Here is a 57,671-nt window from a genome sequence, read left to right as displayed (position 1 = left end):
GAAAACTCCCGAACTTCTTCGGTGAACAGGAAATTGCTATCGTCGAAAGTGGGGAACAGACAGGAATGCTTCAGCAGTCATTTCTCGCGATTGCGAAGGATCTTCGTTCTCAGGAAGAACTCCGCAATAAGATTATTTCCGCGATGACCTATCCACTCATTATTATAATATTTCTCATAATCGCACTTACTGTAGTGATGATCTATGTGATTCCACAGCTTATGCCGATTATTGCTGGTGCGACAGGTGAACTGCCTTGGACAACAAAAAGTCTCATTGCGACGAGTGATTTTTTTCGAAATAATTTTCTTTTCTTGTTTTTTGGTTTTGTGGCAATTGTGCTTTTTTTCCAATGATATACTCGCAGTGAGGTAGGGAAGAAGTGGTGGGATCGAGAGAAAATCTATTTTCCACTCACCGGTGCAGTCTACAAGAACTACCTCATCGTTCGTTCGATGTCAACTTTCTCACTTCTGAATAATGCTGGAGTTAGTATCGTGAAGACTCTCCGTCTCACTGGCGCAAGTGCAGGAAATAGAATTATCGAACAACTGTTTGTGAGCATTGCTGATGATGTCGCTCGTGGAACAAAAATCTCGACTTCTATGCGGGAACGCGATGCTGCAGGGTTTTTCTTCTCGCCTGATATTCTCCAGATGATGGAAAGTGCTGAAAGAACGTCAACTATAGGAAACGTTGTTGATAAGATTTCTCTCCAATATCGTCGTGAAGTAGATATGGCACTCTCAACTATGGTAAAATTCATCGAGCCAGTGGCATTGCTTCTTGCTGGTATATTTGTACTTTGGTTTGCGGTAGCAATATTTTCTGCTATTATGCAGATAGTTTCACTTGCTGGAGAATAGAAATTACGCTACAAACCCATGAAATGGAACTTTTCACATTCTGGATTTACGTTCGTCGAGTTGATGATCGTAACAACGATGATCGCGATTCTTATGGGAATCGCACTTTTTCCATACGGGTACTATATGGATCGTTCTCGCGTCGAGAAAAATATTGATAGTATTTCCCAGGAATGGATCCTCGCACATAATGATGTGAAAAATGGAATCCTCTATAATCCTGATTCACATGCACATCTCTATCTTCATTTTACGATAGGTGCAGAATCAGTGAATATTTATATGTCGACTGGTGGAACAAGTCCAGAAAAATTCTATAAGACCCTACCTCTCGAACAAAAAATACAGATTCAATCATTTTCTGGGATAGAGCTCGGAGGTACATCAGAAATCATCTATCATATCGAACCACCCTATGGATATGGGAAATTCTCGACGGGTGGAACAGAAGTCTCGCTCACGGGAATCACTATGACTATCGGATATCCTGGTGCTTCTCTCGCGAGTGGTCGTGCTCGTCAGATTCTCCTTCGCCCCTATTACTAATTCGCATTTATGCTTCGTGTTCTCACTCGAACATCCGGATTCACACTCGTAGAGCTTATCGTTGGTATGCTGATTTTTTCGATCGGGATGACGGGGATTCTCGCACTTCTTCATTCGACGATCAATAATTCTCTCTATTCTCGTTATGAGATTGTTGCAGGGAATCTTCTCAGAGAAGAAATAGAGCTCGTGAAAAATATTCGTAATTCGAACGTTCGGAATTTCATTCCCTATGATAGTGTGATTATCGATGGGAGTACGGCAACAGGACTCGCATCTGGTACCTATATCGTAGAGAATAATTTCGCGTATTCTGGAGTCTCGATTCAGTCAACCGATGGAAAAGTACTCAAAATGCCAGTCAAACTGAAACCTATCACACTCACGGGAGATATAGCAAATCGTTTTTCACTTTCTCGTCTCTATCTCGATGCCCAGGGTCGCTACACACATACACCAACCGCAACAGGAACCATTTATGCTTCATATATTATCATTTCTCCTCTTACTTTCTCAGATGGAGATGACAATACTATTGCCGTCGAAAAAGATGGAAAAACACAATGATATACGATTGATGCTCGTGTACTCGTGCAATCCCGTGGATATCAAGAATATGATCTAAAGTCACTCATTACCGACTGGAAAAAATAATAAAAAATTTCTCATGTTTCACTTTCGAAAGACATCTGGATTCACGCTCGTAGAGCTCGTTATCTCAATCACTATTTTTGGGATGATGAGTCTTGCGATAACTTCGATCTATATCCAGACGACGTATCTCGGACAGAAAATGCGCCAAACTCGTCACCTCTCTGAGACAGCGCGTGAGATCACCGAGCGGATTGCAGATGATGTGCGACAGAAATGAATCCATGGAAATACGCTTTCTGATGGAACTTCCTATGTGTACTGGAATACTCCTGATACGTATTCTCTGAGCGGAAGTGAAGTACTCTCAGTGGGAGATGGAACAACGAAATACGTATATGGAAAAAAGGAAATTCTCGGATGAACGACTGTTATCAATCACTGTGAAGCAGTCGACAAGATAGATCCGAAAACACATTGTGGGCTGTATCTGGTCAATGGATCAGATTATACGAACGCATTCAATCTGGTAGATAGCTTCATCCCTGAGGAATCCCAGAAACGTGTGAAAATCGAAAACCTGAAGTTCTATATATCAGGCGATGGAAAAAACACAGAAAAAAAAGTCACTCTCATATTCACACTCGCACTCATGCCACGTATCGGAATCCCATCGAATCTCATCGGTGATACTAGGCTCCATATCCAGACAACTATCAGTGAACGATTCTTCAAAGAAAATACATAATCCCCGTATCATGATTTCTCCTGTACTCTCATCTCGAAAAGGTTTCTCGATTCTGGTAGCGCTCTGAACTATCGGTGTACTTTTGATTATCATGACGAGTCTGGCGAGTATTTATATCAATGAACTCAAACTTTCACGCTTCCAATACAATGATATTATCTCATATGCACAAGCGGATGGTGCCTTCGAATACGCGATGCTGAAGGTGAAAAATCATCGTGAAGGCTTCCAAGATACCATGACAAATACTGATCCAGATGCAAAAATGTTCGTCGGAAATACTCCGAGAACACTCGGAACACAAGTACAATATCAGATAGCTTCTCAGTCAAAAGATAAAACTTTTACTCTTTCTGGTTCGAGCCATCTGATTCTTCCGCTTTTTGCTGGAACTGGGAATATCATTACTGGTGCTTCCCGTTCTCTTGATCCGAGAAATAACTCTATGACAGAGGGGATTTCTACACTTTCTCTCACTTCTACGGGAGATATTTCTGCACTTTCTTGGAGTATCGTTGCGATGAGTGGATCAGAAAATATTAGTCTCGCAGGAACATGAACTATAGTTACTGATACCATTGGGACAGTTCGACTTCGGTGAATGGATTGTTATGATAGCGAATGAGTGAAATGAATGTGTGGTGATGGAGTTCATGGTATAGAATATGGTGGTGATAGTATCGAATATTTCTATGACTCTTCTGTGAAGGTCTCAGATTTTCTCGGAAATCCAGTTTATAAAGACCCTTATTTACTGATTTTCAATAATAGCTCCACACCTTCTTCATTCACGATTCAATCTAATAACCCATTTACATTGCCCGTTCTGAAGGTGCTCACAGAAGCAAAAAAGGGAAATAGTATGCAATCAGTAGAATTCTCAGAAGATAAGAGCAAATACTATGATGCGATTCGGTACGGAATCTACAATAGATAATCTGCAACGGAATCATCTCAAGTAAAATCCCCTCAGTTTTGAGGGGATTTTTTAGAATTCTTCATCACCGAAAGCATCATGAGCTTTTTCGATTTCATAGAATTTCTGATGTTGCTTCTCGAACTTGAGATCCACTTGTCCGGTTGGTCAGTTACGATTCTTACGGATAAAAACACTTGATACACCAGGATTCTCGGAAAACTCATTGTAATAATCATCACGATAGATCATGAGAATGATATCTGCATCTTGCTCGATACTTCCTGATTCACGGAGATCAGACATCACAGGACGCTTGTCGGGACGAGCTTCGAGCGCACGCGAGAGCTGTGAGAGAGCAATGACTGGAACATCGAGTTCACGAGCGAGCGACTTCAGTCCACGAGAAATCTCAGATACTTCCTGCACACGGTTCATGCTATTTCCACTCGACATGAGCTGGAGGTAGTCGATGATGATGAGATCAAGTCCAGACTCCATCTTGAGACGACGAGCCTTACTCTTGAGCTCTACGAGACCTGCACCAGCAGGGGAATCATCCATATAGATTTTTGAACGAGAGAGCTTCTCGAGTGCATCGCCCATACGAGAGAACTCATCTTCTGAGAGTTTTCCTTTCTGGAGCTTCCAACTATCGACTGCCATCGCAGCAGCGATGAGACGATCGGTGAGTTGTTCCTTGGACATTTCGAGAGAAAATATAGCAACATGTTTCGCTTTTTCTGCGACATTCTGAGCGAAATTCAGCGCCATTGCCGTCTTACCCATCGATGGACGTGCTGCAAGGATGATGAGGTCTCCACGTTTGAATCCACCGAGCTTGTGATCGAACGTCGGGTAACCAATAGGAATACTCGAATGTTGCGCCATGTTTGGATCCGCGTGTATTGCAGCGAATTCTTCATAGCGGGCATTGAGAATGTCCTTGATCGGTGTGAGTTTGTTCTGGATAAATGTCTGAGTCACAGAGAAAAGTGACTTTTCTGCTTTTTCGAGAAGTTCTGTTGTCTCGGATACTTCATCGAATCCTGCCTGAGTAATTTCTGTACCAGCACGGATAAGCTTGCGGAGGACACTTTTGTTCTTCACGATCTGCGCATACTGGAAGATATTCGCACTTGTGAAGACACTCGTCATGAGATCATTGAGGAACATATCTCCACCGATAGATTCGAGTTTTTTCTGATCATCGATCACTTCGCGAACCGTGATAGCATCGATAGGCCGATTGCGCGTGAAGAGGTCGATCATCGCTGCAAAAACTATCCCATGAGAAGGATCATAGAAATCTTCAGGAATAAGAAGTCCAGCAACTTGGATAATACCGTCTTTGTCGAGAAGGATAGAACCGAGAACACCGCGTTCTGCTTCGATACTATGTGGAGGAGTTGTGAGAGCCAAGGAAATGATTGGTTATATAGTAACTTAGTATAATAAAGTACAACCTTCTGTCATTCCTGCGAATGCAGGAATCTAGATTCTGGGATAAACCCAGAATGACATCAAAGGTATTATCTAAATTTTTTATTCAAAATTCTAATTATTATTGATGCGTCTCCTCACCAAAATTCCCAGCCATCTCTTCTTCGGTCACGAGTTTCCCGATGAGATCGACGATTTCTTGATTGTATGGAGTGAGGTTTTTGAGCTTGATAAGCGTTTCTATGGCATCTTTTCTTTTTCCGAGTGCGACCTGAGATTGGGAGAGAAGCCAGAGAACTTCTGGATTTTTCGGATACTGCTTGATATAGCTTCGCGCGTATTCATAGGTTTCTTCTGTTTCTCCGAGTTCAGAAGCAAGATGAGCGATAGTATAGAGTACTTCCTCGCTCTCACCCTGAAGCGAGAGAATCTTTTTGTAGAGCTCATAACTGATTCGGTACTTGCGCTGCATAGCGAGCGTTCCCGCAAGATGCATGAGGATTTCTGCATCATCAGGATATGTATGCGCGAGATCCTTGTAGATGAATTCTGCTTTCTCGAATCCATGATCGCGCTCATAGAGTTCACCGAGCATGATATTGAGCTCGCGATGATTCTTCGAGAGTGAGAGTCATTCGATGATGAGCGCACGTGCTTCGGGGATGTGCCCGCGAGCAATGAGAGTTTTCGTGTTATTGGTAATCTCGATGAGTTTGTCTCGTTTTTCTGGAGAAATCTGGGGTGTTTCTTTTTTTGGAACTTCTTCGATTTCCTCATGAACATGAGTTGGTCGGACATATGGCACAGTTTCAGGAGATTCTTCGATTGGTTCTTCATCAGATGGAAGAGAACTATTTGGAATTTCGATTGTTTCTTCCACTGGAACATCAAATGTTTCAGTAACTATTGTTTTTGACGGAGTCTCTTCTGATGTTTCTGTCTCTGAAGATAAGATCTCCTCTTGGATATCGAGAGGAAGGGAATCGAGCTCTTCTTTATAGATGTCTTCTATTGTTTCTGCGCTTTCTTCTTGGAAATATTTCTCGATATGTTCATCATTTTCTGATGATGCTGCCTCCATTTCATAGATAATCTCTTCTTGCGTCATTTTTTCAGATACTTGCTCTATTTCCCCACTATCACCACTGAGATTCTCTTCAGGAATGAATTCCTCTTCAGATATTTGTACAACTTCTTCTTCTACACGAGCGAGACTATCTTCTTCCTTCTTCTCTTCTTCCGCCAGTTTTTCTTTCACATACTCTTTGCGAGGCGTGAGAATGCCAAGAACACGTGCTACGAAGCGATATCCATCGTAGAGAAATATGACACATATGAGAGCGACACAGAGGAGAACAATGATTGCTTCCAGCGAAGCCATCTGATTTCAAAAAAGGAATTCCATGTTTCTGTATACAATTTATGATGCGTATGATATGGACAAAGTCGAAATTTGCAAACGAGAAAAAGTATTTTTTGATATTTCCCGACTCTCTCGAAAAAATCTCGAAAATTTATTTGCTTTTTATCTCTATAGTTATATAATCCGCCCGTTTTCAAATCTAATATTCTCATCATGGACGCAACTCTCATCGCTCAAATCCAAGCCGGAGCACAAAAATCAGACACTCCAGTTCTCGCAACAGGAATGGAAGTAGAAGTACACCAGATTATCAAAGAAGGTGAAAAAGAACGTATTCAACTCTTCAAGGGTCTTATCATCTCTATGCGAGGAAAGACTGCTCTCGATAAGGTTATCACTGTTCGTGCTGATATCGAAGGTGTCGGAATCGAAAAGATTTTCCCGATCAACTCTCCATTTATCGCAAAGATTGTGGTTCTTCGCCAATTCAAGGTTCGTCGCAAGAATATCCGCTATATTCGTGAACTCACTGGTAAGGCTGCACGTCTCAAGGAGATTAAGTAATTCGACTCTATATACAGAACTTCCTGAATATTATCAGGGAGTTTTTTTATTCGAAATATTTGCAGGAAATAGGAAATTCTATATATTGTCAACATGTCAGAAACATGAAAAATACTCATTGTCCATGGTGATGGAAAACCAGAAATCAACGCTCTTCGTGGAAGAGCTATTGCGCATCTTATTGCTCATAATAATAAAGATGCTTTTTTTGCAATTATTTTTTTCAGGAGGACAGACATCTGGACCAGAAAAACCATCAGAAGCGCAACATTTACGAGACGTATACCAAAAAGCTATAAAAGAATTAATCCCTGAAGAAATATGAACACCTATTGTTCTTCTCGAGGAAGGTGCGTGTGATACGTGGGATAATGCAGAGAAATCGTTGGCTCTGATAAAAGAAGATAGAGATTTACAGAATAGAAAGCTCGTACTGTTTTCTCATCTTGGTCGTCTTCCAAGAATACAATCAATATATACCAAACTCGGAATACACGACGCAGATACTTCGTCTGTGGAAGAAGTATTTTGGAAATATGTACCAAATGGACGTCCGTTCGTACTTCGACATATGTTTTCGAGAGAAATATTCTCAAAAATGTTAATGGAAATTCCATTGTACATCCTCACACAGTTCGAATGGTGAAGGGAATGGATTCGTTCCAAAACACAAAAACGAATTCTGGAAACAGAATGAGGAAGGTAATTTGATATTCATTCTCATAATCCCAATGCGAAAATAGAGGAAAAAGATTTTATATTTTTCTCTTGATTTTTGTGTGAAGTAATGGTGAAGAAGTCTACTTGGAAATCCGAGCAAAAATGGTATTCGATGTCTCCTGTCAACCTTTTTTTTTCTTTTGACTTCACTGGAAAAAAGAATAAAACTGAGTTCACAAAGCGGAAGTAATCGTGTACAGTAAACAAAAAATACAAAGAGTCAATTTTCCTTCACCCTTGATTCCAACATGTCCCAAACTTTCGATTTTTCGCATCTCCAACTCGTCGTCCGAGAACTCTCGACACAAGTCCGAAAACAGGATTTTCTCACCTATTTCAAGAAGTTTTCTCTGATTCAGGTCACAGATACTTCCGTTACCCTTGGTGTTATCTCTTCTTTTCATCGAGATAACCTCGCGAGCAAGTTCTATACAGAAATCAAAACTGCTATCCAGAAAATAGTTCCGACTATTGATTCTATAGATATCGTCGTCGATGATGCGATCGATTCCAAGACAGAAGAATATGTCGTTGATTGTCGAAATACGCTCAAAGAAAGCGAAAAAACTACAAAAAAACAACAAGCGGAAGGAGTAGAAATTGTAGATGGTATCAATTCTCGTCTCATCAATGATCGTTATCGTCTCGATAACTTCATCGTCGGGCCAAGTACTCAGCTCGCTCATGCGGCTGCAGAAGCCGTTGCTCGTCGCCCAGGATCTTCATACAATCCACTCTATCTCTATGGAAATGTTGGTCTCGGAAAGACACACCTCCTCCAGGGAACTGCCAATCAGATTCGTTCGAAACACAAAAACCTCAAGGTCGTCTATACGACGGCGGATCGATTCCTCACGGACTATGTCGCGAGTATCAAGGGTCGTTCCGTGGACAAACTCCGTGAGAAATACCGCCAGATTGATGTTCTCGTTATCGATGATGTGCAATTTCTCGCAGGTAAAAAACAAACTCAAGAAGAGCTCTACAATATCTTCAATATCCTCTACGAAGCAGGGAAGCAGATTATCCTCTCTGGAGATCGTCCACCAAAAGAACTCACAGAACTCGAACCACGCCTTCAGAGCCGATTCGAGTGGGGAATCACGGTAGATCTCGGAGAACCTGATTATGAGACTCGTCTCGCTATCATCCAGGAGAAAGCTCGTGCTCGTGAATTTATCCTTTCTCAGGAAGTCGGAGAATTCATCGCCGAAAATGTGACAACAAACGTTCGTGAGATCGAATGAGTACTCAACCAGATTATCGCCGAATATGACCTCAAGGGAACCCCTCCAACGATCGAGAATGTCGCATACCGTCTCTCGAAACTTGCCGTGAAATCTATCACATCGAGCCTAACAGAAACTCGTACACAACGCATCGGAAATTGTAGCTACGAAGATCTCATCCAAGCAGTATCCAATCATTTCGGCATCGAGATTCGCACACTTCTCTCAGAAGATCGCAAAAAAGAAAACATGATTCCACGTCAGGTGGCAATGTATCTTCTCAAGAATAAGCTTCACTATACATACGAGCGCATCGGGAATATCTTTTCTGGACGCAATCACACAGCGGTGATGTACTCTTGCAAGAAGCTCGAAACCATCATGAAAAAAGACCAACAAGTCGTCTACGAACTCAATGTGATTCGTGATAAACTCGGGATATAACTTTCCTTTTTGTCATCCCGAGGAACGAGGGATCTCTTTCAGGCTCATCTAAAGAGATTTTGAGAGTTTTCTTCTCATAATTGCAAGGAAAAGAGAAAAATATTATGAACACTCTCGTAAAAGTAGGAATCTCTCTAAAAAAATGGAGAGGTTTTTACTTTCTGGGGATCTGTTCGAGGAGAAAATGAAGTGCTCCAGCGAGTTCATCACTCGCAATCTTCATGGCAAAAGGAATCTCGCGGAAAATCAGGATATAGACAACACCTCCAGCGATGAATATCTGGATGGATTCGTTGGTGGCTGGGAGATTGCGGAGTTCATCGATATTCTGTGCTTGACCGATCGATTCCATGAGCCAGATACCATTTCCGAGGAGTGCATCGATAGTGAGTCATTCTTTTTCCATTTTCGTGAGAAAATCACTCGCATATTGATTGATAGTATCAGATTTTCCTGAACGTGATAAGATGGTATTGGATGCGAAAAGCTTACATGAACGATATCCATGTTCGAGAAGTTCATTCGCGATATCTTCATAACAATTCTTCACACCTTCCCCACCTTCATAGAGTGATATTTTTGGCGTATTTCGTGTCTCTCATTGTTTGTGACTCTGGAGTTCGACTTCGATACTCGCGAATTCATCATGCATTTTCTCATATTTTGTCCGTTCATTCTCGATATATCGCTTCAGGATCGAGATATCAGGGATGAAGAAATTCTTCACCCCATTCTTGTCGGTGATGGAGACGAGATTCTTCTGAGCGAGAGCTGTGAGAACCTTGTAGACGTACGTGCGCTCGATATCGACGTACTTGGCAATCACGGACGCGGGTTGAATCCCAAGCTTGTAGAGCGCGAGATAGATTTCTGCTTCTTTGTGGGTGAATCCGAGAGATTCGAAATAATCGTAGAATTGCATGTGTTGTGAAAAAATCATCACAGATAATTTCCTCTATTCTATCATAAAAAACGAGATATGCAAATTCTCAACCTTGCATTCTGTGAAGAATCAATATAAATAGAGTATTCCTTATTTCTCCTATGTACCCCATCCCACCAAACGAAACTCTCGTAGAAACAAAAACTTGTCGTCATTGTCAGGCTTCTTTCCCAATCACAGACAAAGATTTGGAATTCTATGAGAAAGTGTCGCCAGTATTTGCTGGAAAGAAATATTCTATCCCCACTCCGACACTGTGTCCAGATTGCAGACAACAACGACGACTCTCATTCCGCAACGAGCGGAAACTCTACAAGAGAAAGTGTGATGCCACTGGACGAGATATTATTTCCTATATTTCCCCAGACAAACCAACTAAGGTCTACCATCAGGATTTTTGGTGGAGCGATTGATGGGATGCGATAGAATGCGGGCGAGATTTCGATTTCAGTCGACCATTCTTCGATCAACTTCAGGAACTCTTACAGAATGTACCACAGATGTGACTCCTCGTTGCAAACTCGGAAAATAGTCCATATGTGAATTATTCAGCGAATGTAAAAAACTGTCATCTCATCTTCGCATCGAGCCAAAACGAAGATGCCTTGTACTGTCGATGGGTAATGCATGACAAGAATATCGTGGACTGTAATAACTGCAGTCATTGTGAAAATGGCTACGAGCTTATTGATTGTGTGAATACTAATGCTTCCACTTATTGTATTGGATGTGTCGATTGTTATGCTTGCTTTGGAAGCTATGATCTCGCTGGATGTCAGCACTGCATCGGATGTTCACTTTTGCGGAATAAGAGCTACTGTATAGATAATATACAGTATACGAAAGAAGAATACATGGAGAAAAAGAAATCGATAGAGATCAATGAAAAACTTCTTAATTTCACTTTCGAGAAGTGAATACATAGGCATAACTATGAGCTTCGATCTGAAAATGTAACAGGCGAGTATATTATAGACTCGAAAAACATCTTTCTCGGGTTTGAGGTAGAAAGGAGTGAAGATTGTCGACGGGTTACAAATACACTCGATCTCAAAGATACCATGGATATTGATTTTCAAGCCTTCGATTGTGCGAGGTGTTATGAGAGTATCGGATTCGAAAATGCGAACAATCTACTGTTCTCTTATGGATTTCTAAAGGGGCATTCATCACTCTATAATCTGCTGGTTTGTATTGATTCCAACTATCTTTTCTGATGTATCGGTCTCCGTAACAAACAATATTGCATCCTCAACAAACAATACACGAAAGAACAGTATGAAATACTTGTTCCCAAGATTATAGAACATATGATAAAAACTGAAGAATGGGGAGAGTTCTTTCCATCATCACTCTCTCTGTTTGGATACAACGAAACGGTGGCACAGGAATATTTCCCACTCTCCAAAGCAGACGCTCTGAATAAATGATTCGCATGGAGCGACTACGAAGCTCCATTTCCGAAGGTCGAGAAAATTATCCCAGCCTCCAAACTCCCAGACGATATTTCGAAGATTCCCGACGACATCTTGAATTGGGCAATCGAATGTGAAGTTACAAAGAAACCATTTAGAATAATAAAACAAGAACTCGAATTCTACCGCAAACATAATCTTCCAATTCCAAAACGTCATCCAGATCAACGCCATCTCGATCGTATGGCTCTCAGAAATCCACGGAAACTCTTCGAGAGGAAATGTGACAAGTGTGGGAAAGATATGATTACAACATACGCCCCTTGCGAGGTGAAACCGAGCTTGGAAGCACCCTTGGGGTGCACTCCAGACAGACCAGAAATTGTATATTGTGAAGAATGCTACAATAAGGAGATACTATAAATCCTTATAGACATCTCCTCTATAATCGATATTGACTATCATTCATTTTTGTCCAACTTTCCGAAAAATAATACGAATTTTTCCTTTTCGTACACGAAAAAGATCTGTCTCTCAGGCCAATTTCTTCACATCCAAGTTATCAAGATGAAGATTCGATATTTGTTCGAGTATTTCTAGAAGAATAATTCTCTCAGAAAGAGAAAGTTTCAGGAGAAATTTTGTGATTTTATCCATTTTGGAGTGACTTAATTCGTGCGATAATATCCTCTGGATTCATGCCAGAATCGGAATAAATACCGAATCATTCTGGATTCTCATAGTAGGTGACATCACTCGTTTTCTCATAAATTGGCTCGATAAAAAGTCCACCATCACGTTCTGTTGCCATAAAATTCTTTGTTTTTGCTTGAGTTCTCCATTTTTTCGGAAGAGTTATTTGTCAGGTATTGAAGAGTTTGAGTATGTAGGTCATAATACATGGAATTAATGGAATTAATGGAATTAATGAAATTAACTAATTTTAGTATAGTTCTGTTCGTATAAAATGCAAATATTTTGTCAATTCCACTGTTTTTATATATACTACAAGAAAGCTTTTCTCATGTCACGACATCATCTCACTTCCGTACATATCATTCCATTCCACTCGACCAAGACAACTCGTGAGGATTTTGTGCAGTTTCTGGATATCATCGCGAATTCTCTACATCATACGGTACATATCGGAATCGTGCTCGAAAAACGTCATATTTCCTATATCTTGACGGGCGATGAGGATTCACTCGAATACCTCTCGAATGAGATATATACGCGGTTCTATGGGTATGAGATTGTTCCGATGTGGAGTCAGGTTTTCGCGACTGGAAAGACCGTTCATGTGAGTCATATCGGACTCGAGAACAATGGATTCTATCCGTTCCATATCACAGAAGAAGAGGATAATATGACAGCGATGTTCCGTCTTTTTGACCAGGTTCCTCCAGAAGATAGCGTGTATCTCGATTTTGGGCTTCGACCTCGACATACGACCGAACGTGGGTTTTTTCTTGGAGCGCATATTCGGTTTTTCTGGCTTCGCGTGAAGAAAGCATTCCAGTTCTATCGCTATCTCTGGAATCCGAAAATCGAGAAAGATTGGAAACATAAATGAGCCGAATATTTCGAACACAAGATGCATCATGAAGTTTTCGAAGTGGGAATTACGCTTTTCGAACAAAGCCAGAGTCGAAAATATATTTTCTCGAAATTGCTTGTGAAGTCATTCGACCGATATAAGAATTTCCCATACAACCAGTTCGTATTCCGTTCATCAGATACACAGAAAATCACCAAGTTCCATGATGTGATCAAGCTGGCACATCCACATATTATCATGACCCCTCCAGAAGTAGGTTCGCTCTTCCAGTTTCCAGTAAATCCGAAAGAAGAACCGAAGCTTCTCCGTGTGAACTCCAAGCGACTTCCAGCTCCGAATGATGTACCGATTCCGAATGCTCACCAAAAAGAAATTACTCCAATTGGAATCTCAGATTATCGTGGCGTTCGCAATGGTGTGGGGATTCTCCCGCTTGACCGAGTCCGTCATCTCTATGTGATCGGAAAAACAGGAGTAGGGAAGTCGAAATTCCTCTCTTCACTCATGCATGAAGATATCGACCGTGGCAATGGTTTTGCGGTGATTGACCCTCATGGAGATCTCATCGATGAGATTCTTGCTGTGATTCCTCCTGAACGGTACAAGGATGTTGTGCTGTTTGATCCGACCGATACGGAGTTTCCTTTTGCCTTCAATCCGCTTTCTCTTCGTCCTAGTGAATCCAAACAAATCGGTGCTAAGGGATTTATCGATATCTTCAAGAAATTCTTCGGAGCGAATTGGAATCCGAAACTCGAACACGTGCTCCGTATGATTGTGCTGGCGCTCTATGATCTTCCCGGTGCAACCGTTTTTGATATTGTTCGAGCCCTGACAGATAAGGATTTTCGTTACAAAATGATTGAGGTGGTTCAGGATGATGTGGTGCGGAACTTCTGGTCGAATGAATTCGCTGGATGGAGCCAGCAGTTCAATAGTGAAGCTATCATGCCGATTCTCAACAAGGTCGGACAGATTCTTTCGATTGATGCGATTCGCAATATTTTCTCTGGTGCTGAGAACAAGATCGATTTCCGTGATATTATGGACAAGAAGAAGATATTTCTCGTGAACCTTCCGAAGGGAAAACTCCAAGAAGAAATCATGGGATTCCTTGGTGCTATGATCGTGACAAAGCTCTATCAGGCTGCTATGACTCGTGCAGATACTCCGCCAAAAGATCGCACGCCGTTCTATCTCTATATCGATGAATTCCAGAATTTTGCGACCGACACGTTCTCTGAGATTCTCTCTGAAGCGCGTAAATATGGACTTTCTCTCCATCTGGCACATCAATTCCTGAACCAGATTCCATCTTCACTCCAGAATGCAGTATTCGGAAATGTGGGAACATTTGTCAGTTTCCGCGTGTCGATGGATGATACACCGAAGATTGCAGGCTATCTCGCGCCACAAGTGACGGACTATGACCTCGGGAATCTCCCAGCTCGAGAGGCGTATATCAAGCTCCTGATCAACGGTATTCCTGCAGATACTTTCTCTATTCGTACCTTCGATGTTCGTGATGAGGATGCGAAAAATAATGGTATAGCAAAAATTCGCGAAATATCGAGAAAAGCATATAATCGTACAAAACTCGAAACGGTGAAAGAAATCAAAGAATCACAGTCAGAAATCGTCAAAAAACTGGAAGATTTTGGCGAGCCGATACTCTAAAATAATTTTGCATTTTCGAAAAATCTGCTATACTGCCCATGACCTCGAAAGAGGAATACGATAAATCGGGAAATAAACCTCCTTAAGAAAAATCCCCATGTCAGTGGGGATTTTTCTGTTAGCGATACTGACGAAGAAATTTTCTCCGAGTTCGCCCTGTCACCTTTTTGGTGACCACCTCGAATCCAAGTAGGACACAGAGGTATACGAGGAGGTTCCTCATACGATAAATCGGTTAAAGGATAAACCTCCCGCCCCTGACCAAGAGGCAGGAGCACAAATATTCTATGGAAATCTTATGGAAATCAATCAGAAGACTTTCTTTTGCAAAAATGCGAAAATCCTTCATAATACGGAGGATTTTTTCTTGCACTATGTACCCCATCCCTCCGAACGAAACTCTCGTAGAAACCAAAACCTGCAAACACTGTGGAACTTCTTTTCCTATCACCGACAAGGATATAGAGTTCTACGAGAAAGTTTCTCCGACTTTTGGTGGGAAGAAATACTCAATTCCAACACCGACACTTTGTCCGGATTGTCGCCAACAACGTCGCCTCTCATTTCGCAACGAACGGAAGCTCTACAAGAGGAAATGTGATGCAACACAAAAGGACATTATTTCAATTTATTCGCCAGATAAACCTTATACAGTCTATCATCAAGACTACTGGTGGAGTGATTCTTGGGATCCTATGGATTATGGGAGAGAGTTTGATTTTGGAAGGAGTGCAATGGAGCAGATAGGGGCACTTTGGAGGGTGGTACCAACACCAAGTCTTATTACAGATGCTAATCTAAATGAAAATTCAGAATACGTAAATTTTTCTTGAGCCTCAAAAAATTGTTATCTTGTATTTGAAAACGGGGACTGTGAAGATGATTATTATTGTTACCATATATATTCTTCCAAGAACTGCATTGACTCACTGGGAATTTTTAATTCAAATCATTGTTATGAATGTATAGATATAACTTGATGTAGTAATCTTGTATTTTGAATTAACTGCATAAACTGTTCTAACTCAAGTTATTTATACGATTGTGTAAATTGTGATAATTGCTTCTCTTGTTTTAATTTAAGGAATAAGGAATTTTGTATTGACAATATTCAATATTCCCAATGAGAATACACAAAGAGAGTAGAAGAACTAAAAAAACAATGAATGAAGAAAAATATAGAAGAATTCTTACATAAAAAAGAAAGTCATGTGCACGTGGCTTGTAATACTACTTGAAGTCAAAATAGTTCTTGAGATTTTCTTTTTGATTCAAAAAACACAAAGTTATCTTTCTATTCAAGAGAAATAGAGGATTCGGCATATGTACATTACTTTCAAAACTCTCAAGATAATTATGATTGCTACTCTTGGTGATATGATATAGGCTATGGTTGAGCAGTGAATTGCTATGAAGCTATTAGTATATGAAATGGGGTAAATAAAATTCATTTTTCTTTTCTCTGTTGGGAAAATAGTCGTACCATCAATTATAGTTATCTTTGTCGTTGGTCATCAAACCTCTTCTGATGCATCGGTCTTCGCAACAAATCTTACTGCATCCTCAACAAACAATACACTCGTGAAGAATATGAAATCCTTGTTCCAAAGATCATTGAACATATGATGAAGACAGGAGAATGGGGAGAATTCTTTCCGAGTTCACTTTCTCCATTTGGGTATAATGAAACGGTAGCACAGGAATATTTTCCTCTCACAAAATCTGAAGCCACAAAAGATGGAATCTTCAACTGGTCAGACTATGAACCCCCATTCCCCAAAGTAGAGAAGATCATCCCAGCAGACAAACTTCCCGAAGATATTTCGAAGATTCCTGATGACATTCTCAATTGGGCAATCGAGTGCGAAGTCACCAAGAAACCATTCCGTATCATCAAACAAGAACTTGAGTTCTATCGAAAGCACAATCTCCCAATCCCAAGGAGACATCCCGACCAACGCCACCTTGACCGTATGGCTCTCAGAAATCCGAGAAAACTCTTCGAGAGGAAATGTGACAAATGTGGAAAGGATATAATTACAACGTATAGTCCAGATAGGAAGGAAATCGTGTATTGTGAGGAGTGTTATAATAGGGAAGTTATTGGTTAATTTTTAAAAGTCTAAGTATGCTCTCCATCATCTCCACTCCCATCGGCAATCTCGAGGATATCACACTTCGTGCACTCCGAATTCTCAAAGAAACTGACTACATCGCCTGTGAAGATACCCGTGTTACAGGACAACTCCTTGGATATTACGATATTCCGAACAATGGGCGACTCATGTCGTTCCATTCACATTCTGGATTCTCGAAGATGGACAAGATCATCGAACTCCTGAAGGAAGGAAAAGAAGTAGCACTCGTCTCCGATGCGGGAACTCCTGGGATTTCTGATCCTGGTTTTGTACTTATCCGTGAAGCTATCAAGGAAGGAATTACGGTCACGCCAGTTCCATGAGCTTCCGCAGTTCTCTCAGCTCTTGTTGCAAGCGGAATAGACTGTCATCAATACCTCTATCTCGGATTCCTCCCTGTGAAGAAGTGACGCCAGACGATGCTAAAATCTCTGGTGAATAAAGAATATACCGTCGTCGTGTATGAATCAGTGCATCGTATCGAGAAAACTCTCGCAGAACTCGAGGAATATCTCGGATGAGATCATTATATCGTCGTCGGTCGAGAGATTACGAAGAAATTCGAAGAATTCAAACGAGGAACTATTGCAGAAGTGAGAGAATATTATAAGTGAGAGGGGAAGGTGAAAGGAGAATTTGTGCTTGTATTCTAGAAATTATCGTCCAATTCGTACTTCAAAAATCACTCAAGTAGGGTGGTTTTTTTGTATCGTGAGATTTCCATGATGAAGGCTCGCAATTCTCTCCACAATCGCAAGACCAATCCCCATACTTTTATCACTCTGACTCCGTCATTTATCGATACGATAGAATTTCTCCTTCACGAAATCCATCTCATCCTCAGGAATTCCGACACCATTATCTGAGAAAGTAAAAAGATATTCCTTATCACGTTTCTCATATCTACAGAGAAGCGTTGTATCTTTTCCAGCGTATTTGATAAAATTCGAGAAGATATTGTGGAGAATCTGCACATACATATCACTATCCATACTCGTCATTGTGTCACGCGGGAAATCCACTACAATTTTTTGATTATTCTTCTCGAGTTGTGGTGTATATTCAGCGACAATAGGAAGAGTACGACTACGTACAGAAAACCTTTCGACATGGATATGATCGAACGTATCACGTGTGAGATGTTCATAATCCATAATTCGACTGGTAATATCTGTGAGTCGAGTGAGTTCAGATTGGAGAAGAGAAATTGTTTTTTTGTCGAGAGTCATCATACCATCTTCGATGCCATCGAGATAACACTTCACCGCCGTGATAGGAGTTCGAATCTCATGTGAGAGATCAGAGAGGAAATCAGAACGGATTTTTTCCTGAATAGAAATAGCCTTATGGAGGTTGTTGATTGTGACAATGAGTGGGAAGAATTCATTCTTTTTTGTATACCGAATGCTCGAGAAGTTCTTTCCACCAATAATTCGTTCCAGATTCTCGATAATCGATTGCACGGGAAGAAATATAGAACGAATCCAGAAAAAATAGAAAACCAATATCAAAAGGAACCAAATAAGATTCACATATAAGAGCCCTGACAGAACTCCAGTCACGAACTGTCATTCTGCACTATCTTCACCGAATGCCCGGAGATTAAAGAGGGGAAATTTTCGTATATCGAGAATTCCTGTTGTGTATTTCGGAAAGGGAATACTCAGCATTTCATCACTATTACCAGTTCCAGTCGTCATATAGAGTTCCGGATTTTTGCTAATATTCTCTATCGAAGTTGAGAGATTCGAGAGTTCTGCGATGACTTGAGCATATTCTTCTTGTGTTTTTTTATCGAGCTTCGAGAGCGCAACAAAAGCCTTCAATTGTTCAGGATTTGGTGTGAGTGCTCCAGTATCATATGAAGCGATATATTCAGCAAAATGTTTCTCAGAAAGAACCTGAAACGCAACAATATTCACCATTGCGGTGAGTATGAGAATAATTCCCGTGATGAGTGGTATACGATAAGAGAGAAGCACGAGAAGGGGATAATCGCGAAATAATACGGAGATTATAGGAACTTTCATAGTTCATACAACATATTTTCTGTGAATTGTTTGTGAGCGCTTTCTGTTGCTTTTTCGAGCTTTTTCTCTATATTCGACTCTATTCTTATCATATTTTGAATCTTGAATTTTTAATCTTGAATTTTTCTATGACCGTCCGTACTCGACTCGCACCATCACCAACAGGATATGTCCATATCGGGAATCTCCGTACTGCGCTCTATTGTTTTCTCTGGGCTCGCCACAATGATGGACAATTCATCCTCCGTATCGAAGATACAGATCGTACACGTCTCGTAGAAGATGCTGTGGATCGTATTATTGAGACATTGACATTGGTGGGAATGCGACCTGATGAAGGCCCACACCATGATGGTGGTTATGGCCCATATACACAGAGCGAACGACTTGATATCTATACACCTCGACTTCATCAGCTCTGTGAAGAGGGAAGCGCGTATTATTGTTTCTGTACTTCTGAGCGTCTCGAAGCGCTCAAGAAAGAACAAGAAGAACTCAAACTTCCTCCAAAATATGATGGACATTGTCGTCATATTCCTCTCGAAGAAGCTCGAGAAAAAATCGCAAATGGAGAAAAGTATACCATTCGTCTCAAAGTTCCAAAAGGAGAAAAAATTATTTTCAATGATCTCATCCGTGGACGCATAGAATTCAACACTTCTGAAGTGGATGACCAAGTTCTCCTCAAGTCAGATGGATTTCCAACCTACCACGGTGCTATCGTTATCGATGATTATCTCATGGGGATTACTCACGTGATGCGTGGGGAAGAATGGATTAGCTCTATGCCAAAGCAGATTCTCACAGCTCGTGCACTGAATCTTCCACTTCCAGAATATGCACATCTTCCGAGCGTTCTCGGAAACGATGGGAAAAAACTTTCGAAACGAACGGGTGATGCCTTCGTCTCGGAGTATCTCGCGAAATGATATTTTCCTGAAGCACTTCTGAACTTCATCGCACTTCTCGGATGGCATCCGAAGCAAAATGAAGAAATCATGACCATGGAGGAGATGATTGCAAAATTCGAAATCTCCGATATCCACAAGTCTGGTGCAGTTCTTGATCGAATCAAGCTCGACTGGATGAATGGAGAATACGTGAAAAAAATGGAAATCGGAGAACTTCACGAACGCCTCGCAGAATATCTGAAGACGTATGAGAATGAATTTTATACGAGCACTTTTGCTCCAGCAGATTACGAGTTCAATACGAAAATTCTTCGTGAACTCCAGCTTCGCATGAAACGATTCGATGAATATATTGAGTTGACAAAATTTCTGTATCAGGATGCAGAAATCCGGACAGATCTCCTCACGAATCCGAAGATGAAAATAGAAACTCTTGATTTTGCATGAGAATCATTAAAATTAGCAAAAGAAGTACTCGAAACAACAGATTTTTCTATACTGGAAAACCTCAAAACTCCGCTCCTCGAAGCAATTTCCCGAGCAGGTCTTAAAAATGGACAAGTACTCTGGCCACTTCGTGTCGCACTTTCTGGAGAAGAATTTTCTCCTGGCGCATTCGAACTTGCATTTATTCTCGGAAAAGATAAATCACTCAAAAGAATACAGAAAGTACTTGAATTGTTATAGTGTTTAGTTATTAATATAATTCTATTATGTCTAGAAAGTGACTCGAAGCTGGTTCCTGACTTTTTATAAGAAAAGACCCTCGATTGAGTATTACGGGAAATGCTGCGAGAAGAGCAGCATGACTCTCTCCAATTACTCCATCTAGCTTAACACAAGAAGCTTTGCACAGGATGGAACAAAGAAGGTTAAGGGTTCTTGCTAAATGAGGACTTCTTCCGGAGTAATTTTTCATTTTTAATTGTTATTTTTTCATTGATACCATGCTCTATATTTTCCTGAAAAACATCATAGAAACCACCATTTCACAGTACGTGTGTCAGAGCTGTCAGGGAAAAGTTGATGAGTCTTCCGTCAGTGTCGTAGGAATCGGCGAGCATATGATTGATCTCGAAGTTCATTGTCCTCACTGTCAGACACATACACATATCCATGCAGAAGTCGCGAATATTGCGAATGAGATGCTCCGAACTGATGAAGGGAAAGCCCTTCTGAAGAAAGTGATGAAAAATGGAAATCTCAATGAAAACGCCATCAAAGACGAAGATATTATGACTCTGCGAAATGAACTTTCTTCTATCCAATCTGTCAAAGATCTTCTCAAATAATTTTCTATGTTTGCTCGGCTTTTCGCTTTTATCATTCTCATTATCACACTCTATCTTGCTAGTGTTTTTCTTTTTCCTGAATTTGCTGACCAGTATGGGAATGTCTCATGGAACGAGAAAATACGGGAGATGAAGTCCGATATGGAGAGTTACACTGGATCGAGTTCTTCCATTTTTGCTGATTTGACTGGAAAGGCTTCAGAGTTCGCGAGTGGCACACAACAATTCATCAATGAATCGAAACAAACTGTGAATCAGATTCAGACAACTGTAACAGAAAAAACGGAACAAGTAAAGAAGGCGGCAGATTCTGTCCAGAATGCATATACCGCCGTCGAAAAAGCAAAAACTGATATTCAAAAACTCGGAAGTCTTTCTGGAAGTGTTTCTGCAAGTGGGAATATCACAACGGGATCGGGTAAATAATTTTTCATTTCATGGCTTTCAGAGAACGACGTATTGAGAATCGACAAAAAAACAGTTCAAAATGAATCTTCTATAGTATCATTGGAGTTATTTTTCTTTTCTTCTTTTTTTTATACCAATCTATCAGCTCTATCGGTTCTACTCTTGTTTCTTCGGGTACATATACACTCGACAAAGGTACGACAGTGAATACTCTTGATTCCAGTCTGAAGCTCGATATTCCAGAATGGAAGTACAAACTTTGGGTGAAATATTTTGCTCCAGAAATCAAGAATCTCCAAGCAGGTGGTTATACGGTCGAGAAAACTATGGAACTTCGGGAAGTTTTCACAAAAGTTCTCGTGAAACCCGTCTACACTGATCTGACAATCATGATTCTTCCTGGTTGGAATAGTTATGATATCGATGATTATCTGTATCGAAAAGATATTATTCAGGATCCTGGAGATTTTCTTCTCGCACTGCGTGATAATTTCTCGAAATATCAGAAAGATTATCCATTTCTCGAATGAGTTCCGAGTATTGAAGGATTTCTCTATCCCGATACGTACCGCATTCCGAAAGATGCAACTGCTGATACAGTGATTCGCAAGCTTCTCTCAACTTTCGATTCACGAATCGGAGAATCATATACAAAACTCGGAAAAAATGGATACAACAATCTCATCCTTGCTTCTATAGTTGAGCGCGAAGAACGGAACTCTACTGAGAAACCAATCGTTGCTGGTATTCTCGCGAAACGCGTTGCAGAAGGAATTCCTATGGGCGCTGATGCAACAGTATGTTTCGGATATGCCAAAACTCAGAAACAATGTACACCGAGCTTCATTGCTTCCGTCATTGCGGATAAGCATCCATACAATACACGCAATAAGCAAGGATATCCGCCAACACCGATTGCTAGTATTTCTCTCGATACATGGAACGCGGTGCTGAACAAAAAAGATTCACCGTATTACTACTATCTGCATGACACAGAAGGGCAGATTCACTATGCGAAAACACTCGAAGAACACAATCAGAATAAAACAAAATACCTACAATAAGTTTCTGCATTCAACAGATTTAAAGAACATTTAAACTTGGAATATATACTCCGAGATATATTAATAGTAAATACTTTCTTCACATGATTCAGAATATCAATACCTTTCTTTTTCCGCTCGAAAAACTCGTCAGAAAACACCAAAAATATATTGGATATTTCTTTCTTCTTCTTGCATTTCTCTCTCTCGGACTCATTTTCTCACCACAAATGGTGAAATATACAGGTGAAAACTCTCTGAATATACTCTGGTTTCTTCTCTTCTTGCCATTTTTCGCAAGAGTACTGAATCTCAATCTCGGAAAGGCTCTCATGCCACTGAGAAAAGAAATAGGGATTCTCATGGGAACGCTCGCGTTTGTTCATGGTGCTGCATATATTATTCCTGATTACACCTATCTTCTGGAACTGGACTTCTGGTGGCAAGACGGATTTGTGAGCTATCTGGCATTTGGTTTTTTCGCACTGATTCTGACGATTCCACTCACGCTGACATCGAATAAATGGGCGATGCGAAAACTCGGAAAACACTGGAAAACGATTCATCGACTAGTCTATATTGTTATTATCCTCACCATCACTCATGTTGTTCTTCTGAAGTGGTATAGAGAATTTGAATTTGGACAAGTTATGTTGCTTGGACTCTATTTTGTCGGGAAAATCATAGAATGGAAATGAATCGTTCTTGGAAAAGAAAAAACAAAAACATATCCGAAAGGACAAAAATGGCTCTGTGTTCCGTGTGGTTATATCTACGACCCGCTTATAGGAGACGAGGATAGCGGGATTTCTGCCGGAACAGAATTCACAGATATTCCAGATTCATGGAGTTGTCCAGCATGTGGTGTGAAGAAATGAGATTTTGTGCCCTATGATGCAGCTCAGAAAATCGAAACGGGATATGACGCAAAAATCATCGAAAAAACTTTCCTCAATCCAACAACTCTGGAACTCATTATCGAGACTTTTGATCCAATCGGAAGTAATCCAGGACAATTTGTTACATTTGTTTGGCAGGATGCAGAGTGAGAATTCACGAGATCATACTCAATAGTAAAACAAGATGGAAGAAGATTTACTTTTCTCATCAAACTCTCAGAAAACGGTCGTGGAGCTCGTATTCTTCAGGACATCGAAGTTAATGCAAGTATTCGCATTCGTGGGATTTTCGGGAATTTTCTCCTGCAGAAAACAGAAAAACCAAAAATATTCATCGCAACTGGAACGGGATTGGCACCGATTTATAACATGATTCATGCTCTTGATTCATGAATAGAAAAGATACTCTATTTCACCATAGCAACCCAAGATGAACTTTTCTATATCGAAAATCTCAAAAATATCCAAAATCTCGAACTCCATATTCATACAACACGAGAAGAGGTGGAATGATGTGAGTTCGGACGTGTAGATACTGATACTATCGAAGCATCTCCAGATACAGAATGGTATCTCTGTGGGAATCCGAATATGGTTACTGAAGCTCGAGAAAAACTCTCAAAAAGAGGATTCGAGAAAGTATATAGTGAAGAGTTTTAAGAAAACGCAAGAGCATTTCATATTTTCCTTTGCTATAGCGGAAGTGACGAATATTATACGAAAAACCCTCTTCTATTCTTAGCTCTGATATTATAAATGAAACTCTTCAATATTACCGATATATTCAACAACATCGTGACCATGAGTGCGAGCACTATGGAGGCATTCTACGATGAACTGACAAATATCTATAAACAACTCAAAAAAGACAACGATATCGATAATCTCCGTGTTCTTCGTAATAGGATCGCAATGATTCTCGAGAATAATGAGAAGAAATTTTCTCGAAAAGAAGTAGCAAAACTCCATAAAATCAAAACACTTCTCGAAGATATTGACGATACGATCGGTGAGATTGAGGCATCACAGAAGGAAACTATTGAACTCATCGATATACAGAAGAAACTGAAGAAAAAATATGCACCTCAGCTATATGTTCCTGAGAAAAAGAAAAAAACTCATGTGCTCGTTGCGATGAGAAAAACAGAGATTTCTTATGAAGAGGAGATGCTCATGCTCCAGATCGAACTCGTGAAACTCCAGAAATATATCCAATCCACAGGGAAAAAGTTGCTCATCATTTTCGAGGGTCGTGATGCAGCAGGAAAATGAGGAAATATCAAGCGTTTCACAGAGAATCTCAATCCTCGAAATGCAAAAGTAGTGGCCCTCCAGAAGCCAACTGAAGTAGAAAAATGACAATGGTATTTCGAACGATATATCAGACATCTTCCTGATGCTGGAGAAATCGTATTTTTTGATCGCAGTTGGTACAATCGTGCTGGAGTAGAGCCAGTTATGGGTTTTGTCGGAAAGCGTGATTACGAGCGTTTCATGAATGATGTTCCTGTACTTGAGAAAATGTTGATTGATTCAGGGATAAAAATCATAAAATTCTATTTTTCTGTATCAAAAGAAGAACAGGCTCGCAGGTTCAATGAACGTCGTACTAATCCACTCAAGCAATACAAACTCTCTCCAGTAGACCAATTTTCTCAGAAACTTTGGGATCGCTATACTGTAGCGGAGTATGAGAATTTTTCTCGTACACATACCGCTCATGCTCCATGGATTGTCATAGATAGCAATGACAAGGAACGAGCTCGTGTCAATGCAGTGAAATATCTCCTCAATCAATTCGATTATCCAGAGAAAATCGAGACCAAGAAGCTGAAAGTAGATTCTGATATCGTTATTTCTGGGAAACAAAAGGTAAAACTTCTTGAGAATGAGATCGATAAAACAATTAATTTGTTTGATTAATCTTCTCAGAAATATCCTTTCCAGCACTATATCCACCAGCCCAGCATGCCTGGAGATTGAATCCTCCAGTTACCGCATCCACATTCAGAACCTCTCCTGCAAAGTAGAGGTTTTTTTGTATTCTGGATTCCATCGTTTCAGGATTCACTTCATCCGTATTCACGCCTCCAGCGGTGACGAATTCATCTCCAGGACGACGTTCTGAGAGTGTGATTGGGATTCATTCGCCGAGAAGTTTCGAGAGTTTTTCTCGCTCTGACCTCGAAATTGATGCTGCAAAAGTCGTCTCAATATGAGAAAAATAATATGCAACAAATACTTCTACAAAGCGACGAGGAAGTTTTTCTGTGAGGATATTTGTGATGAGTTTTTTCGGATGATTCTGGAATTGGTCTTTCAGGAATTTCTCCCAAGAAGCGAAATCCATATCCGAAAGGGGAGTGAAGTATACTTCTTTCGGATGATTTTTATCGATAGTTTCCCAGGCAAGTTCTGATGAGAGAATAAATGCAAGCGGTCAAGATATTCCGAAATGGGTGAGGAGAAGTGGTCAGGAAAGTTCTATTTTCTTGTCATTCTCGACACATGCCCCTTTCTCTCTGAAAGAGAGATTGGAAGTACTCTTGGGGTGAGAATCCCTTTTCACTTCTTCACTTTTTCCAGAGAGATCCTCGCTTCGCAAAGATGACAAAGAAAAAAAGATTCCAGAATTCTGGAAGGCGAGTCCAGAGAGCTCATGCATCCAAGATTCTCTCGTGAGAAAACTCGAAAGAGAAGGTCAGAGGGTTGTGATTGTATGTCCGAGACTTTTTGCGAAAGCATATCCATCACCCGCGGAACCTGTATGAGCATATGCATTTCACCCTGTCGTAATCACGAGAATATCTGATTCATAGGCTCACTTTGGAGTGGTGATGCGGAATTGTTTTAGAATTCCTTCTTGTGCCCGTCATTCTGAGTAAAACGAAGAATCCATGCTCTGTTTTTCATTTTCCTGGATCCTTCACTTCGTTCAGGATGACGAAAACATGGAAACAGTAGAAACCCCCTCCCCATAATGCAAACTGATTCTATCGCGATGTTTCGCGAATATTTTCTCAAAAACTTCTACCACCTCACTTCCATCATCAGAAACAGGAAAAACACGATTATCTGATTCGCATTTGAGTGGAATTCCATGGGATTCGAACCATTCTCGACACTTTTTCGGAGAGAACTTCCCAAGAGCCTTCTTGATAAATTCATTTCCGCGCGTGTACTTTGAGAGAAGAATTTTCTTATCTTCGATACCTGTTGTGAGGTTACACCTGCCACCACCAGAAATAATCACCTTTTTTCCAGGAGAATTGTTTTTCTCGAAAAGATGGATATGAAAATCGCGAGAATCCGAAGATTCGAGAATCGTCGCCGCGGTCATGATTCCTGCAGCTCAGGCTCAGATGATAGAAATGGATTTCATATGAATAAAACTTCCCAGCATACTAAGAGGGAAGTTTTATTTGTCAAAAATAAGCATGTTTTCTATTCTCATCTCACCTTCATCGCCTCAAGAATTCGTTCCATAGCGACGACATATGCACCCGTTCGGAGCATGACACTATGCTCTTCAGCACTTTTCATGACCCCATGAAGCGCTGTCTCCATCTTGAGCTTGAGCTTCTCCTGGATTTCTTCGCGTGACCAGAAATAATTCGTATTGTTCTGCACTTGTTCGAAGTAGGAGACGGTAACACCTCCAGCATTCGCGAGAATATCTGGAATCACAGGAATTCCTCTCGAAAATAGGATCACATCCGCATCTGGAGTGATTGGCCCATTGGCGAGCTCCATGATGAGGGATGCTTTGATATTTTGCGCATTATCTGCCGTGATCTGATTCTCGAGCGCGGCAGGGATGAGGATATCACACTCGAGTTCGAGGAGTTCTGCATTGGTGATATGCTTTGCACTTGTATATTCTTCGAGGGATTTTTTCGCATTCTTGAGTGAGACAATCTGTGTAATATCGAGTCCTTTTGCATCGTAGATTCCACCATGTGAATCACTCGTTCCGATGAGGATGGATCCTGTTTTTGCAATCAGTTCGATCATATTGAGTCCTGCATTTCCAGCACCTTGGATGATAATTCTCTTTCATTTCAGTGGATTTTCTGAAACATCAGAAACCTGGATTGCTTCATTCTTCGCAATGACGGAACGAAGATACGCCTCGAGCACATAGAGTCCACCCTGAGCGGTCGCTGTATCACGACCAAGTGAACCACCGATAGAGAGTGGCTTCCCAGTGAAAACTCCAGGAGTCCAGTGTCCTACGAGCTTCGAATATTCGTCCACCATCCATGACATGATTTTCCCGTTGGTATTCACGTCGGGAGCAGGGACATCATCGAGTGTGCCGATATATTTATAGAGCTTCTGTACCCAACCACGAGAGAGACGTTCGAGTTCACCTTCAGAGAGCTCTTTCGGATTCACGATGATTCCACCTTTTCCACCACCGAGTGGGAGATCGAGAACAGCTGTCTTGATACTCATCCACGTCGAGAGAGCCATAACCTCCTCTTTTGTCACATCCTGATGGTAGCGGATTCCACCCTTGTATGGGCCACGAGCAGCATTGTGTTGGCTGCGATATCCGACGAAATTCCGGATTTCACCATTATCCATCTTCACAGGAATATTCACTTCGATAATACGTTCTGGATGGAGAATCTTCGGAAACTGGCCATCATATTTTCCCTTGAGGAATTCATATGCAGTCTTCATCTGAGACTGAGCGGAGAGGAATGGATTATTCGTAGACATAATAAAATTATTGGTAGTTATTAAAATTAATTGACATAGTGTATAGGATATTTATAATGATTGTTATATAAATTAATTTATCTTTTATGCGTAAAGGATTCCCATGATCACCAACTCCTGAAGAAGCTCAGGAGATTAACGTTCGAACAGCATTCGCAACTCAACATATCTACTGAGAACGTGCACTTGCAATGATTGAATATGTTGATATGTGGCAGAGACAAGCGATTGCAAGACTCGTTGAACGAAAAGGGGGTAATTTATTTATTTCAGATGAGAATAGAGCTAAAGTTGCTGGAATTCTCTGAGTATAAATATTTAGATATTATGAGAATAATTCTCATAATATAGTTTCTTTGGGAAAAGCAAGTATTTTTCTATTGCCAAATGGTGAGAGAAATTTTTTAGAGATTCTTCGCAACAGTTTTGAGAGATTTTTCGAGTGCCTTGAGTCATTCATCGATTTCGTCATAGCTGATCACGATCGGTGGTTCGATACGGGAAGTGATAGAGCTATTGAGTGTGCCAGCGACGAGGACTCCATTCTTGAAGAGTTCTGCCGTCACCTGATATCCGATCTCTGCCGAGCGGAAGTGTTGAGCAATGAGGAGTCATTTTCCCGTAACGCTTTCATAGATTTCTGGATATTTCTGGACGAATTTCTGCATCTTCTTCATGATGTAGTCTCATTTTTCTCGGGCAAGCTTCGGGAAGTTCTCACGAAGTGCGACATGGATAGCCGCGATAGCAGCCGAACAAGCGAGTGCCCCACCTCCAGTAGTTGTCGTGTGGATGAACGGATTCGGATGCATCATCGATTGCCAGATCTCCTCCGTCGAGACGAATGCTGAGATAGGCATCACACCACCACCGAGTGCTTTTCCCATCGTCATGATATCAGGAACTACTCCCCAATGATCCACTCACCAGAGTGTCCCCGTACGTCCGAGTCCTGTCTGCACTTCATCAGCAATCAGGAGAACTCCATGTTTTTTGGTTGCTTTGCGTATACGAGGCCAGAAGTCATCTGGAGGTACAATCGCTCCTCATTCACCCTGAATCGGCTCCATCATCACAGCGGCGATACCAATTCCGACCTGTTCACAGATTTCGAGCTGGCGTTCGACCGCATCAGCATCACCATATGGGACATGATACACTGGTCAACCGTAGAGTTGTCCGACGGGTGCACGATAGTCTTTTTTTCCGATGAGTGAGAGTGAACCCATAGTTTTCCCGTGAAATGCCTTCGTAGCGACGATGAATCCGTCTTTCTTGGTGTACATTTTCGCGAGCTTGATAGCTCATTCATTGGCTTCGGTTCCACTTCCAGCAAAGAACGCATACTTCAAATCTCATGGGGTAATCTCGGCGAGAATACGAGCGAGAACACCACGAAGCGGATCGATGAGTTCCTGTGATGGCATCGGATTATGGAGGAGTTGAGATTGTACCGCTTCGACTACTTCTGGATGCGACCAGCCATGCGAGAGAAGTCCATATCCACCGAGAAAGTCGATATACTCACGACCGAGAACGTCTCGAAATCTCGCGCCACGCCCAGTCCATTCTACACCGACACAATCACCAGGAATAATTCCACACTGATCCGCAAGGGTGACGGATTTTCGATATTCCATCCATCATCGATTGAAGTGTTCATTGAAGTTGTGTACCGATTCTTTCACGATCCAATTCGCTTCTTCTGGGGTTGGTGTTTGTTTTTCTTTGATGACTTCGAGCCATTTGTGCGTATAGTCGAGAATGTTTTTCTTTTTTTCTTTCATATTGGTGTTGTTTATCATGATGCAGAATAACAAAAATACTCTACCAGAATTTCTTCCTGAGAGCAAAAAATTCGAGTCATTTTCAGAAGAAATATTTCCAACTCGATACATAGAGCTTCCTCTTGTAGATAAATATTGCAACCGCTACATTGAGCAGTATTTGGTAGAGAAAATATCCCGCATTCGAGAACGAAATATCGCGCAGAGAAAGCAGAAAAAATCCGATAGAAAGCGGCGCAAAAATCCATGCAATAATATCTTCCGATGCTGGATTGATCCAGATTTTTTTCAGAGAAGGGAAGAGAACGAGAAAATCGATAATAATCATAAAAACAATGGTTCCATCTACTCCAAGAATCTTCGTTCATGTGATGATGGCAATCGCGAGAAAAAGAGTGAGATAGTCAGCAAATCCGATGCGAATCTTGCGAATATAAAACCATCCGAGAAGTGACCCGATGAGTAGCGCTGTTGTACGAATGATTACGGGAATAAGTGAATATGAGAAACCTTCCGTGAGAAAGACAAAATATCAGCTCGTAGCTGCGAACATGAACCATATCGTCCAACTGAACGGATGTGGCACGACTCGACCATGAAAAACATGGTAAAAATACGGAACAATCCCGATGAGATAGAAGAGGGAAGAGAGGATGACGAAAAAAGTGGAAAGGGTCATATGTTCATCCTATCATGTTTCATGGAATAAAACAAATAATGATGCAATATATGTTATGTAAGTCAAGTGAAAACGTTCAAAAACAGAAAAATCTTTCAAAATTTAATATTTCTGTAATATTTGGTTCATATAATTCTCGCAATCCAGACGACCTCTTTCGAAATAGGAAAAGTGAATTTGTGACGTTAGAGGTCTTGTTTGGAGGATTATTATTTCATTTTTATACATTATGGCACTCCATCTCTGAGAAAATGAAAAATTAATGTACACTCTCAAAAAAACGCCTTTTATCTGGATGACTCCTGTTATTTTTTGAATATTTCTTTTCGTTGCCTTTAGTGTTTCTTCGGAACATCTGACATGAGGAACGGGACTGTTCATATTCATTCTATCGATATGGCTGATCGTAGAATTCGTCCGGAGAATTCGCTATGCAGGATATATCACCGACAAGCGGATTGTGCTTCATTATGGATTTTTTCGCCATGAACAAGAGATACAATTCGCACAGATCAGATGAGTGAACGTCAAGCGCTACAAGTCCATCTTCTGGCATCAGATTGTCGTGAACGAGATACGAGGAGTGGGGACTCTCTTCGATTATGTGGATAATTATGATGAATTCATCTGTGCTATGTATGAGATCAATGAAGGAAATGCGATTCCTATGAGTTTTGTAGAGTGTGATTTTTGAGGATTGTAGTCGTGTTTTTTTATTTGATTGGGAAGGGAGTTTCTATAGAATAGTAAAAATTTATAATTATATGATCAACTTACATAAAATATTTTCCAATCCAGCAGAATCTCTCTCTATTTTCACGAGAGATGAAATCGATGAGATTGATACTCGTATTTATGAGCGGGATGGGAAGCTTTGGCTCAAAAGTTACTCACGCGGAGAAGAGGAAAAACAAGTCTGGAGTGAGAAAAAATCTGCACCAGAAGAGATAGTGAGACAACTCTATCTCCGAGAACTTCTCAAAAAATATAAGTACCCGAAAGAACGAGTGGATATCGAAAGATCTGTCCGTTTTGGTCGTGAGACCAAGCGAGTGGATATTGTGATCTATTCCGAGGATAATGAAACGCCTCATCTCATGGTCGAAGTGAAAGCTCCACATGAGAAAAACGATGTCGAACAACTCAAGAGCTATCTCAATGCTGATGGTGCGCCTTTTGGTGTTGCAACCAATGGTAAATCCGTCCTCATTCTCTATCGTCCATATCCAAAGGATTTTGACACTCTTGCTGATATCCCAAAATTCTGAGAAACGGTCGATGATGTCCTTGCTCGGCGTATAATGCTCGCAGATCTCGAAGAGCCAAAACAACTCAAAGAAGTTATCGAAAATATCGAGGAACTCGTACTTGCAAACTCTGGATTTGATAGTTTTGATGAAATATTCAAGCTCATCTATGCGAAACTTCATGACGAAAAAGAATCCATCGAGAATCCTGATAGACCACTCGAATTTCGAAAATCTCCAACGAAAGATGCGAATAAAACGAAAGCTGACATAACTCGTCTCTTCGAAGAAGCAAAAGGACGATGGAAATGAGTATTTGAAAAATCAGATACCATAAAACTCCTTCCTGAACATCTCTCTATCTGCGTGGGTGAACTTGAGACATTTAAGCTCCTCGGTACTAATCTGCAGGTCATCGATGAGGCTTTCGAATACCTCATACCTGATGTCGCGAAGAGTAAAAAATGACAATATTTCACACCTCGTATCGTGATCGATATGTGTGTTCGTATGATGCAGCCAGGAGAAAAGGAAAAAGTTATCGATACTGCTTGTGGCTCTGGAGGATTCCTGATCCATACTATGGAGTACCTGAAGAAAAAACATAACTGGACAAACACAAAGATGTCCTCGTATGCGAAACAATCACTTTTTGGTATTGATTTCGATGAAAAGTCATCCAAGATTGCCCGTGCAATGATGCTGATTGCTGGAGATGGGAAATCTCATATCTACAAAGAAAATTCTCTTGATAGTGCTTCTTGGCAAGATACGACAAAAGTCGATTTCAAGAGTGAAGACTTGCTCACAGAATTCGATGAATATGAGAAAAACGAGCAAAATAAGAAAGAATATCTCTACTTCAATTTTGATGTCCTCCTTGCGAATCCTCCATTTGCTGGAGAGGTCAAGGAATCTGCCACTCTTGCCAAATTCCAACTCGGAAAACATCCAAAAACAGGAAAAAATATCGACAATATCTCTCGTCATCTTCTCTTTATCGAACGCAATCTGAACTTCGTGCGACCAGGAGGACGACTGGCTCTCGTACTTCCACAATGAGTATTCAACAATACAAGTGAAGAATACATCCGCAAATTCATCATGGATCATGCACGCATCCTCGCCGTCGTGGGTATCGAGTGAAATAGTTTCAAACCTCATACAGGAACAAAGACAAGCGTTATATTCCTCCAAAAGTGGGATGATAATGCTAATAAACGAGTAGAAAATTACCCGATATTTTTCGCGACTTCCAAAGTCCCATTCAAAAATAACTCCTGAGAATACGTCTATCGCGATGCGAGCTCTCGAAGTATAGATAATCTCCAATCTGATCTCCTCCAGATTGCAGAGGCTTTTGAAGTGTGGGGAAGGGAGCAGGGATTTAGCTTTTTAAAATAGAGAAATTATATGAGAAGCACTAAAAAATCCTTTTCTATAGCACTACTGAAAATTGGGAATGAACCATTTACAATTAATGATTTTTCAACAATACCAGAAGTTATACAAGATAATCAAGAAATCGCTTGAGAAATTTTATCACATTGTAAAATCTATAAGAATGAGTATCAAAGTCGATATATTTCATTATACTTTGAGGAATGAAATATATTCCCAAGACCACCTGTTGTTTACAATAGGACAAGTATGCAGGATGAGGATAATCCGAGAAGCGTAGATCAGATAGAAAGAGATTCGCAAACTTTTATTCTTATTGATGTCAAAGAACAAAAGATATTTCTTTCCGACTTCAGAAAGAAACATACAATAGAAATATTTTTACAAGAGAAATTATGAAAACAAGTAGCAATAAAGAATATCATAAACAGGGAGGAATTTCTTGATAACATTACCTGAATACAATCAATATATTTATCAGCAACCCCAAATTTGTTTTCAAGTGTGTGAATTTTATGAGATGAATTAACTAATGACTTTAATAATTATGGTGCTTTAATTAGAAATATGGAAGTAAAGATATCTTTTCAGGATGCTAAAATGTCTGATAGATTAAAATCAAAAATATGATCTTTCTTTTCTCAAAAGGATAACAGTGCTATTGATAAGTTACAAATAACATGAAGATACGATGATAAATTTGATAGAATATTTAACTCAGAAGGTATTATAGATAAAATTCAGATTAATATTGATTCTGATGAAAATGGACTGTACGACAAAGATTCTGTTTTTAATATTCTAATTAATGAGATATCATGAAATTAATTACTCAAATTACTCTCATATTAATAATATCAACTGCTCTTCAATATCTTTTCCCTATTAAAATTGAGAAAGAATTAATTGCAAATTTACTCACATTTCTTTCTGTAATAGTGGGATTTTATATGACAAGTTTCGCTGTATTTGCAACATCAAAGTATCTAAATAAATTATATGAAATCGAAAATATTCATGACAATAGAAAAACCCTTCTCGATGACTTATTAGAACCATTCATCTTTGCAATTAAATTCTGACTCTTTTCAATCATATATTTTATATTTTCATATATGATTCTTGTAAATTGCATTATTCTTTGGGCTTTATGCCCATTTCTTGGAATAATTCTCTGTAATTTAGTTCTAATTTTTTCAACGGTTTCGTCCTTCATTCTTGTTACAAGACAATCTGCAAAACTAAAATAATCCCCATGTCCTCCACTCTCTCTCCATCCCTCACTTCTCTCATCCAAAAATATAATTTGGATATTTCGATTGTAGAAGTGAGTAATATTTATGAATCTCGTTTAGATCCAGAATTTTATAGTCTTGAGTATATAAAAATTGAAAATAAAGATTCCAAGAGTTTGAATGATTTATGAATCAAGGTTTTTAGTGGACCATTTGGATCATTTTTAAAGAGTGAAAGTTATGTGCAAATCGGCAACCCTTTTGTTAGAATATCTGATGTAAAGGATATTTTCTTATCGAAAACATGAATGATGTTTCTTGATGATAGTGAGTTTGCGAGAATGAAGAAATATCATCTTGAAGTAGATGATATAGTTTTATCTAAAGTTTGAACAGTATGAAGATTAAGCATAATTACTCCCGAAATATGAACGATTGCTGTGAGTGAAAATAATATTGGCATCAAGTTCTCAGATCATCCACAAGTTTTGAAATTATATATTTTTATATTTTTAATATCAAAATATGGGCAAAGCGAATTCCAGAAATTTAGTAGTGGAAATGTTCAGCCAAAATTAAATGTATCAGATGTTGGAAACTTTAAAATCCCTCTCCCATCTCCTACTTTCCAATCTTCCATAGCTGAGCTTGTCGGGGAAGCTCACAAGCAAAGAGAGCTTTCAAAATCCCTCTATGCGGAAGCAGAAAATATCCTCCTCTCTGAACTCTGACTCGTGAACTGGAAACCCAGCGAGGAAAATATTACAGAGAAAATGAGTTCAGAAGTCGAGTTTTTTGGTCGATGTGATGCGGAGTTTTTCCAGCCGAAATATGATGAACTACTTGGAAAGCTAAAAAAGTTTGAAATAAAAAAACTCTCTGAAATGTGTAAAATTCAAAGATGATCATTGATTTCACCTGAATTTTATAATGAAAATGAGTGAATCCCATATTTACGATGAGCGGATTTTTCATCGTGAAATCTGTGAGAAGATAAGCTTATGTATATCGACAAATCGTTCATTCGTACTAATGAACAAAGAGTGTCAAAAGATGATATTATTTTTGCAACTATTTGATCTGTTTGAACTTCAGCTTTGGTAAATGATAAATTTGACAATTGTTATCTTTCAAATAATACTTGAAAATTGAGTATTAGAAACAAAAAAGAAGTTCTTCCAATCGTTCTTCAGTTAATTTTACAATCTATCATTGGAAAACTTCAATTTGAAAGATTTGAAACAAGAACAGCTCAACCGAAGATTTCAAACGAACAAGTTTGAATGATTCAAGTCCCTATTCTTCCTGATACAATCCAATCCCTTATTTCCGAAAAAATTATAGCTTCTCATATGGCTCGTGAGTCTTCGAAAAAACTCCTCGAAAAGGCAAAACGAGCGGTAGAGATATTTATCGAAGAAGATGAGGATAGTGCGAACAAATACTTAGGCTAAAGTTTCAATAATCATGATTTCAAGGAAAAAGAAACTCATACTCGAAAAAGGCATAGAGTGAAGTATCAAGAAACAGGAAAGCGTATTCTCTGCGAACTTCATCACTCGCGCCCTTCTCCGTCGAGCCGACAAGCTCGGAAAGAAGAAAAATGCATTCTAAAGAAAATATGCAGGACTTAACATACCAGAAAACATGTAAAGAATCGTTTACATGTTTCAATAACATGTAAAGAATATATATATTTATTTTACATGTTCTATTGATTTCCCAGAAATTTAATATACAATCAACCTACATTATTTCTTTTCTATGCACGATCCTAGAATTCCATACAATCATCTTCCACTCTTACCAGGAGATTTCGAGTATGATAAGAAGCTATTTCTGAAGCTGGCTATCAAGGCAAGTGAAGAACTCTCGAAACTGAATGGTCTCGTAAAACTTATACCAAACCATGAGATACTCATAGCACCACTTCTTGTAAAGGAATCGGTCGAATCATCTGCAATAGAGAATATCAATACCACAACTCTCAAAGTACTCCAATCAGAAGCCCTTCCAGAAAGTTCGGTAAAATGACCTGAGAAGGAGGTGCTCCACTATCATCGTGCTATGCTTGCATGATATGAGAGATTACAGAAAGAGTGAGGTATTGGATATAATGCGATCATCTCTACCCAATCACTCATCGAGCCGAATAAGCCATGAGTGAGAAAAATCCCTGGAACAGTCATTGCAAACGGATATGGCGAAGTCCTCTATACACCTCCATCTGGAGAAGATGTTATCGTGCAACTTCTCTCGAATCTCGAAAGATGGATAAATGAATCAAATGATGACATTGACCCTCTTATCAAAATGCCAGTGATACATTATCAATTTGAGTCTATCCACCCATTTTATGATGGAAATGGCCGTACCGGTCGTATACTCAACGTCCTCTATCTTATCATGTCAGGAAAACTCGACTATCCAGTACTTTTTCTCAGTGAATATATCAACAAGCACAGGAAAGAGTATTATAAACTCTTTACGAAGACTCGTGATACGGGTGACTACAGTGACTTTATCATATATATGCTCGAGTGAGTAATAATCCAGGCAAAGAGTACGTCTGAGAAAATCATAAAAATCCATACTCTCATGTGAGAGATCGAAGAGGAAATGTCGAAGTTAAATCTAGATTATCATAAGATTACTAAAATACTCTTCTCAAAGCCATTCTTGACCGTAACTGAGTTTACTGAACTTCTCTGATATACGAGACAGACAGCAACAAAATATATACAAATTCTCGAAGAAAATAATCTCGTATCCTCGATGAGAATCGGGAAAAACAAACTTCTCTATATCTCACAATTTATCAACCTTCTCCAGTAAGTAAAATCCCCCTCCAATCGGAAGGGGATTTCTTGTATTTTTCTGAGAGCCTCATGGCAGTCCCACTAGGATTCGAACCTAGGTCAAAGGCTTTGGAGACCTCTACACTAACCACTGTGCTATGGGACTATCACGAGACTCTCAGAAGAGAGACTAGATAGCATAGCGGTAGAAAGCAACGACGCTGTCTTTTCCGATAGCATCACCGACTTTCTGATCTGGATTGATAACAAATGGTTGAGTGAGGAGAGCATTCTCTTCACGGAACTTTGTCATTTTTCCTTCGATGATTTTCGCGAGAATATCATCTGGTTTTCCAGCGTTCTTTGGATCTTCTTTCATGATAGCGAGTTGGATTTCTTTCTCCTTGGCTACGATATCTTCAGAGATATCAGAAGGGGAGAGAACTTGTGGATTCGAAGCCACAACATGCATAGCCACTTGCTTGAGAGTATCAGCATCAGTTCCAGCCTTGGCTACAACTACTGCCGCATTCTTGGCATTGGAGTGAACATAGTTCGCGATCACCTCACCTTCGATTTTTGTGAGTGTGCGGATCTGCATATTCTCACCGACCTTGAGTGTATATTCACTTGCCTTGAGCTCTTCTGCTTGAGCAATCGCAGAAGCATCGTCAGCCGAAGCCTTGCGAATATCGATGAAGTGTCCGAGCATAGCGTCGAATGTCTCATTGCGAGCGACGAAATCTGTCTCACAAGATACTACTGCAACGTATGCAACATTTCCTTCTGTGACGATTTTGATTTTTCCTTCGCTTGTCTCGTTATCAGCACGTTTTGCTGCCTTTGCGAGACCCTTTTTGCGGAGTGACTCGATAGCGAGTTCCATATCACCATTTGCTTCTACGAGAGCATTCTTACAGTCAGACATACCGACACCAGTACGTTCGCGAAGCTCTTTTATCATTGCTGGAGTTACCATAAAAATGAAAAATTAACAATTAAAAATTTGAGAAAACATCTTATTTCCCAGGAGTGAACCAAGTATCTACACCAAGAGCCCGAGAAATTCGGATACTCTGAGTATACAGATACGGAATCTCGAATTTTTCTCCACTATATGCCTTCCATGCGAGAAAAACCACATGAACAAAAATAATAAATTGGAGGAGTTCTCCGAGAAAACGGACAAACAAAATCGAAGTGACAACACTCGTCAGAATCGATGCTATCAGAAGTACAAATCCTTGTCTCATATAGAACACAGTATATTCTGTTTTTTTGTCCATCAGAATCGGGAGAAAAAAAAGAATAACACCAAGTACAGCGATAATTCGTTCTTGACTCTGTGGATCGATCTGATTCTGATTTTCCATATGAAAAATGTGAAGAAATTATTCAGCAGCAGTTTCCGTTTTTGCACCCTTGTGAGCAATTGGAGCAGTACGAGCACCCATAACCTTCTTGTCTTCTGATTTGCGAGCCTTGATAGATGACTTCAGTTCGCCGAGCATGAATGCAAGTGCCTTGATAGAGTTCACATTGCATGGAACAAAGTAATCAGTCTTGTCGATATCACCAGTAGAACCGAGAAGTGCAATAGTAGTCACACCCATAGTGTGTGCTTCTGTGAGAGCAAGATCTTCATAGTGTCCGTCGATAACAACGACAACATCTGGAGTACGCTTCATATCTTTCACACCAATGTATGCGGCGCGGAGTTTTTCGAGTTCTTTTTGTTTTACAGAGATTTCTTTCTTCGTGAGACCCTCGAGCATACCATTCGAGAATGATGACTCGAGTTCATTGTAGTAACCGATACGTTTCTTGATAGTCGAGAAATTCGTGAGAAGTCCTGGAACCCATTTGTTATTCACATAGTATTGTCCAGTTGATGTAGCAAGTGCCTCGACGAGATCCTTGGTCTGAACCTTCGTTCCGACGAAGAGGATAGATTTTCCCTTGGTAGAGAGATCTTCGAGAACTGCCTTGACCTCAGCGAGCTTCTCAGCTGTTTTGTAGAGATCAAATACATGGACACCATTCTGGATACCGTAGATGTAGTTACGCATCTTAGGAGACCAGTATTCACGCTTGTGTCCGATGTGGACTGCGTTTTCGAGCATGCTCTGTACGAGAGTAGCGTTTGACATAGAAAAAATAAATAAAAAATAATCCTTACCGAGATAATCAGTCAGATACGTAACTCGCACGAGCGAGAGGAAGTATCCTTGCAAAAAGAAAATCCCAATCCTTCACACATTTTCCGAGCGAAGAATCGGGCGTATTATAAGAAAAAATAGGAAAAAGCAAGTGCTTTTAAGAAAGATATTCTTTTGCGGTTCTTATTGCATCTCATAGTATCTTGAGTTCTCAAGCATCTTTCGGAACATGAGGACATTCTATCTCGATTAACTTTGCACTATTTCAACAAACATTAACAAAATCTCGTAGTAACGATATGTCAACATATGGATCTCATTTTCAGGCTATAACACACACCCTCCCCTTGATTTTAGCTGCTCGTTCGAAAGCATTATATCGAAAAGATTCTTTCCAATACTCTCTCCAAGGAAGGTGATATTCATTTCATGATTGATCTCTTCTTACTTGGTATCAGGTATTTCTCCAATAATGCATCGATTCACGATAGTTACGTCGACTAATTCTAAAATCATATCTTCCTCACATTTGTGGGCTGATTAATAAAATTCGGCTTACTTCATTTTCAGAAGCAAAAAGTATAGATGCAAGTCATCAAAGACTATGTCAAGTAAGTAAGTTGTCTTTTTCTGTTACATCAGAAAAAAAATTATACAATCATGCCATATGTCACTCAATACTTCCATATGGTCATCTTTCACCTCTTCGAATCATCAATGGCTTAACGATATTATCTCAAGCTCAAGTTATTTGCGCTATAGTTTGCACACAAGGATCTGATGATGCTCCATGAATTCATGGTACTACTATATTCATATAGTATATAATTACGCTATATAGTTATTTGTCAATATTTATTTTATATCCCATTTCTGAAAGCCTTTCTCGCTTGTGCATAGAGATCGGCCAATGTCTGGATATGATTCGGATTTCCATGAAAGAGTCGACCAAGAGGATAAGTTATTCCTTTGAGATCTTCGATTTTCTGAATTACGCGATTTTTCTCATGTTGAGTAAAATCTGAAGGACTTTTACTTTTTATATTATCTGACAACCATTGAGTAAACTTAATCATGCGATCTTCGACCGTCTTATTTGCAATAACATCCACATTGCTCGCAACTTTTCCAGAAACTTCGAGAACTTGTCGTGCTCTTCCTGTAGGTTTTTCGATTTTCTTTTCAATTTTCTGGGAAGACTCGCTATCTCCAAAAGTAAATACCAACCACTTTTTAAGATCAAGTATTATTTTTCCTACCTTCCCACCTACAATTATTTTAACATTACTTGCGACATTTCCAAGAACTTGTCGTACTTTCCTGATTTGTGATTCTGTGACTTCAGGAATAAAGCTTATTCCTTCATTTGGTTTCATAACAAAAAAGTAGTGTATATAAATTTATATTTTTATTATCTACTAAATATCTATTTGTCAATACTATTTCATATTTTCTCACTCATTTCGTGTTCCGCCTGCCCATTTCGCTATCATATCACCAGCGAAAAATGCTGGAATAGAGATGAGAAACGCGAAAAAATGCGGCTCAAGTCCGAAAATCATCTCTCGCTCGAGAAAAAACTCTACCGAAATCCAAGTTCCAACGCCAACAAGCATCGAGAGGAGAGCATTGATCGTATGAACTTTTTTCTTGTAAATACCGAACACCAGAGGAACGAACGCTCCAGCAAGCGTAATCTTGTACGCGCTCTCCACCATATCGAAGATACGCGCTTCATTATGGGCATACTTGTACGCTACGAACGACATGATGATGAGAAATGTTCCAAATACCGAAAGACGGGTGAGAAGAAGCAATTTCGGACGGGTGATATTCGGGAGAAACGGTTTCATGATATTCTCAGCAAAAAGTGCAGAAGGTGCGAGAAGAGTTCCACTTGCCGTCGACATGATCGCAGAGAGGAGTGCACCGAAGAACATCACCTGCATTAGAAGTGGAGTTTTCTCCAGGATGAGTGTCGGCAGAATACGCTGAGTATCTTCGGTTCATAGGAGTTCTGGTGCCACCATATAAGCAGCATATCCGAGCATGATAGGCACAAAAGCAAAAACTATATAGAGACTTCCGCCTATCACCGCTCCACGACCAGAATTTTTCTCACTATTCGCCGAGAGAACGCGCTGGAATACATCTTGTTGTGGAATCGAACCGAATCCCATCGTGAGCACGGCAGAGAGTACGGCGATGATACCAGCCCAAGTCATACCTTCAGTACCAAAGAGTGAAAATTTGCCATCAGCAATTGCGGTTGAGACCACATTCGTCATACCACCAGCATCATCTCCAACATACCATGCCACCAGGAGCATACCTATCATAATGATAATCATCTGAAAGAAATCCGTCATCGCAACCGACCACATACCTCCAAATATAGTATAAATAAGAACAATACCACCACCGATGAATGACCATTGTGTCTGAGTCAGTGCTGTGAGAATAGTTCATTCGGAGATAATATCGAAGACAAGTCCGAGCGCGACGATCTGTGCCGATACCCATCCGATATAGGATATAATAATCATAATAGAAGCGAGTACTTCTACGGTGCGTCCATATTTTTGTCTATAAAAATCACCGAGCGTCTGGATTCCCATGCGATAGAGTGGTCGAGCAAAAAAGAGACCTACGAGGATGAGACAGAGTCCAGCACCAAATGGATCTGCGAGAATCCCACTGATTCCTTCATCGAGAAAAGTAGATGAAGTCCCAAGAACTGTCTCAGAACCGAACCACGTCGCAAAAGTCGTCGCAATCACGATATAGAGTGGGAGTCCACGACCAGCGAGGATATAGTCATTATCTGTCTTGACTCGACGAGCTGCATAGAGTCAGATTCCGATAGAGATGACTAGATAGAGTACTATCCAGAAAATGAGAGAGGAGAACATGAGGATAGAAGTTAGGAATTAGTATTTAGGTTTTAGGAATGATTTCTTTGTTCTTGTCATTGCGAGGCACGCGCCCCTTTCGGAGCGAAGCGGAGAATGGAAGTACCCTTGGAGTGAAGGATCCAGGAAACAATAAGGAATTCCTTATTCTATTTAGCTGGATCGCCACGTCATTTCGCTACGCTCCATTCCTCGCGATGACGAGATACAAAACGAAATAAAAAAACCTCTCTCGGAGAAAATCCAAAAAAGGCTTCTAAAAATGCGCAGATAGACCCAGATGGCATCAAGGAAAACTAACCATGACAACAAACAAAAGGATAAGCGCATCATATATATTGTGCAGATTTCGCAAGAAAAAAATATTGAGTATTCGGAAATATAATTTCTAAAATCTTTTGACAAAACATCCTGAGAATCTACAATCACTCATAATTCTTCTTGAACCTCCAAAATTCAATGAAGGATTCCGGTACCGATTCGGATAATCGGGAATTGGATGAAAGGAAACTACCATGCGCGATCCCGTGTGGTACTTGGCACCCGCCCCCGCCGCTGCTCTCGCTTAAGCCACGACCCGGCTTACCTGAGTTTTCCTCTTCAATTCGCCACGACCCGAAAGGGAAGTGGCACCAACTACACCGCCTGAAAGGGGCGGTTTTTTCCTGTCTTTTTCCCGTCATTGCAACAAGGGAAGCAATCCAATATTTTTGTCATTCCGTCGCGAAGTGAAACAGAGCAGAGGAATCGCTTTTTCTTTCACTTATAAGAAATATTTCCTTAAATCTCTTAAGATGAATTTGATAGGGATCCCTACGGGATGACAAAAGGAATATATCTATTCTGCATACTTTGCACTTTAAACTTTTTACTTCCCTTTGCCTTTCTCCCGCTTTTCTATACAATACGCCGTGTGAAAAAGATTGCATCAAGTATCTCATTTTGCATCTTTAATCTTTAATTTTGAATCCTGAAATGTCCACTATCTACGATAAATACGAAATCGTCATGGGTCTCGAGACACATGTCCGCATCAAGTCCAATACAAAAATGTTCTGTTCTTGTGCGAACGCACTCGAGCTTGCCGACGAACCGAATATGAATGTCTGTCCTATCTGTATGGGGTTTCCTGGTATGCTCCCGAATCTTTCCGCCGGTGTCGTTGACCTCGCTGTCCGTGCTTCTCATGCGCTTCGGAGTGAAGTTCAGGAAGTGAGTGAATTCGACCGCAAGAGTTATTTCTACCCAGATCTTCCGATGGGGTACCAGATCACACAGATGTATCATCCGATCACGATGGGTGGGGAAGTGAAGACATTTGTCCACGGGGAAGTGAAAACATTTCGCATCCACCACATGCATATAGAGAATGATGCAGGAAAGCTAGTCCATGCCAGTGGGAAGACGCTTTGTGACTACAATCGTGCTGGTGCACCACTGATGGAGATTGTGACGGAGCCAGACTTTCGCTCCAAGGCTGATGTCCTCTCATATCTCGAAGAGATCCAGAAACTCATGCGCTGGTGTGGTGCCTCAGATGCTGACATGGAAAAATGACAACTCCGTTGTGATGTGAATATTTCTGTCCGACTCAAGGGAGAAACAGCACTTCGTTGCCGTGTAGAACTGAAGAATATCAACTCGTTTTCGAGTATTGGTCGTGCTATCGACAATGAATTCGAACGTCAGATCGAGCTCTATGAAGCTGGACAAGCACCAGATCAGGAAACTCGTGGATGGAATGATGAGAAAGGATATTCGACTCCGATGCGCTCAAAAGAAGATGCCATGGATTATCGTTATTTTCCAGATCCAGATCTTCCACCGCTCACACTCACACGTGAATTCATCGATGAGCGCCGAATCGCAGAACTCCCGATTGACCGCCGTATCAAGTATGTGAATGAATACAAGCTCATCGAAGATGATGCTCGTATCCTCTCGAACGACCGACTCACGAGTGATTTCTATGAGGAACTCGTTCGCCTCACGAAAGATCCGAAAAAATCTTGCTCCTATATCACGACGGTTCTCTTCGCACTCTTCGAAGCACACCATGAGAAAATGAATCTCAGTGATATCAAGGCAGAAACAGCAGAAATTGCTCGAGTTATAGAACTCGTGAATGCGGACGAACTCTCATCGACGAACTCAAAAATCGTTATCGAAAAACTCGTATTCGAAGGAGGAAAAGCAGATGAATGGGTCGACTCTCTCAATCTCAGACAGAAAAATGATACTGCAGCACTCGAAGCGATCGTCGACAAAGTCCTCTCGGAAAGTGCAACTCAGATTGCAGATTACAAATCTGGAAAGACCAATCTTTTCGGATTCTTCGTCGGACAATGTATGAAGGCTTCAGCTGGACAAGGAAATCCAAAGATTTTCACAGAAATACTGAATAAAAAACTCTCCTAATTTTTAGGGGAGTTTTTCGCAAGAATTACTTCTTATGAGGTCCTTCTTTGCTTACAATCGTATCAACCTGACCTGGAACTACCCATGTAGCCGTCGGAACTCAAGATGCATTAATTATTGGAAGTGGATCAGTCTCGCCTTCTTGGAGTCAAAGAGGAGACATAGGTGGCTGAGGGGAAAAAATTCCACCCTCTTTTGGTACGAATGGTGTTTCTTCTTCCTTGAAATTGAATACCATACTATATAATGTTATTTGACAGAAATATGAAAATATAGTATCATACGAATATAAAAAGTCAATAGATATTTCAAATAATCTATGAAAAAAATTCTTCTCACATTCCTGATTTTCTGAATCTATAGCAATTCTTTCGCTACCATTACCCTGAAGCCGAGTCTCATAACACAAATGAAACAGCAAGAAATTGTGAACAAACAAGCAATTATTATTCAGAGGAATCAGGCAAACAAAGACCGGCTCGCGACTATCAAAGCGGCTCGTCTCGCAAAAACAACAACAAACAAGACGACTACAAATACTACAACTACAAGTACCGCAAGCACGGTCACTCCAAAACTCACACCAACATTATCACCAAGTATCAGTATCACCACGCCAACAATTGCTTCAGCAGTACAGACGACAACATATAACAATAGTGTGAAAAATGTTGATCTCGATCGAGTTCGTAATACTTGGCTCACATGGACGAACAAAGTACGTTCGGAACAATGACTCGCACCATACACGATCGATACACGACTCAATAGTACAGCGACAGAATGGTCAGAATATTCCAAAACTCGTGGATATATCATCCATGGTCGCCCAGGAGATGGTTGTGTCGGAGTAGGGAATTATACCTGCTACAATTTTTCTGCTATCGATACTTGGTTCAAGGCTCGTGGCATAGATCCAGTCATTATTGGTCGTGCGAAACATACAGAAAATATTGGTACTCGTGGGTATAGTTGCTCGAGTTCTGATTGTACTGACAAGCTCATAGCTGCAGTAGAGAAGACTTTTGATTATTTCCTCAGTGAAAAAAGCTACAATGGCGTTCACTATAAAAGTCTCGTGAATCCAGTATTCACAAAAATCGGGGTCGGTGTCGCAGTCGATGAGTCAAAATGAGTCTACTATCTCACTGTGCACTATATCACAAAATAAATTCTTCTTTCAAAGTGAAAACAACCATTCTTAAAGAATCCTCTACGGTCATTTCATTGGAAAAACAAGAATATCTTTTCTAAAAGTATCACTTACACTCATCTCAAGTGCTTGTGCAATAAAAGATCTTACTAAATCAATTTCCACATCGGTATTCTTCGCTACAATTTGAACAACTCAATCAATAGTTCCATCACTTTTTTGCTCTACATGAATTTCACGAATGTAAGCCATTGATAGACCTCTTTGAAGTCTTATTAGTAGCTCTTCTTGAGGCTCTAAAGTCATGCTTTCCATAAGAAAAAATAAAAAGAAATAAAATTACACATCGAGATTACTCACTTGTGTCGCATGAGACTGGATGAAATGCTTACGTGGAGCTACTTCCTCACCCATGAGGATACGGAAGACTTCGTCAGCACGTTCAGCATCCTCGATAGTTACACGGAACATCTTTCGCTGTTCTGGATCCATTGTTGTTTCCCAGAGTTGCTCTGGATTCATTTCTCCGAGACCCTTATAACGCTGTACTCATTCTGTTACAATTCCTTCCTCCTCGACGAGTCGAACTTTTTGTTCCTCTGTGTATACATACCAAGTCTGTTTTCATTTTGAGAGCTTATAGAGCGGAGGGTTCGCGATGAAAATGTGTCCATTATCGACGAGCGGACGGAAATATCGGAAGAAGAACGTCAGGAGAAGTGTGCGGATATGTGCACCATCGACGTCCGCATCGGTCATGATAATGATACGATGATAGCGGAGACGAGAGTAGTCGAACGATTCTCCAATAGAAGTACCGAGTCCGATGATGAGATTTTTGATCTCTTGGTTTCCAAATACTTTATCAAGACGAGCCTGTTCTGTATTGAGAATCTTACCACGAAGTGGGAGAATTGCCTGGAATTCACGATTGCGTCCTTGTTTTGCTGAACCACCCGCAGAGTCACCCTCCACAATATAGAGTTCACACTTGCTCGCATCTTTCGAACTACAGTCAGCGAGTTTCCCAGGAAGACCAGAACCTTCGAGTGCTCACTTGCGGATGATAGTATCACGAGCATTGCGTGCTGCGGCACGAGCACGAGCAGCAAGAAGACATTTTTCGATGATAGCTTTTGCGGCTTTCGGATGCTCAGCAAGAAAGTCGTAGAATGCTTCGCCCATGACCTTATCAGTCGTTCACTTTGCTTCTGGTGTTCCGAGCTTTCCCTTGGTCTGACCTTCGAATTGTGGCTCTGGAACCTTCACAGAAATAATAACCGTGAGGCCTTCTACTACATCTTCATTCGAAAGATTCTGATCTTTTTCTTTGAGAATTTCTTGTTCACGAGCGTATTTGTTGATGGTACGAGTGAGTGCCATCTTGAATCCGACAACATGTGTTCCTCCTTCTGGAGTGATGACATTATTCACGAAAGAAATCGTTTTCTCGCTGTAATCATCCCGCTTGTACTGAAGCGCTACTTCCACTTGCACTTGATCAATCTGCTTGTCGACATAGAAAACCTCATCCGTCACTGGTTCTGTTGTACGATTCAGATAGTGAACATATGATTCAATTCCTCCTTCGAAGAAGAATCGATATTTCGTATCAGCAAATTCGTTGATAATCGTGATAGTGATTCCTTTTGTGAGATAAGCCTGCTGGCGAAGACGAGTCTTGATCGTATCATAGTCAAACACCACAGTCGTGAACATAGAGGCATCTGGCCAGAAACGAACGATTGTACCATGTTTGTTTGTTTTTTCTCCTGTTGGTTCAACTGGTCCATCAGGCACACCGACTTGGTATGATTGTGTATAGATTTTTCCATCCTTGTGAACCCAGACTTGCATCTTGGTCGAAAGGGCATTCACCACAGAAGCACCCACACCATGGAGACCTCCAGATACCTTATATCCAGATTCATCACCACCGAATTTTCCACCCGCATGAAGCACAGTCATCACGGTCTCGAGTGCTGATTTTCCAGTTTTCGCATGAATATCCACTGGAATACCACGCCCATCATCTTCGACAGATACAGATCCGTCAGAATGCATCGTCACGAGAATATTTTTCGCATGACCCGCCATTGCTTCATCGATCGAGTTGTCAACAATCTCCCACACCAGATGGTGGAGACCGCGCTCATCGGTCGAACCGATATACATTCCGGGACGTTTGCGAACTGGCTCGAGTCATTCGAGAACTTGGATATTACTACTATCGTAGGAAGTGGCAGACATTATGAATTCTAAATTATGAATTATAGGTTTTCGCCATTGTCAGGAACAAAGCGATATAAGTTTTGAAGTTATTTTTCGCGAGCATATTATAAAAAAAATAGGGAAAGTAAAGAATTTCTTTCCCTATAACTCATAATAAAGAAGTATATATTAGAGCCCCATCACTTCAATAATTCTATCACTCTTCGTGAATTCTGCTTCACTATCATACGTGATATGATTCGAGAGAAAATCTTTCAGTGCATATGCATCCACTTCTGAAGTGAGCGGAATATCGAGGGTTGTTGTGAGAGATTTTTTGATCCAGATACGGAGAAGTGCTGGTGTACCGTCACGAGAAAGGATAGTGAATTTCGCAATCTTATCGAGTTCATAAATAGAGCTTCCCACCTGAACCACCCTATCATTCACGGTCACTGAAACCGTCGGTGCAGAATTGTTCTCCATGAGTATATAGACACCTGCAAAAAGAAACGCAACAACTGACATAAGATACAGTCATTCAAAGATTCCATATACCACCAGAAAAAGCACAACAATAATTGCCACAATATACCATTGCGGGTGCCGTTCTTTCTGAGAAGAAAATTGCCAAGTGAACATAAAAGGAAATTAAGTATTACTCGAAAGAAGTTCGACGAATTTCGTGATAAGAAACCATGCAGACAATGAGAGTGCAAATCCGAGAAGTGCTCATTTGATACCTGCCTTTGCCTTGTCTACTCCAGAACTATCACCCGTAATACCACTCGAAAGCTGCATCCGTACCGCATGATAGATGAGCGCTACAATAGAAATAGTACCAGCAATACCAAGAAGAATCTCAATCACACTGGCAATAATATTCGGAATATCATCCATAGTGAAGTTCCCTGTACGAAGATCATCTTGAGATTTCACATCTCCATATACTCCTGATGCACCGTCACCAGCCGCATAGGTATCAAGAGAAAACAAAGATACTGTCGAAAACGCGATGATAACCATGAGAAGAATTTTGGAGAAAAGCGATTGCATACAAGTTTTGTTACAGATTTTCGTCCAGTATATCATACCAGAGAGAAAAAACAAAATTTTTCACATTTTTTGCTTTTGTGACCGTTTTTTATATACTACGCTACATATTTCTATTTTTATTCACTCGTTTTCTATGAAGATTCCTTTGTCTTGGATTTCGCTCTATACTCCACTTTCTCCACTCACGCAAAAATACGCAATAAAAGAACTTGCCCACGAATATTCTATTCATACTGCGGAAATCGACGGTATCGAAGAACATTTTCTCGACAAGGTTGTCGTCTGAAAAGTTATATCATGTGAGAAACATCCAGAAAGCAAAAAGCTCTCTATCGTTCATGTCAGGCTCGGTGAACTTGGTGAGGAAACAATTCTCACAGGAGCAGCCAATATCGTCGATGCGAAATATGTTGCCGTAGCAGTTGTTGGTGCAGTTCTTCCTGGTGATTTCGTCATCGGAGAACGCATGATGGCAGGGATGATGAGTCGTGGAATGATCTGTAGTGACGATGAGCTCGGACTCGCGACAGAACGTGCTGAGGGAATCATGATTCTCGAAGAACACTGGAATTCTGATGTACTTGAGTCTATGCTTGGTCAGTCATTTTTTGATCTCACACTTCCATTCGTCGGAAAAAATGGCGAAATATACCAATTCCCACTTCGAGATACCACATTCGAGATCGATAACAAGTTCATCACGAATCGCCCAGATCTCTTCTCTGTCGTCGGCAATGCTCGAGAATTCCATGCGGTTTTCGATATTCCATTCACACCATATGAGTCGAAAGATATCAAAAAATCTTCAGTACTCGATACAAAAATAGAAACCAATCGAGTCCTCTCATATCACCTTCTCAAGATGGAGGGAATCGAAGTCAGCCAGAGTCCTTTTGGTATGAAAGTCATGATGGAGCGGGCAGGACTCGCACCAAAGATGGATATCGTCGATATCACGAACTGTATCATGACAGAAATCGGACAACCGATGCATGCATTCGATGCGGACAAAGTCATCGGAGGTATCACTGTCAGACTCGCGAAGACAGGAGAAAAAATCCTCGCACTCAATGGAACAGAATATACTCTCACTTCGGAAGATGTTGTGATTGCTGATGAGAATTGACCTATTGCCATTGCTGGAGTTATCGGTGGTATGGAGAGTGCCGTATCTGAGACAACGAGAAATATCATCTGGGAATCTGCATGTTTCGATGCGAGTAGTGTCCGCCTCACGGCGCAACGTCATGGAATCCGTACAGATGCTTCGACTCGATATGAGAAATCCCTCGACCCACTTCTCGCAGGAACGACATTCCCACGAGTCATGGAATACATGAACTTTCTCGGGAAGAATTATACAGAAACTGGATACTCAGAATATATAGATACCAATCGTGTGAATCATATCACTATCGACGTGACGTATGATTTTCTCAACAAAAAAGCAGGCGTAGAAATTCCATCAGAAACCGTCCAGAATATCCTAAAACGTCTCGGATTCTGAATACAGACAAAAGAATCAGGAATCTCAGTCACAGTTCCATCCTGGCGCGCGAGCAAAGACGTCAACATCAAGGAAGATATAGCAGAAGAGGTGGCACGAGTCTACGGATATGACAACGTTCCGTATACTGCACTTGATGCGAATTTTAGCATCGGGAAGAAAAATGAAGAAATCAACCTCAGAAATCTCACTCATTCCCATTTCTCTGAACGAGGATGGCATGAAGTCTACAATTATTCTTTCTCGAGTGAAGTGCTCGATAGAAAGATCGGATTCTCTGATATGGAAAGTGCTATTCGCATCCAAAATGCCTTCAACGAAGAATATACACATATGACTCGTTCGCTGGCACCAAGACTTTTTCTCGATGTGAACCACAATCAGAAATACAGCGATACATTCGCATTCTATGAGATCGGGAAAGTGTATGAGAAAACAGGGAAGCGGAGTAAATCTAGTGAAACCCTTCTCAAAGCCACAGAAAAAAAACCATTCCCAGAAAGAAAAATTCTCGCAGGAGTAGCACTTGGGCATACGATAGTATTCGTTCGTGAAGCAATCGAAACATATCTCGTATCAACACTCGGATATATTCCACCTGTTCACCAAGGATCAAGTGGACTTCCATTTCTTCATCCTGGAATCTCTGGACAATACAGTGAAGATAATATTATTCTCGCTCGATTCGGAAAAATCCATCCAGAAACCGCACATGAATTCGAAATCAACGAAGAAACCCTCTATTTCGAGATTGATTACGAAGCCATTCTCGAGCTTCATCGAGACAAAGATGAACGCTTCCATGAGATTTCCCGATTCCAGACGATTCCTCGTGAGCTGAATTTCCTCCTCGGAGAACATACACCAACCGCTGAGGTGGCACGAATTATTGATGCCGTGCATCCTTGGATCCAGGATCTCCGAGTAGACTCTATCTATACAGATGAGGCAAAACTTGGAAAAGGAATCAAGAGTGTGAACTTTGCATTCATTCTTTCGAACCGAGAATGAACTATCTCTGATGATGAAGCGATGAGTGTACAGAACCTCATTATCGAGACGCTCCAGACACATGGATTTGCTCTCAGAAGCTAAAAATATATATTGTCTCCATCAGAGAACTTGTATTTTATAAAGTGAAGAATAATATCTCAGTATATTACTGATTTTTATGTAATCGATTTCTTAATTCTCAAAAATGTTCCTTATTCTCGCAACCGCATTTCTCGATATCCTTGGGCTTTCCATATTCCTTCCTGTATTTCCATCCATTATCCAAGAATTTGGTGTGAATCCTTCATGGACTGGATATACACAAGCTATTTATGCGATTGGTATGTTTATTGGTGGACTCTTTTTCGGTCGACTTTCTGATACATACGGTCGCAAAAAGATGCTCACATATACAAGTGTTATCAATCTCATTAGTTATTTTATCATGCTTGCGAGTGTCTGGACTCTGGCTTTTCATGGAACAACTGGAGGAACAAATGTAATCACAGAAGCATCTTCTATTTCTTTTTCTCATCTGAAAGATATTTTCTTCGGATTCACTCCACTTTTTGTACTCTTTCTTGTGGCACGATTCGTCGGAGGACTCGGAGGCGCAGGATTCTGAGTGATACAAGCCTATATCTCCGACATATCGAGTCCAGCAGATCGGATGAAAAATATGGGAATGATGGGTGCTGCATTTGGAACTGCATTCTTGATTGGACCTGCCATCGGAGGGATTCTCTCGCAGATCACGAGTATTCATATGATTATTCTCCTTTGTATTGTGGTGGTATGAATAAATGTTTTCTCAATTTTTGTATTCCTCCAAGAACCGAAAAAACATATACATACAGAAGAAATTCATCTGGTAGACTTTCACTTTTCTCATACCGTTATCCTTCTTCTTGCACTCTCATTCGGTGCAACGCTCGGATTCTCCGCCGTGCAGGCTATGTCGAGCCAGTTTTATGCAGATAGATTCCATTTTTCTGCGACACAGATAGGCTATACAATGGCAATGGTAGGAATTGTTTCTATCGTGTATCAGGGTGCTGTGGTGAAGCATCTACGAAAATATTTCAATGAAATGACGATGATTCGATTCGCTTTTTTTATCCTCACTATTGGCTTTATTGGATTCGGACTGAATCATAATCCATACTATTTGTTTGCTTGGATTGCACTTTTTCCGATTGGTATGGGCTCATTTAATCCTTCTATTGGCTCACTTCTCGCACAAAATGCGGGGAAAGAAATGGGAAAAGTTATGGGATATAACACTTCGATTCAGAGTATTGGACAGATTTTTGGACCGATTATTGCTGGTATGCTCTATGTTGTTCCCGGAAGTGGCGTGCCATTTCTCTCATCTGCTGCGATATTTTCCCTTCTTTTTGTTCTTGCTTTCTGGACAAAAAAGCAATAATAATTTGCAAGTTTAGGGAAAGTTCATATATTTCCAATAACTTTATAAAATAAATCATGTTCTCAGGAATTATCGAACATCAAGCCAAAATCCTCGATAAAAAAGATGGACTTTTTCGGATGGAAAACACTTTCTGAAATTCGCTCAAAGAAGGACAAAGTATCGCACATGACGGTGCTTGTATGACGCTCACGAAAATCGAGAACAATTACTATGAATTCTTCGCGATGGAAGAGACACTTCGAGTGACCAACTTCGGAACGAAGAAAGTGAATGACACATTCAATGTGGAAAGATGCATACAGATAGGTGAACGACTTGATGGACACTTTGTCACAGGTCATATCGATACCACTGGAACCGTCACCAGACTCGAAAAAAAGGATGATGGTTCGCTCATTTATGGCGTAAATTTCGATCCAAAATATAATAATCTCCTCATCGAAAAAGGAAGCATCACTCTCAATGGTGTGAGTCTCACAGTGGTTGAAGTACGAGATGGATTTCTCTCGGTTTCGCTCATACCGCTCACACAAGATTGGACAAATCTCGGAACTTCCGAGATCTGAGATACCGTCAATCTCGAATTCGATATGATCGGAAAATACGTGACCAAGCTTACTCATAAATAATTCTTAATTTTCTTCTTATGTCTGATTACAAGGCTGGACTCCGCAACATCGATAATCTCGATCGTGACCTCTCTATCGCATTCGTCGTTGGTGAATTCAATTTCGAATACACGAGCGAGATCGAACGTCAGAATCGTGATTTTCTCGAAAAACACGGTTTCAAAAACATCGATACATTCTTCGTTCCTGGAGCATTCGAACTTCCTGGATTCGCGAAACGCCTCATCGAAAGTGAGCAATATGATCTCATCATTGCGATTGGTGTCGTCATCCGTGGTGATACTCCGCACTTCGACTACGTGTGCAACGAAACGTCTCGTGGTATTATGGATCTCAATATTGTCTATGATGTTCCTGTGATTTTCGGAGTACTCACATGCAATACTGAGGAACAAGTGAAGGTTCGCATCGGTCCAAACTTTGCTATAGCAGGACTCAATCTCGTTTCTGAAATTATGAAAATCGAAGAATAATTTCCCCTATGAATCCATCACCATTTCCATCATTTTCTGGCACTGTTATCGAGTGAAAAAGACTCGGAAGAAGCATTGGTTTTCCTACAGCGAATATTCGCATCAATGAAAGTGATGTAGCTCCAGCAACGTATGGAATACAGATTTCTCTCGAAGAAAAAGTATACTTCTGAGTCGGAGTTCATATAGTAGAGTCATATACTTTTGAAGCGCATATTTTCGATTTCTCAGAGGAAATCTACGGAAAAACACTCACTATCACTCCGCTCATCAAAATACGTGATAATCAGAAATTCACATCTCTCGACGCACTCAAAGAGCAAATACAGAAAGATAAAGAAAATATGGAAAGATGGATGCAAACTACTATGCAGAAATAATTCCAACTTAAATGATAACCTAGTATGCAATTGCTTGGTTTTTCAATAAATTTTATCAAAATAATGGCTACCTCAAAAAGTATTATCATCTGTGGTCGAAGCGGTGCAGGAAAATGAACGGTTTGCAAATACCTTATTGAAAAAACTGATGGCATTATATACCAACTTTCGAGTATTTCTCGAAAAATTCTTCAAGAATTCGACATACCTGAAACACGGGAAAGCTTTTCAAAAATATCATCATTAATCCGTTCTCTTTTCTGAGAAAATATATTCGCCGAAATGGCAGTAAAATTTCGAAGAGAAAATACAAAGAATATAATTATCTTTGATGGAGTGAGAAGAAAAAATGTAATTCATACACTCAAAGAGGAAGGGAATTGTATAGTAATTTTTATTGACACCAAAACGCCGATCCGATATGAACGTATCATAAAACGAGGAGAAAAACATAATGAAGCCTCTCTAGGTTTTGAGGAGTTTCTCGAAGAAGAAAAGCTAAAATCAGAAGTAGAAATAGATAGTATCAAAGATATAGCAGATATAGTTATAGAAAACAATGGAACAGAACAAGAACTAAAACAACAACTGGATACACTTTTCAACGAATTTTATCAGAAATAATATGCAACCTTTCTCACTCGTACTCGGTGGTGGTTCTGCTCGAGGTATCGCGCATATTGGCGTCATCCAGCGACTCGAAGAACTCAATGCAAAACCTTCACACATTGTCGGAACAAGCATTGGGGCTATTGTATGAGCTTTTTATGCGTTCGGATTCACGAGTACTGAGATGCGACAAGTAGTCCGCGACACAAAATTTCTCACTCTCATTGATCCAGATGTCATGCATGGCGGCATCAAGGGAAGAAAAGTTATGACACATTTCAAGAAATATTTCTGAGAAAAAACGTTCGCTGATGCGATTATTCCACTCACTATTGTTGCTACCAATATTGACACGGGTGAGAAAGTTGTTTTTCAGGAAGGAAGAATCATCGATGCACTTCGCGCTTCTATCAGTATTCCTGGCGTATTCGTTCCATTTCGATATCATGGCATGTCGCTCGTAGATGGTGGTATCGTGGCGAATCTCCCGATAGAATTCGCAACAGAAGATGAAAAAGTGATTGCTGTGTCAGTCCAGATGAGCGTGAGAAAATCTGTGAAAAAGGAATCAAAGAAACTTTTTTTCGAGAAAACTCCGTTCATACACACCTACATCCTCCTGCGAAAAGCTGTCGGAATCATGATCACACAGAATGAATCAGTCTCTATAGCGTCACGCAAGAATCTCCTTCTCATCCGACCATGACGCGATGATATAGACTACTACAACTTCAAAAAAGCGGATGCACTTGTCGAAGCAGGATACGAGAAATCTTCAGAAATCAGTCAATACTTGCAAGCCTCGATGAATCATGGATAAAAATTTTCCTCTTCCCATCAAGAATTTTCCCTCAGGATATCCATGGTACAAACGTCTCGGATCCAATATCACGTATTTGGTTTCTCAGATTCCACTATCAAAAAGAGGAAATAAACTCAGTTCGTATGATATAACAACCATATGGCAGAAAATACGAACTGGCGATATTCTATTGGTGTGAAATTTTCATCATGCCTCTGGGATTTTTATCGATGGGATTGTGACACATGCGATTGCGTACGTAGGAAAGGGAAGATGTATCCATGCATTTGCTCACGGAGTATCCTATATCTGACTGCGAAAAGTCTGTCGCATGTATGATACTCTCGTCATCCTCCGCCCTCGATGGCAATCCGAGGAACAGCTTCAGAAATATAGAAACAACCTTATTGCAAAAATTGGACAACCGTATGATTTCTTTTTTGGTCTGGAAGAAAAAACAGAAGATGTTTATTTCTGTACGAGGCTCATAAATGAAAGTCTCCTATCTTCGGGATATAGTAGCTGACTCGACTCAATCAGAAATCCTGAAAATATACTCGATATTACTTTGGATGAAACTTTTCGTGCTCATAGAGCACTTTTGCCAGAAGATATGCTCTATGGCAATTTCGATGTCACTTTCTATTCTCACAATATCACGAAAGAATGAGAAAAATATATACTTCCAGAAGGGAAAATAGAATTCTTGACATAATAATAAAACATCTATAATAAGGAGATATTGTAAAATTTTGTATGTATATAAGTGATTATAATGATTTTTGGATAGGTTGTTATCCAAGAGATGAACGGTTCGTTCAAGAAGCACAAAATATCTTAAGTGAAAAGATCCTCGATGCATATCGAAAAAGACTCGGAAATATGAGCGTACTTGATACTTATCTCTATAAGGATCTCTGAATGATGCATTGGGAAAGTTATAAGCGCCTCCTGCCATATCTTCGATATCAGTGTCGTCTTGAGAATCGTCATGCAATCTGGAAAGAGAGACATTCTCATCAACTTCCAGAATGAATATCTGAACAAAGAAGATCAAACTGAAATATACACCCAAGCGATGTGGCGCAAATGATCATCAATCAATACATGAGCGTTATTCTCAGAGAATACGAGCAAAGACTCGATTCAGTTGCAACACTTATCCAAAAAGTGAAAGATCGTCAATCACAAACTACTGGAGATTTGGTAAAGCGATATGAAGTATTTCGTCATGCCTGCGGTCTGTCTGTCAGTCAGCTGGTCTGTCCGGGTTGGGGGGCGTTGCTTCGGTCTGCCGGGTTGGGGGCGGCGCGGCATT

General features: G+C 40.4%; 56 protein-coding genes, 1 tRNA gene and 2 pseudogenes (1 of these 59 running past the window's edge). 37 read left to right on the top strand and 22 right to left on the bottom strand.

The window, feature by feature from the left end; translation table 25 throughout:
- The 5 genes in view from PHY14_00295 to PHY14_00275 are tightly spaced (at most 18 nt apart) and all read left to right on the top strand, a layout consistent with a single transcriptional unit that may run on beyond the window.
- On the top strand, positions 1-866 hold the 3' portion of the coding sequence (locus PHY14_00295) for a type II secretion system F family protein (GenBank protein ID MDD2693353.1). It extends 202 nt beyond the left edge of the window; the window shows 866 of its 1,068 coding nt (coding positions 203-1,068); its start codon lies beyond the left edge, outside the window; the stop codon is at positions 864-866.
- An 18-nt stretch (positions 867-884) separates the two neighbouring features.
- On the top strand, positions 885-1,412 hold the full coding sequence (locus PHY14_00290) for a prepilin-type N-terminal cleavage/methylation domain-containing protein (protein ID MDD2693352.1): 528 nt from the start codon (positions 885-887) through the stop codon (positions 1,410-1,412).
- 9 nt (positions 1,413-1,421) lie between these two features.
- Positions 1,422-2,066 (top strand): prepilin-type N-terminal cleavage/methylation domain-containing protein, encoded by a 645-nt coding sequence (locus PHY14_00285; GenBank protein ID MDD2693351.1) that lies wholly within the window; start codon positions 1,422-1,424, stop codon positions 2,064-2,066.
- A 13-nt stretch (positions 2,067-2,079) separates the two neighbouring features.
- Complete coding sequence (locus tag PHY14_00280) at positions 2,080-2,751, top strand: type II secretion system protein (GenBank protein ID MDD2693350.1); 672 nt, start codon at positions 2,080-2,082, stop codon at positions 2,749-2,751.
- Positions 2,752-2,761: 10 nt separating this feature from the next.
- Complete coding sequence (locus tag PHY14_00275) at positions 2,762-3,688, top strand: hypothetical protein (protein ID MDD2693349.1); 927 nt, start codon at positions 2,762-2,764, stop codon at positions 3,686-3,688.
- 51 nt (positions 3,689-3,739) lie between these two features.
- On the opposite strand, the gene dnaB is transcribed toward PHY14_00275, so the two are convergent.
- Entirely contained in the window at positions 3,740-5,089 is a 1,350-nt protein-coding gene (gene dnaB, locus PHY14_00270; GenBank protein MDD2693348.1) for a replicative DNA helicase, read from the bottom strand.
- Between the two features lie 142 nt (positions 5,090-5,231).
- Positions 5,232-6,515: a tetratricopeptide repeat protein gene (locus tag PHY14_00265; protein MDD2693347.1), complete on the bottom strand. Its 1,284-nt coding sequence runs from the start codon at positions 6,513-6,515 to the stop codon at positions 5,232-5,234.
- Positions 6,516-6,686: 171 nt separating this feature from the next.
- On the opposite strand from PHY14_00265, the gene rplS reads away from it, so the two are divergent.
- The 3 genes from rplS (at position 6,687) to dnaA (ending at position 9,430) form a co-directional block, all read left to right on the top strand.
- Entirely contained in the window at positions 6,687-7,037 is a 351-nt protein-coding gene (gene rplS / locus PHY14_00260; protein ID MDD2693346.1) for a 50S ribosomal protein L19, read from the top strand.
- A 208-nt stretch (positions 7,038-7,245) separates the two neighbouring features.
- Entirely contained in the window at positions 7,246-7,743 is a 498-nt protein-coding gene (locus PHY14_00255) for an ElyC/SanA/YdcF family protein (GenBank protein MDD2693345.1), read from the top strand.
- A gap of 262 nt (positions 7,744-8,005) precedes the next feature.
- Positions 8,006-9,430, top strand: coding sequence for a chromosomal replication initiator protein DnaA (gene dnaA, locus PHY14_00250; protein ID MDD2693344.1), 1,425 nt, complete (start codon positions 8,006-8,008; stop codon positions 9,428-9,430).
- Between the two features lie 154 nt (positions 9,431-9,584).
- Here the strand turns inward: dnaA and PHY14_00245 are convergent, their stop codons facing one another.
- Positions 9,585-10,352, bottom strand: coding sequence for a helix-turn-helix domain-containing protein (locus tag PHY14_00245; protein ID MDD2693343.1), 768 nt, complete (start codon positions 10,350-10,352; stop codon positions 9,585-9,587).
- Between the two features lie 122 nt (positions 10,353-10,474).
- Between PHY14_00245 and PHY14_00240 the strand changes: the two genes are divergently transcribed.
- Entirely contained in the window at positions 10,475-12,211 is a 1,737-nt protein-coding gene (locus PHY14_00240; GenBank protein ID MDD2693342.1) for a hypothetical protein, read from the top strand.
- On the opposite strand, the gene PHY14_00235 is transcribed toward PHY14_00240, so the two are convergent.
- Entirely contained in the window at positions 12,206-12,445 is a 240-nt protein-coding gene (locus PHY14_00235) for a hypothetical protein (protein ID MDD2693341.1), read from the bottom strand. The genes PHY14_00240 and PHY14_00235 overlap by 6 nt on opposite strands.
- Positions 12,438-12,683: an AbrB/MazE/SpoVT family DNA-binding domain-containing protein gene (locus PHY14_00230; protein MDD2693340.1), complete on the bottom strand. Its 246-nt coding sequence runs from the start codon at positions 12,681-12,683 to the stop codon at positions 12,438-12,440. Before PHY14_00230 ends, PHY14_00235 begins: the two co-directional genes overlap by 8 nt.
- A 129-nt stretch (positions 12,684-12,812) precedes the next feature.
- Here PHY14_00230 and PHY14_00225 point away from each other — a divergent pair, with 129 nt between their 5' ends.
- The 3 genes from PHY14_00225 to rsmI all read left to right on the top strand — a co-directional run bounded on the left by PHY14_00225 (position 12,813) and on the right by rsmI (position 17,814).
- The gene (locus PHY14_00225) at positions 12,813-15,023 is read left to right on the top strand and encodes a type IV secretion system DNA-binding domain-containing protein (GenBank protein MDD2693339.1); all 2,211 of its coding nucleotides are present in this window, start codon (positions 12,813-12,815) and stop codon (positions 15,021-15,023) included.
- 1,622 nt (positions 15,024-16,645) lie between these two features.
- Positions 16,646-17,134 carry a hypothetical protein gene (locus PHY14_00220; GenBank protein MDD2693338.1) on the top strand — a complete coding sequence of 163 codons (489 nt, stop codon included), beginning with the start codon at positions 16,646-16,648 and terminating at the stop codon, positions 17,132-17,134.
- A 17-nt stretch (positions 17,135-17,151) separates the two neighbouring features.
- The gene (rsmI, locus tag PHY14_00215; GenBank protein ID MDD2693337.1) at positions 17,152-17,814 is read left to right on the top strand and encodes a 16S rRNA (cytidine(1402)-2'-O)-methyltransferase; all 663 of its coding nucleotides are present in this window, start codon (positions 17,152-17,154) and stop codon (positions 17,812-17,814) included.
- A gap of 3 nt (positions 17,815-17,817) precedes the next feature.
- Here rsmI and PHY14_00210 read toward each other — a convergent pair whose 3' ends face one another.
- Complete coding sequence (locus PHY14_00210; GenBank protein ID MDD2693336.1) at positions 17,818-19,191, bottom strand: HAMP domain-containing sensor histidine kinase; 1,374 nt, start codon at positions 19,189-19,191, stop codon at positions 17,818-17,820.
- 128 nt (positions 19,192-19,319) lie between these two features.
- Here PHY14_00210 and gltX point away from each other — a divergent pair, with 128 nt between their 5' ends.
- From gltX to ppk2, 7 genes and pseudogenes are all read left to right on the top strand, one after another.
- Positions 19,320-20,789 carry a glutamate--tRNA ligase gene (gene gltX / locus PHY14_00205; protein MDD2693335.1) on the top strand — a complete coding sequence of 490 codons (1,470 nt, stop codon included), beginning with the start codon at positions 19,320-19,322 and terminating at the stop codon, positions 20,787-20,789.
- Positions 20,790-21,049: 260 nt separating this feature from the next.
- Positions 21,050-21,394 carry a hypothetical protein gene (locus PHY14_00200; GenBank protein MDD2693334.1) on the top strand — a complete coding sequence of 115 codons (345 nt, stop codon included), beginning with the start codon at positions 21,050-21,052 and terminating at the stop codon, positions 21,392-21,394.
- Positions 21,395-21,400: 6 nt separating this feature from the next.
- The gene (locus tag PHY14_00195; GenBank protein ID MDD2693333.1) at positions 21,401-21,820 is read left to right on the top strand and encodes a hypothetical protein; all 420 of its coding nucleotides are present in this window, start codon (positions 21,401-21,403) and stop codon (positions 21,818-21,820) included.
- A gap of 11 nt (positions 21,821-21,831) precedes the next feature.
- Positions 21,832-22,866, top strand: coding sequence for an endolytic transglycosylase MltG (gene mltG, locus PHY14_00190; GenBank protein MDD2693332.1), 1,035 nt, complete (start codon positions 21,832-21,834; stop codon positions 22,864-22,866).
- A 209-nt stretch (positions 22,867-23,075) separates the two neighbouring features.
- Positions 23,076-23,429 (top strand): annotated as a pseudogene (locus PHY14_00185) (ferric reductase-like transmembrane domain-containing protein).
- Positions 23,430-23,585: 156 nt separating this feature from the next.
- Positions 23,586-23,741: pseudogene (locus PHY14_00180) on the top strand (rubredoxin).
- A gap of 1,137 nt (positions 23,742-24,878) precedes the next feature.
- Positions 24,879-25,667 (top strand): polyphosphate kinase 2, encoded by a 789-nt coding sequence (gene ppk2, locus PHY14_00175; protein MDD2693331.1) that lies wholly within the window; start codon positions 24,879-24,881, stop codon positions 25,665-25,667.
- Here ppk2 and PHY14_00170 read toward each other — a convergent pair.
- Together PHY14_00170 and PHY14_00165 are read right to left on the bottom strand one after the other, a co-directional pair.
- Entirely contained in the window at positions 25,651-27,126 is a 1,476-nt protein-coding gene (locus PHY14_00170; protein ID MDD2693330.1) for an NAD(P)/FAD-dependent oxidoreductase, read from the bottom strand. The two genes, ppk2 and PHY14_00170, sit on opposite strands and share 17 nt — an antisense overlap.
- Positions 27,127-27,188: 62 nt before the next feature.
- Entirely contained in the window at positions 27,189-28,472 is a 1,284-nt protein-coding gene (locus tag PHY14_00165) for a Glu/Leu/Phe/Val dehydrogenase (protein MDD2693329.1), read from the bottom strand.
- A gap of 86 nt (positions 28,473-28,558) precedes the next feature.
- Between PHY14_00165 and PHY14_00160 the strand changes: the two genes are divergently transcribed.
- Positions 28,559-28,786 (top strand): hypothetical protein, encoded by a 228-nt coding sequence (locus PHY14_00160; protein ID MDD2693328.1) that lies wholly within the window; start codon positions 28,559-28,561, stop codon positions 28,784-28,786.
- Positions 28,787-28,876: 90 nt separating this feature from the next.
- Here the strand turns inward: PHY14_00160 and PHY14_00155 are convergent, their stop codons facing one another.
- Both PHY14_00155 and PHY14_00150 read right to left on the bottom strand, forming a co-directional pair.
- Positions 28,877-30,277, bottom strand: coding sequence for an aminotransferase class III-fold pyridoxal phosphate-dependent enzyme (locus PHY14_00155; protein MDD2693327.1), 1,401 nt, complete (start codon positions 30,275-30,277; stop codon positions 28,877-28,879).
- Between the two features lie 22 nt (positions 30,278-30,299).
- Positions 30,300-30,938 (bottom strand): hypothetical protein, encoded by a 639-nt coding sequence (locus PHY14_00150; GenBank protein ID MDD2693326.1) that lies wholly within the window; start codon positions 30,936-30,938, stop codon positions 30,300-30,302.
- Between the two features lie 229 nt (positions 30,939-31,167).
- Here PHY14_00150 and PHY14_00145 point away from each other — a divergent pair, with 229 nt between their 5' ends.
- The 6 genes from PHY14_00145 (at position 31,168) to PHY14_00120 (ending at position 37,656) form a co-directional block, all read left to right on the top strand.
- Positions 31,168-31,641, top strand: coding sequence for a hypothetical protein (locus tag PHY14_00145; GenBank protein ID MDD2693325.1), 474 nt, complete (start codon positions 31,168-31,170; stop codon positions 31,639-31,641).
- Between the two features lie 61 nt (positions 31,642-31,702).
- The gene (locus PHY14_00140; GenBank protein ID MDD2693324.1) at positions 31,703-33,589 is read left to right on the top strand and encodes an N-6 DNA methylase; all 1,887 of its coding nucleotides are present in this window, start codon (positions 31,703-31,705) and stop codon (positions 33,587-33,589) included.
- A gap of 9 nt (positions 33,590-33,598) precedes the next feature.
- A complete protein-coding gene (locus PHY14_00135) occupies positions 33,599-34,414 on the top strand; it encodes a hypothetical protein (GenBank protein MDD2693323.1) in 816 nt (271 codons plus the stop codon).
- A 427-nt stretch (positions 34,415-34,841) separates the two neighbouring features.
- A complete protein-coding gene (locus tag PHY14_00130) occupies positions 34,842-36,275 on the top strand; it encodes a restriction endonuclease subunit S (protein MDD2693322.1) in 1,434 nt (477 codons plus the stop codon).
- A 13-nt stretch (positions 36,276-36,288) separates the two neighbouring features.
- Positions 36,289-36,435 carry a hypothetical protein gene (locus PHY14_00125; GenBank protein ID MDD2693321.1) on the top strand — a complete coding sequence of 49 codons (147 nt, stop codon included), beginning with the start codon at positions 36,289-36,291 and terminating at the stop codon, positions 36,433-36,435.
- A 150-nt stretch (positions 36,436-36,585) separates the two neighbouring features.
- A complete protein-coding gene (locus PHY14_00120; protein ID MDD2693320.1) occupies positions 36,586-37,656 on the top strand; it encodes a Fic family protein in 1,071 nt (356 codons plus the stop codon).
- Positions 37,657-37,710: 54 nt separating this feature from the next.
- On the opposite strand, the gene PHY14_00115 is transcribed toward PHY14_00120, so the two are convergent.
- The 7 genes from PHY14_00115 to PHY14_00085 form a co-directional block, all read right to left on the bottom strand.
- Positions 37,711-37,785: transfer RNA gene (locus PHY14_00115), tRNA-Trp, on the bottom strand.
- A gap of 24 nt (positions 37,786-37,809) precedes the next feature.
- Positions 37,810-38,598 carry a translation elongation factor Ts gene (tsf, locus tag PHY14_00110; GenBank protein MDD2693319.1) on the bottom strand — a complete coding sequence of 263 codons (789 nt, stop codon included), beginning with the start codon at positions 38,596-38,598 and terminating at the stop codon, positions 37,810-37,812.
- A 40-nt stretch (positions 38,599-38,638) separates the two neighbouring features.
- The gene (locus PHY14_00105) at positions 38,639-38,992 is read right to left on the bottom strand and encodes a hypothetical protein (GenBank protein MDD2693318.1); all 354 of its coding nucleotides are present in this window, start codon (positions 38,990-38,992) and stop codon (positions 38,639-38,641) included.
- Between the two features lie 18 nt (positions 38,993-39,010).
- A complete protein-coding gene (gene rpsB, locus PHY14_00100) occupies positions 39,011-39,769 on the bottom strand; it encodes a 30S ribosomal protein S2 (GenBank protein ID MDD2693317.1) in 759 nt (252 codons plus the stop codon).
- A gap of 166 nt (positions 39,770-39,935) precedes the next feature.
- Positions 39,936-40,547, bottom strand: a complete 612-nt coding sequence (locus tag PHY14_00095; protein ID MDD2693316.1) for an alpha/beta hydrolase — start codon at positions 40,545-40,547, stop codon at positions 39,936-39,938.
- 91 nt (positions 40,548-40,638) lie between these two features.
- A complete protein-coding gene (locus PHY14_00090; protein ID MDD2693315.1) occupies positions 40,639-41,154 on the bottom strand; it encodes a hypothetical protein in 516 nt (171 codons plus the stop codon).
- A gap of 63 nt (positions 41,155-41,217) precedes the next feature.
- Positions 41,218-42,690, bottom strand: coding sequence for a sodium:solute symporter family protein (locus tag PHY14_00085; GenBank protein ID MDD2693314.1), 1,473 nt, complete (start codon positions 42,688-42,690; stop codon positions 41,218-41,220).
- Between the two features lie 975 nt (positions 42,691-43,665).
- On the opposite strand from PHY14_00085, the gene gatB reads away from it, so the two are divergent.
- Positions 43,666-45,108: an Asp-tRNA(Asn)/Glu-tRNA(Gln) amidotransferase subunit GatB gene (gatB, locus tag PHY14_00080; protein ID MDD2693313.1), complete on the top strand. Its 1,443-nt coding sequence runs from the start codon at positions 43,666-43,668 to the stop codon at positions 45,106-45,108.
- A 25-nt stretch (positions 45,109-45,133) separates the two neighbouring features.
- On the opposite strand, the gene PHY14_00075 is transcribed toward gatB, so the two are convergent.
- Positions 45,134-45,346 carry a hypothetical protein gene (locus PHY14_00075; GenBank protein ID MDD2693312.1) on the bottom strand — a complete coding sequence of 71 codons (213 nt, stop codon included), beginning with the start codon at positions 45,344-45,346 and terminating at the stop codon, positions 45,134-45,136.
- A gap of 81 nt (positions 45,347-45,427) precedes the next feature.
- Here PHY14_00075 and PHY14_00070 point away from each other — a divergent pair, with 81 nt between their 5' ends.
- Positions 45,428-46,279: a CAP domain-containing protein gene (locus PHY14_00070; GenBank protein MDD2693311.1), complete on the top strand. Its 852-nt coding sequence runs from the start codon at positions 45,428-45,430 to the stop codon at positions 46,277-46,279.
- Between the two features lie 42 nt (positions 46,280-46,321).
- Here the strand turns inward: PHY14_00070 and PHY14_00065 are convergent, their stop codons facing one another.
- The 4 genes from PHY14_00065 to PHY14_00050 all read right to left on the bottom strand — a co-directional run bounded on the left by PHY14_00065 (position 46,322) and on the right by PHY14_00050 (position 49,528).
- Positions 46,322-46,576, bottom strand: coding sequence for a hypothetical protein (locus PHY14_00065; protein ID MDD2693310.1), 255 nt, complete (start codon positions 46,574-46,576; stop codon positions 46,322-46,324).
- A gap of 24 nt (positions 46,577-46,600) precedes the next feature.
- The gene (gene gyrB / locus PHY14_00060; protein ID MDD2693309.1) at positions 46,601-48,511 is read right to left on the bottom strand and encodes a DNA topoisomerase (ATP-hydrolyzing) subunit B; all 1,911 of its coding nucleotides are present in this window, start codon (positions 48,509-48,511) and stop codon (positions 46,601-46,603) included.
- Positions 48,512-48,661: 150 nt separating this feature from the next.
- Positions 48,662-49,114 carry a hypothetical protein gene (locus tag PHY14_00055; protein MDD2693308.1) on the bottom strand — a complete coding sequence of 151 codons (453 nt, stop codon included), beginning with the start codon at positions 49,112-49,114 and terminating at the stop codon, positions 48,662-48,664.
- 9 nt (positions 49,115-49,123) lie between these two features.
- Positions 49,124-49,528, bottom strand: a complete 405-nt coding sequence (locus PHY14_00050) for a hypothetical protein (protein ID MDD2693307.1) — start codon at positions 49,526-49,528, stop codon at positions 49,124-49,126.
- 145 nt (positions 49,529-49,673) lie between these two features.
- Here PHY14_00050 and pheT point away from each other — a divergent pair, with 145 nt between their 5' ends.
- The 9 genes from pheT to PHY14_00005 all read left to right on the top strand — a co-directional run.
- Positions 49,674-52,130 (top strand): phenylalanine--tRNA ligase subunit beta, encoded by a 2,457-nt coding sequence (pheT, locus tag PHY14_00045; protein ID MDD2693306.1) that lies wholly within the window; start codon positions 49,674-49,676, stop codon positions 52,128-52,130.
- 103 nt (positions 52,131-52,233) lie between these two features.
- Positions 52,234-53,457: an MFS transporter gene (locus PHY14_00040; protein ID MDD2693305.1), complete on the top strand. Its 1,224-nt coding sequence runs from the start codon at positions 52,234-52,236 to the stop codon at positions 53,455-53,457.
- A 56-nt stretch (positions 53,458-53,513) separates the two neighbouring features.
- On the top strand, positions 53,514-54,089 hold the full coding sequence (locus PHY14_00035) for a riboflavin synthase (protein ID MDD2693304.1): 576 nt from the start codon (positions 53,514-53,516) through the stop codon (positions 54,087-54,089).
- Positions 54,090-54,106: 17 nt separating this feature from the next.
- Positions 54,107-54,562: a 6,7-dimethyl-8-ribityllumazine synthase gene (gene ribH / locus PHY14_00030; GenBank protein MDD2693303.1), complete on the top strand. Its 456-nt coding sequence runs from the start codon at positions 54,107-54,109 to the stop codon at positions 54,560-54,562.
- An 8-nt stretch (positions 54,563-54,570) separates the two neighbouring features.
- The gene (locus tag PHY14_00025) at positions 54,571-54,942 is read left to right on the top strand and encodes a riboflavin kinase (GenBank protein ID MDD2693302.1); all 372 of its coding nucleotides are present in this window, start codon (positions 54,571-54,573) and stop codon (positions 54,940-54,942) included.
- A 24-nt stretch (positions 54,943-54,966) separates the two neighbouring features.
- On the top strand, positions 54,967-55,566 hold the full coding sequence (locus PHY14_00020) for an AAA family ATPase (protein ID MDD2693301.1): 600 nt from the start codon (positions 54,967-54,969) through the stop codon (positions 55,564-55,566).
- A 1-nt stretch (position 55,567) separates the two neighbouring features.
- Positions 55,568-56,371 (top strand): patatin-like phospholipase family protein, encoded by an 804-nt coding sequence (locus tag PHY14_00015; GenBank protein ID MDD2693300.1) that lies wholly within the window; start codon positions 55,568-55,570, stop codon positions 56,369-56,371.
- Positions 56,364-57,068 (top strand): YiiX/YebB-like N1pC/P60 family cysteine hydrolase, encoded by a 705-nt coding sequence (locus PHY14_00010; GenBank protein MDD2693299.1) that lies wholly within the window; start codon positions 56,364-56,366, stop codon positions 57,066-57,068. The genes PHY14_00015 and PHY14_00010 overlap by 8 nt, the downstream gene beginning before the upstream one ends.
- Positions 57,069-57,109: 41 nt before the next feature.
- On the top strand, positions 57,110-57,671 hold a 562-nt coding region (locus PHY14_00005; protein ID MDD2693298.1), incomplete at its 3' end, for a hypothetical protein.

The sequence above is a fragment of the Candidatus Gracilibacteria bacterium genome (assembly GCA_028687475.1).
In the GTDB taxonomy this organism is placed as follows: Bacteria; Patescibacteriota; Gracilibacteria; order BD1-5; family UBA2023; genus STC-74.
Note: the sequence above shows the minus strand (reverse complement) of the source record. Positions and strands in the feature narration are given on the sequence as shown.